Annotated in this window: 53 protein-coding genes and 1 tRNA gene (1 of these 54 running past the window's edge); 21 read left to right on the top strand and 33 right to left on the bottom strand. The window is 51.2% G+C overall.

Annotated features, from left to right (window positions below; translation table 11 throughout):
* The 5 genes in view from VK694_06095 to VK694_06075 are tightly spaced (each overlapping or abutting the next) and all read right to left on the bottom strand, a layout consistent with a single transcriptional unit that may run on beyond the window.
* Positions 1-634 carry the 5' portion of a polysaccharide pyruvyl transferase family protein gene (locus VK694_06095; GenBank protein HTE58288.1) on the bottom strand. The gene continues 425 nt to the left of window position 1, outside the view, so the window shows 634 of its 1,059 coding nt (coding positions 1-634); the start codon lies at positions 632-634; the stop codon falls past the left edge of the window.
* Positions 634-1,455 carry a glycosyltransferase family A protein gene (locus VK694_06090; protein ID HTE58287.1) on the bottom strand — a complete coding sequence of 274 codons (822 nt, stop codon included), beginning with the start codon at positions 1,453-1,455 and terminating at the stop codon, positions 634-636. Before VK694_06090 ends, VK694_06095 begins: the two co-directional genes overlap by 1 nt.
* Entirely contained in the window at positions 1,452-2,549 is a 1,098-nt protein-coding gene (locus VK694_06085) for a glycosyltransferase family 4 protein (protein ID HTE58286.1), read from the bottom strand. The genes VK694_06090 and VK694_06085 overlap by 4 nt, the downstream gene beginning before the upstream one ends.
* The gene (locus VK694_06080) at positions 2,443-3,522 is read right to left on the bottom strand and encodes a glycosyltransferase family 2 protein (protein ID HTE58285.1); all 1,080 of its coding nucleotides are present in this window, start codon (positions 3,520-3,522) and stop codon (positions 2,443-2,445) included. Before VK694_06080 ends, VK694_06085 begins: the two co-directional genes overlap by 107 nt.
* A complete protein-coding gene (locus tag VK694_06075) occupies positions 3,519-4,802 on the bottom strand; it encodes an oligosaccharide flippase family protein (protein HTE58284.1) in 1,284 nt (427 codons plus the stop codon). Before VK694_06075 ends, VK694_06080 begins: the two co-directional genes overlap by 4 nt.
* Before the next feature lie 277 nt (positions 4,803-5,079).
* Here VK694_06075 and VK694_06070 point away from each other — a divergent pair, with 277 nt between their 5' ends.
* Positions 5,080-6,498: a Glu/Leu/Phe/Val dehydrogenase dimerization domain-containing protein gene (locus VK694_06070; GenBank protein ID HTE58283.1), complete on the top strand. Its 1,419-nt coding sequence runs from the start codon at positions 5,080-5,082 to the stop codon at positions 6,496-6,498.
* Positions 6,499-6,696: 198 nt separating this feature from the next.
* Positions 6,697-7,335, top strand: coding sequence for a hypothetical protein (locus VK694_06065; GenBank protein ID HTE58282.1), 639 nt, complete (start codon positions 6,697-6,699; stop codon positions 7,333-7,335).
* Positions 7,336-7,440: 105 nt separating this feature from the next.
* On the opposite strand, the gene VK694_06060 is transcribed toward VK694_06065, so the two are convergent.
* A complete protein-coding gene (locus VK694_06060; protein HTE58281.1) occupies positions 7,441-7,887 on the bottom strand; it encodes a hypothetical protein in 447 nt (148 codons plus the stop codon).
* 235 nt (positions 7,888-8,122) lie between these two features.
* Between VK694_06060 and VK694_06055 the strand changes: the two genes are divergently transcribed.
* Together VK694_06055 and VK694_06050 are read left to right on the top strand one after the other, a co-directional pair.
* On the top strand, positions 8,123-9,133 hold the full coding sequence (locus VK694_06055; GenBank protein ID HTE58280.1) for a hypothetical protein: 1,011 nt from the start codon (positions 8,123-8,125) through the stop codon (positions 9,131-9,133).
* Positions 9,134-9,177: 44 nt separating this feature from the next.
* Positions 9,178-9,624: a response regulator gene (locus VK694_06050; protein HTE58279.1), complete on the top strand. Its 447-nt coding sequence runs from the start codon at positions 9,178-9,180 to the stop codon at positions 9,622-9,624.
* Here the strand turns inward: VK694_06050 and VK694_06045 are convergent.
* The 4 genes from VK694_06045 to VK694_06030 all read right to left on the bottom strand — a co-directional run bounded on the left by VK694_06045 (position 9,614) and on the right by VK694_06030 (position 12,948).
* Positions 9,614-10,585 (bottom strand): winged helix-turn-helix domain-containing protein, encoded by a 972-nt coding sequence (locus tag VK694_06045; GenBank protein HTE58278.1) that lies wholly within the window; start codon positions 10,583-10,585, stop codon positions 9,614-9,616. The two genes, VK694_06050 and VK694_06045, sit on opposite strands and share 11 nt — an antisense overlap.
* Positions 10,586-10,692: 107 nt before the next feature.
* Positions 10,693-11,157, bottom strand: a complete 465-nt coding sequence (locus VK694_06040) for a GreA/GreB family elongation factor (protein ID HTE58277.1) — start codon at positions 11,155-11,157, stop codon at positions 10,693-10,695.
* Positions 11,158-11,439: 282 nt separating this feature from the next.
* On the bottom strand, positions 11,440-11,832 hold the full coding sequence (locus VK694_06035) for a cytochrome b5 domain-containing protein (GenBank protein HTE58276.1): 393 nt from the start codon (positions 11,830-11,832) through the stop codon (positions 11,440-11,442).
* Positions 11,833-11,844: 12 nt separating this feature from the next.
* Positions 11,845-12,948 carry a hypothetical protein gene (locus tag VK694_06030; protein ID HTE58275.1) on the bottom strand — a complete coding sequence of 368 codons (1,104 nt, stop codon included), beginning with the start codon at positions 12,946-12,948 and terminating at the stop codon, positions 11,845-11,847.
* A gap of 69 nt (positions 12,949-13,017) precedes the next feature.
* On the opposite strand from VK694_06030, the gene VK694_06025 reads away from it, so the two are divergent.
* On the top strand, positions 13,018-13,677 hold the full coding sequence (locus VK694_06025) for a DNA alkylation repair protein (GenBank protein HTE58274.1): 660 nt from the start codon (positions 13,018-13,020) through the stop codon (positions 13,675-13,677).
* Between the two features lie 62 nt (positions 13,678-13,739).
* On the opposite strand, the gene VK694_06020 is transcribed toward VK694_06025, so the two are convergent.
* On the bottom strand, positions 13,740-13,955 hold the full coding sequence (locus tag VK694_06020; GenBank protein ID HTE58273.1) for a hypothetical protein: 216 nt from the start codon (positions 13,953-13,955) through the stop codon (positions 13,740-13,742).
* A 566-nt stretch (positions 13,956-14,521) separates the two neighbouring features.
* Here VK694_06020 and VK694_06015 point away from each other — a divergent pair.
* The gene (locus VK694_06015; GenBank protein HTE58272.1) at positions 14,522-15,577 is read left to right on the top strand and encodes an alpha/beta hydrolase; all 1,056 of its coding nucleotides are present in this window, start codon (positions 14,522-14,524) and stop codon (positions 15,575-15,577) included.
* Between the two features lie 23 nt (positions 15,578-15,600).
* On the opposite strand, the gene VK694_06010 is transcribed toward VK694_06015, so the two are convergent.
* Together VK694_06010 and VK694_06005 are read right to left on the bottom strand one after the other, a co-directional pair.
* Positions 15,601-16,500: a hypothetical protein gene (locus tag VK694_06010; protein HTE58271.1), complete on the bottom strand. Its 900-nt coding sequence runs from the start codon at positions 16,498-16,500 to the stop codon at positions 15,601-15,603.
* Between the two features lie 79 nt (positions 16,501-16,579).
* On the bottom strand, positions 16,580-16,903 hold the full coding sequence (locus VK694_06005; protein ID HTE58270.1) for a hypothetical protein: 324 nt from the start codon (positions 16,901-16,903) through the stop codon (positions 16,580-16,582).
* Positions 16,904-17,064: 161 nt separating this feature from the next.
* On the opposite strand from VK694_06005, the gene VK694_06000 reads away from it, so the two are divergent.
* Complete coding sequence (locus VK694_06000) at positions 17,065-17,763, top strand: hypothetical protein (protein HTE58269.1); 699 nt, start codon at positions 17,065-17,067, stop codon at positions 17,761-17,763.
* A 15-nt stretch (positions 17,764-17,778) separates the two neighbouring features.
* Here VK694_06000 and VK694_05995 read toward each other — a convergent pair whose 3' ends face one another.
* Both VK694_05995 and VK694_05990 read right to left on the bottom strand, forming a co-directional pair.
* Positions 17,779-18,606 carry an NDP-sugar synthase gene (locus VK694_05995; GenBank protein ID HTE58268.1) on the bottom strand — a complete coding sequence of 276 codons (828 nt, stop codon included), beginning with the start codon at positions 18,604-18,606 and terminating at the stop codon, positions 17,779-17,781.
* A gap of 100 nt (positions 18,607-18,706) precedes the next feature.
* Complete coding sequence (locus VK694_05990; GenBank protein HTE58267.1) at positions 18,707-19,882, bottom strand: cytochrome P450; 1,176 nt, start codon at positions 19,880-19,882, stop codon at positions 18,707-18,709.
* A 177-nt stretch (positions 19,883-20,059) separates the two neighbouring features.
* Here VK694_05990 and VK694_05985 point away from each other — a divergent pair, with 177 nt between their 5' ends.
* Positions 20,060-21,076, top strand: a complete 1,017-nt coding sequence (locus VK694_05985) for an Ldh family oxidoreductase (protein HTE58266.1) — start codon at positions 20,060-20,062, stop codon at positions 21,074-21,076.
* 69 nt (positions 21,077-21,145) lie between these two features.
* Positions 21,146-21,868 carry a beta-eliminating lyase-related protein gene (locus VK694_05980; GenBank protein ID HTE58265.1) on the top strand — a complete coding sequence of 241 codons (723 nt, stop codon included), beginning with the start codon at positions 21,146-21,148 and terminating at the stop codon, positions 21,866-21,868.
* Here VK694_05980 and VK694_05975 read toward each other — a convergent pair.
* Positions 21,865-22,242, bottom strand: coding sequence for a glyoxalase superfamily protein (locus tag VK694_05975; GenBank protein HTE58264.1), 378 nt, complete (start codon positions 22,240-22,242; stop codon positions 21,865-21,867). The genes VK694_05980 and VK694_05975 overlap by 4 nt on opposite strands.
* 99 nt (positions 22,243-22,341) lie before the next feature.
* Between VK694_05975 and VK694_05970 the strand changes: the two genes are divergently transcribed.
* The 7 genes from VK694_05970 to VK694_05940 all read left to right on the top strand — a co-directional run bounded on the left by VK694_05970 (position 22,342) and on the right by VK694_05940 (position 26,192).
* Positions 22,342-22,680, top strand: a complete 339-nt coding sequence (locus tag VK694_05970) for a PadR family transcriptional regulator (protein ID HTE58263.1) — start codon at positions 22,342-22,344, stop codon at positions 22,678-22,680.
* Positions 22,673-23,512 (top strand): hypothetical protein, encoded by an 840-nt coding sequence (locus VK694_05965; GenBank protein ID HTE58262.1) that lies wholly within the window; start codon positions 22,673-22,675, stop codon positions 23,510-23,512. The genes VK694_05970 and VK694_05965 overlap by 8 nt, the downstream gene beginning before the upstream one ends.
* A 217-nt stretch (positions 23,513-23,729) precedes the next feature.
* Positions 23,730-24,194, top strand: a complete 465-nt coding sequence (locus tag VK694_05960) for a hypothetical protein (protein HTE58261.1) — start codon at positions 23,730-23,732, stop codon at positions 24,192-24,194.
* Between the two features lie 94 nt (positions 24,195-24,288).
* The gene (locus VK694_05955) at positions 24,289-24,732 is read left to right on the top strand and encodes a DUF1801 domain-containing protein (GenBank protein HTE58260.1); all 444 of its coding nucleotides are present in this window, start codon (positions 24,289-24,291) and stop codon (positions 24,730-24,732) included.
* Entirely contained in the window at positions 24,729-25,085 is a 357-nt protein-coding gene (locus tag VK694_05950; GenBank protein HTE58259.1) for a DUF2200 domain-containing protein, read from the top strand. Before VK694_05955 ends, VK694_05950 begins: the two co-directional genes overlap by 4 nt.
* Positions 25,086-25,343: 258 nt before the next feature.
* Positions 25,344-25,898, top strand: a complete 555-nt coding sequence (locus VK694_05945; GenBank protein HTE58258.1) for a cupin domain-containing protein — start codon at positions 25,344-25,346, stop codon at positions 25,896-25,898.
* 21 nt (positions 25,899-25,919) lie between these two features.
* Entirely contained in the window at positions 25,920-26,192 is a 273-nt protein-coding gene (locus VK694_05940; protein HTE58257.1) for a hypothetical protein, read from the top strand.
* Positions 26,193-26,411: 219 nt separating this feature from the next.
* Here VK694_05940 and VK694_05935 read toward each other — a convergent pair whose 3' ends face one another.
* Together VK694_05935 and VK694_05930 are read right to left on the bottom strand one after the other, a co-directional pair.
* Complete coding sequence (locus VK694_05935; protein ID HTE58256.1) at positions 26,412-35,537, bottom strand: neuraminidase-like domain-containing protein; 9,126 nt, start codon at positions 35,535-35,537, stop codon at positions 26,412-26,414.
* Between the two features lie 11 nt (positions 35,538-35,548).
* The gene (locus tag VK694_05930; protein HTE58255.1) at positions 35,549-43,153 is read right to left on the bottom strand and encodes a SpvB/TcaC N-terminal domain-containing protein; all 7,605 of its coding nucleotides are present in this window, start codon (positions 43,151-43,153) and stop codon (positions 35,549-35,551) included.
* Positions 43,154-43,702: 549 nt separating this feature from the next.
* Between VK694_05930 and VK694_05925 the strand changes: the two genes are divergently transcribed.
* Positions 43,703-44,188, top strand: coding sequence for a VanZ family protein (locus VK694_05925; GenBank protein HTE58254.1), 486 nt, complete (start codon positions 43,703-43,705; stop codon positions 44,186-44,188).
* Between the two features lie 109 nt (positions 44,189-44,297).
* Positions 44,298-44,465 (top strand): hypothetical protein, encoded by a 168-nt coding sequence (locus VK694_05920; GenBank protein ID HTE58253.1) that lies wholly within the window; start codon positions 44,298-44,300, stop codon positions 44,463-44,465.
* A 17-nt stretch (positions 44,466-44,482) separates the two neighbouring features.
* Here the strand turns inward: VK694_05920 and VK694_05915 are convergent, their stop codons facing one another.
* The 10 genes from VK694_05915 to VK694_05870 form a co-directional block, all read right to left on the bottom strand.
* Positions 44,483-45,607 carry a type III PLP-dependent enzyme gene (locus tag VK694_05915; protein HTE58252.1) on the bottom strand — a complete coding sequence of 375 codons (1,125 nt, stop codon included), beginning with the start codon at positions 45,605-45,607 and terminating at the stop codon, positions 44,483-44,485.
* Between the two features lie 22 nt (positions 45,608-45,629).
* Positions 45,630-46,109, bottom strand: coding sequence for a hypothetical protein (locus VK694_05910; GenBank protein ID HTE58251.1), 480 nt, complete (start codon positions 46,107-46,109; stop codon positions 45,630-45,632).
* Between the two features lie 566 nt (positions 46,110-46,675).
* Entirely contained in the window at positions 46,676-47,056 is a 381-nt protein-coding gene (locus VK694_05905) for a hypothetical protein (GenBank protein ID HTE58250.1), read from the bottom strand.
* Positions 47,057-47,219: 163 nt separating this feature from the next.
* Complete coding sequence (locus VK694_05900) at positions 47,220-47,354, bottom strand: hypothetical protein (GenBank protein ID HTE58249.1); 135 nt, start codon at positions 47,352-47,354, stop codon at positions 47,220-47,222.
* A 306-nt stretch (positions 47,355-47,660) separates the two neighbouring features.
* Positions 47,661-48,212, bottom strand: a complete 552-nt coding sequence (locus tag VK694_05895) for a hypothetical protein (protein ID HTE58248.1) — start codon at positions 48,210-48,212, stop codon at positions 47,661-47,663.
* Positions 48,213-49,020: 808 nt separating this feature from the next.
* The gene (locus tag VK694_05890) at positions 49,021-49,890 is read right to left on the bottom strand and encodes a hypothetical protein (protein ID HTE58247.1); all 870 of its coding nucleotides are present in this window, start codon (positions 49,888-49,890) and stop codon (positions 49,021-49,023) included.
* Between the two features lie 104 nt (positions 49,891-49,994).
* Entirely contained in the window at positions 49,995-50,315 is a 321-nt protein-coding gene (locus tag VK694_05885; GenBank protein HTE58246.1) for a hypothetical protein, read from the bottom strand.
* Positions 50,316-50,464: 149 nt separating this feature from the next.
* Entirely contained in the window at positions 50,465-51,061 is a 597-nt protein-coding gene (locus VK694_05880) for a Fic family protein (GenBank protein ID HTE58245.1), read from the bottom strand.
* Positions 51,062-51,226: a hypothetical protein gene (locus VK694_05875; protein ID HTE58244.1), complete on the bottom strand. Its 165-nt coding sequence runs from the start codon at positions 51,224-51,226 to the stop codon at positions 51,062-51,064.
* Positions 51,227-51,293: 67 nt separating this feature from the next.
* Complete coding sequence (locus VK694_05870) at positions 51,294-51,602, bottom strand: hypothetical protein (GenBank protein ID HTE58243.1); 309 nt, start codon at positions 51,600-51,602, stop codon at positions 51,294-51,296.
* A 71-nt stretch (positions 51,603-51,673) separates the two neighbouring features.
* Between VK694_05870 and VK694_05865 the strand changes: the two genes are divergently transcribed.
* Complete coding sequence (locus VK694_05865; protein HTE58242.1) at positions 51,674-51,832, top strand: hypothetical protein; 159 nt, start codon at positions 51,674-51,676, stop codon at positions 51,830-51,832.
* Here the strand turns inward: VK694_05865 and VK694_05860 are convergent.
* The 3 genes from VK694_05860 to VK694_05850 form a co-directional block, all read right to left on the bottom strand.
* The gene (locus VK694_05860) at positions 51,823-52,827 is read right to left on the bottom strand and encodes a hypothetical protein (protein HTE58241.1); all 1,005 of its coding nucleotides are present in this window, start codon (positions 52,825-52,827) and stop codon (positions 51,823-51,825) included. The two genes, VK694_05865 and VK694_05860, sit on opposite strands and share 10 nt — an antisense overlap.
* Positions 52,824-53,498, bottom strand: a complete 675-nt coding sequence (locus VK694_05855) for a hypothetical protein (protein HTE58240.1) — start codon at positions 53,496-53,498, stop codon at positions 52,824-52,826. The genes VK694_05860 and VK694_05855 overlap by 4 nt, the downstream gene beginning before the upstream one ends.
* 52 nt (positions 53,499-53,550) lie before the next feature.
* Positions 53,551-53,625: transfer RNA gene (locus VK694_05850), tRNA-Gln, on the bottom strand.
* A 274-nt stretch (positions 53,626-53,899) separates the two neighbouring features.
* On the opposite strand from VK694_05850, the gene VK694_05845 reads away from it, so the two are divergent.
* Together VK694_05845 and VK694_05840 are read left to right on the top strand one after the other, a co-directional pair.
* A complete protein-coding gene (locus tag VK694_05845) occupies positions 53,900-54,823 on the top strand; it encodes an alpha/beta hydrolase (GenBank protein HTE58239.1) in 924 nt (307 codons plus the stop codon).
* Between the two features lie 59 nt (positions 54,824-54,882).
* Positions 54,883-55,998 (top strand): glycosyltransferase family 4 protein, encoded by a 1,116-nt coding sequence (locus VK694_05840; GenBank protein HTE58238.1) that lies wholly within the window; start codon positions 54,883-54,885, stop codon positions 55,996-55,998.
* Between the two features lie 112 nt (positions 55,999-56,110).
* Here VK694_05840 and VK694_05835 read toward each other — a convergent pair whose 3' ends face one another.
* Positions 56,111-56,695: a hypothetical protein gene (locus VK694_05835; GenBank protein ID HTE58237.1), complete on the bottom strand. Its 585-nt coding sequence runs from the start codon at positions 56,693-56,695 to the stop codon at positions 56,111-56,113.
* Positions 56,696-56,913: 218 nt separating this feature from the next.
* Complete coding sequence (locus VK694_05830; GenBank protein ID HTE58236.1) at positions 56,914-57,441, bottom strand: hypothetical protein; 528 nt, start codon at positions 57,439-57,441, stop codon at positions 56,914-56,916.
* Between the last annotated feature and the right edge of the window lie 230 nt (positions 57,442-57,671).

Below are 57,671 nucleotides of genomic sequence, written 5' to 3'. Positions count from 1 at the left end.
AGTGGCGCAGCGTTACCAGTAGTGACTTGCCGGTAACACCCAATTTTTGATCGATTGCTTGAGCCTCTGCCTCGTATGCGGAGAGGTCCAGATCTTTAGCTAACCACGCCAAGTCTTTGTCTTGCACCACATGCTTGGTGAGTTTGCCAAACTGCTGCAATGACTCAGCGTCGCGAGCAATAACAAGGTTTGCGGCTTTTCCCACCAGCCATGCTGCGAACCTTCCTGCTTTACTTGTTGAGCCGTAGTAGCCAACGCCTAGTAAGTAGACTTTTTTGAAAAGTATATACCGACTCAAAAATAGCAGCAGGCTGAGGCCTACGATGTTTGTGTTGACATCCATGCCCCACAATCCGCCGCCGCCAACTACGATACTACGGCTAGTGGTCAGCCCCCGCAAAAACTGGACAGGCTTATTCATGGCAATAACTTTGTGGCCAAAGTTATGATGATAGGCACCAAATTGCTCAGGATTTTGGAAAGCAACTTGGATCTGTTTGTAGTCTTTTGGCTTCAGCATGTTCTGAATGATTTCCAGCAGTAGCTCGTCTCCGTAGTTGCCCCCGCCATAGTAGCCTACGAGGATGGCGCGCTCTAAATCGGCATTTTCAAAAAAGTCTGTGGTGGCTGACATTAGTTTTCCTTTGAGGTGGTTAAAAAGGCGAATCCGCCTATGGCAAACTCGAGAGTCTTCATGGTCAACATGCCGAGGCCAAGCAACGGATGAGTAAACAGTTTGACGGGATGACGGAAGAACAAGGCATAGCGTTTAATGATGCCCGTCTGGCTCTTGGTGTTGTGGCTGGTCGACGTGCTCATATACTTTTTGAACTGACGGGCGTAGTACACTTTTTTGCTAAGAGTTCTGCCTAGGCGAAGGTGACCTTCGTTGTGGTGAATCAGCTGCGTAACGCGGCCAATAGTGCCAATCTCTGCCACACGTTGTGACAAGTCCCAATCTTCCCCGCTCAGCAAATTTTCGTCGTAGCCACTGACTTTCTCGAACGCTTCACGGCTGAAAAATCGAGCCGCTTCCATCCAGGGCACGCCCTGGTAAAAACTGCGCTCTAGTTGTTTGCACTTTGCCCAAAAGCCAATGCCATATGATTCTTCCGGAATGACAATACCGGCAGTATCTGGATCGTCTTCTGCTTGCTTGACGCAGGCAGCAATTACATCGCTTTCCAGCTTCATGTCAGAGTCGATCATCACCACATACTCACCTGCTGCCTTGCTGGCGCCATAGTTTCGTTGGGCGCAACGCTCTGGCCCGCGTACGAAAACTTTGGTAGCGTACCGCTCGGCAATCTCGATGGTGTCGTCTTCTGAATAGTTATCTACCACAATGATTTCTATGGGTTGGTATGATTGCTTGGCTAGTGATTGCAAACAAATGGCCAATGTTTGTGATGAGTTTTTTGTCGGCACAACAACCGACACTAACGGCTTTGTCATAGTGAAACGGCCTCCTTGAAGTCCCTATATGAATGCTCAAATGTGATCTGTCGGCTCCAATCATGAGCCTGTTTCTGAAAGCTTGTATAGGCGGTGGCGTCGCGCAGCAGGCTTACCAGCCCCTCGGCTAAGTATTCGGGAGCCTCGGGGGTTACCAGGCCTGTGCGGCCGTGCTGTACGCTGTCACGCAGGCCATCTACATCGTATACCACGGCTGGCGTGCCTTGGCTGGCAGCCTCGGTAACAATCAATCCCCACCCTTCCTTCACGGACGTGACGGTTATCACATGACTTTTCTGCATAAGCTCGCGCTTTTGCTGGTCATTGATTCTGCCCAGGTACCGAATGTCCTGAGCGTAAGGGCTGAACGTGATGCGCTTCAGGATCTTTTGCCCATAGGCGTCGTCACTGCTGCCGGCTATTTTGAGCTGCAAATTTGGTATGGATTTTTTGGCAATCTCGAACGCTTCTATTTGATGCATGGTGCGTTTCATGGAGCGTAAGCTGCCAAGCGACACCACAGTGGGTGCGTCAAATTTTTGAAGCGCGCCAATGTCTACTACTGGGTCCAGTTGGATGCCTTCTGAAATAACGGCCACATGGACGTTATCAAAACCGTGGCGCATCAGGTCTTGCTTGGTGCTATCAGAAACGGTGATGACTGGGTCGTTACCCAAAATCCGTAAATACACTGGCTCTAGCACGTATCCCAGCCAACTGAGCGGAAAGACCATTTGGTAAAACCAAATCTTGCGACACAACATATGGAAGAAAAGATACCGTGGTTTTTTAAGGTAAAAGCGGCTGAAGAACGGAATGGTATTGACCTCTTCTATGACTACGTCTGGCCAATCACTCAGGTGCGCGCGGATGTACCGAAATGCTTTCCAGTACACGCTATAGCGTCCGCCCATGCGGATTATGCGATAGCCATCCGCTTCTTCCCGGGCTGGTCTGCCAGCTACCGCACTGGTGATGAAAACCAGCTCATGTCCATCGGCGGCTAGGCGTTTGCCGAGCTCCGATGAGACCACCTCGGCGCCGCCTGCTGCGGGATGTTTCATGTCCTTCCAGGTCAGCCAAAGTATCTTCATGGGATTTTCCTTTCTCAAAAGGTTCGATGATAGGTGCGCGTGTTTCAGGGCGCTTGACGTATAGCGGACGATTGACCACCTCGGTATGCATATTTGCGAGGTACAACGACGTAAGCCCGAGGCAGCTCAGTACCACACCTGACAAAAATAGATTGATGACAGCCAAAATAGCCGAGCCGCTAAAGTCAAAACCAAAGGGATTCATCAGGACATATCGGTCCAAGAAAACAAACAGCCCCAACGGAATCGATACCAGCATGATCAGCATTCCAACGTATCCAGCAAAGCGAAGCGGAAATTTGCTGTGCCCTACCAGGCTATTGGTGCCAAGCTCTAACAGTTTGCGAAAGCTATATGTCGCCTGCCCGTTTTGGCGCTCCTGGGTATCGAAGTAAATGAAATTACGTTTGTAGCCAAGCCAGTCAAACAACCCACGGGTTATTCGGTTGCGCTCGGTAAATAAATTGAACGAGTCAATGACCTGGCGATCCACCAGGCGAAAATCGGTTGCATGCGGGATGAGGTCAGTGTCAGAAATTTTGTTGATGAAAAAGTAAAACATATTGGAGCAAGCGCGTTTGAACCACGATGCCTTGTAGTCCTTGCGAACGCCAATAACCAAGTCGGCGCCCTCCTCCCATTTCTCTATGAACTGGGGAATAAGTTCTGGTGGATGCTGCAAATCAGCATCGAGCATGATTGCCATCTCGCCCTCGGCGGCGTGTAAGCCGGCTGATAGAGCGATCTCTTTTCCAAAGTTTCTGGCCAGTTCTACCGGCTTAACGCGCGGATCTTTGTCTGCCAGGTCAATTAAATGGTCTACCGTTTGGTCTTTGCTGCCATCGTCTACAAAAAGTAATTCCAGATCGTACGGAATTTTTTTGAAGACCTTGGTAATCGCATGGTAGATAGGTCGGGCATTCTCGGCCTCGTTATACATCGGAATGATGATTGATATTAGTGCTTTCGTCACTTGTACCCCCTTTCAGTTAGTGACGACTTATTTTCGGTCCACATCAACCACAGGGCGAATGCCACGCCCACGGCCAGGGACCCGTACAATAAACTACTCACAACGGCCTCTAAACTCTGGTGATGCGCAAGCATCAAACCATAAGTTAGGACCACACCCAAAATGGCTACTATGCCGGCACCGTAGCGCCGCAGGGCCAAGCAGTAAGCCATCAGCAAATTCAACAGCGATATCACAAACACGGCAATACTGAGCCGTGGTAGCAGTGAGGCATAGACAGAGTAAGTGCTACCCATCAGAACACTCACAATAAATTCTGGCGCCATATAAAAAATTGCCAATGTGGCACCCCCAATGAGCGTTACAAGCCCAAAGGATCTTTTTAATACCTGCCTGTTCTTGGCTGGCGGTTGGCTTAACTTTATAGAGGGCATGAGTACTTGGGCTACAGAAGCGGTCAGAAAGAATATAATTCGGGCTGCAGTGGCTACCCCGGCATACAGGCCAGCGGTATGGGCGTCAAAATAGTGCTTTACCACCACGATATCGATGCTGTACATAATGGTAATCGCCAGCGAACCCAATAGTACAAGGCCTGCATACTTTAACTCTGGCCGAATAAGCTGCATGTCGGGTGGTCGCACGGATAGCCGAAAAGATTCATGAAACCCATGCCGTAGCGCAAAATAGCCAGTCACCGTAAACATCAGGGCTTGGGCCACTAATATCCCTGCCAGAGCGCCAGTAGTACCCAGGCCTACGGCTACCAATATAAAAGAAAAGATGAGCTTACTGCCTGCCCCGCTAATGCCTGCCCAGGCATTCAACCCAAACAACTTTTTACCCACCAGGTAGCCACTTCTGAAGGCATACGGAATAGTTACTACTATTGCCAACGCCAGGACGACAAACGGCCAGGACGACTGGAACTGAAAGTACTGCTGCAGCCAGGATCGACCCAAGGTGGCTGCTGCAAAAAAGACTATGCCTATCAGCAGCGATAGTTTTTCCAATTCGGTGATGACTCGGTTTCGCTGCTGGCTACTCTGGTAATTGGTGATGATGTTTATGGTCAGCATCCCTAGTACGGTCATAAATATGCCAATTTGCAGAAACAGTGACACCAAAGTCTGGACTTCGCCGAAGGCACTGGGTTGCAGCAAACGTCCCACAACGGGGTAGTACAGGTAGTTCAGGGCGCCAATAGTTAGCGAGCCAACGAAGTAGATAGCGTTGTGTCGTATGAACTCGCTCTTTTTGACATGCTGCAATAGACCCATGATTTCCCCTTAAGACCCTGATTTTAGCACTGAAATTTAGGACTCAATGTAAACTTTTTTACATCCATGAAACCACCACCGTGTTTAAGGAGGTGGTATGGGTTTACATACTTCCCCTTGCATTGAATAGACAATAGCGTATGTTATAGCCAGGGCGATACAAGTCACCCTGGCTATGCAGTCAGACCAGTCAGAGAAACCATTACTAGCAACCAGCTCGGGTGGCAAAAAGGCTGTTCTGTTTTTTTAACCCTAAAATGTGCGGAGACAAAAATACATGAGCAACGGTTCTACTGAAAATCCCGAACAACGCAGCACACCTGACGCAGTGTTCCAGCCTTATATAGAAGCAGGCCAGCGGCTTGATGTTTCCGCAGATGTGGTGGTTGCCGCATTAGATACCGTCAACGATGCAGTCGCGGAGCAGCAGTTTGTGGTGGGTGACCACACCGTCACGTCTTATCGCTATGTCACGCGTCCAGTGCTTGATACGACAGATGTCGCCAGACGGCCTCGACCACCCAAGGGTGGTATTCAGGCTGGCCGGGATGTCACCGGCGCCGGTATTAAGACGAAAGCCATCAAGATGGGTACCAAAAACTTGCTGTTTCCGGTGGCCGATGACGATATGTATTTTGCCGGCGGTAAAGGTGGCTACGATGCCGACAGCCGTGATATGAGCCCAGAGGAATATGAGGCAGCGGTTACGCTGCATGCTCTGGCACATACCTATGACCCGTGGGTGGGTGGTGGCGTGGGCGCCCCGGACAAAAGAACTGGCAACCGCGAGATGGATATTATGGTCCGTGCCTTTCGGCAGAATGGTTTTAGCGTGCCGGAAGCTTGCGTAACTGGTGCGTCCGAGGATTATGGCGGCAACCCAGTATTCCGCAACCCAGCGACGGGCCGCGGCGGCGGACTTATATTAGCTCGGGCCCTTGAGGTGCAGGCCATGGATGATGTGGCCATGCGTGCCGTTATGCAAGATGGCGGTGTGTTAGGCGGCATTATTCTGCAGGGCTGGGGAAACGCCGGCCGGCCGTTTGGCGAAACCTTGCGCTTCACGGCACCAAATGCGCGCTTAAAGGCGGTTATTGAATATCAATGGGCGGTCCGTGCTCGTGACAGAAAGGGTTTTGTCGACCCAGCTGAAGTGACAGATCTGGTTAATCAAGGTTATCTGACAAACGAAGAAGGCAAAGAATCCACTCTTCCTACCGGTAGTGGCTTAGAATTGGTGTCTGCCGACGAAGCCTGGCACTTGCCGGCGCTGGCGGTTGTCCCTGCCGCGGGCGAGCAGCTGGTGACAGAAGCAGTTGCCGGTAGCTGGAGGGGTTATGGTGCTACCCCACTGATTGAGCTGCAGATTGCCAATATTCCCACCACACCCGGAGCTGCGGAGCTTGCTCGCCAAGCGGGCGTGTTTACTGTTGGAAGTGACATAGGGAGTGCTGGCGGCGTAACGGCCTCTGGTTATGGTTGGGCGGAAACCATGCACAAGTATGGTCAGGTTGCTTCTGCTGAAGTCGGCTGGAACCCAGACGGCTATGAGCGTGCATGGGAGCAGCGTATTAGTAGTACGGCTGCACAGATCTTTAAGCGGGCTCGTAACGAAGGTAAGTCTCCTGGCGATGTTATGAACGAAATTATTGTAGAACGAGCTGTTGCCAATTTGCATCGCAGTGACGCAATTTAAGCGCAAATTTTAAAAAGTCAAAAACTTGAGAGAATTTTAACGACTACCCAAAGTTGGTCATGGTCTAATGTATGGGTATTTCTGCGAAATATGATTTTTAATCCCTGTTAATTAACAGGGATTTATTTTTGGCTTAGGTGCGTTCCACACGCGGGGCGACTATTTTTGCTGTCAAAAATTAAAGGATGGGGTTTCTTTATGGCGGTTGAAAATATGACGTTCTTTACTCATCCTAATAAGTGGATTCGGGGTGATCGCGCACCACGTACTGTCGCTTTCAATCATGTGGTTGGTATGGCACTAGGCGAAACGGAACTGTGGGAAAAGGGTCGCTTTCAGCCTTCGGAGCTTTCCTACAATCCTGCGGACACGGAGATACGCGAATTCATGGTAGAGGGTCACATGGCTCGACGAATGATGAACTACTTTGGCAGGAATCGGGTTGAGCCATTCACACAAAAAGACACCCAGAACTGTCATAGTTTTGCGGGATGGATTCGAGGCGATATTGCGCTCGAGTATTGGTCGTCTGCAGATGCCTACCAGCTAAAGAGTTATGCGGAGCCTATTTCGCATAAGTATGCCTACGATACACATACGCCGTCCGGGAGCCATGTCGTGGTGGCTGCGCACGAAAGGGACGAGGCTCCTATTGGTCTGGTCGTTGCCCACAGCGCAATTGAGCTTGGCGGTGAGCTTTTAGCGGTTATGGGAATAAACGGTCCGCTAGCACTCGATACGCCAGAGACAACTTTGCAACACTACAACGACCGCTACTGTGCGAGCAGTCTGTACATACCCCCTGGCGATGGCCTACTTGGCACGCATATCCCTTAGTCAAACAGAGGTGGAGCTATTGACAAGTATTGATTTTCACTGTATAATCTACATTAGTTCTTTGACAGAACCACACCCCTGGAGGTGAGAACAATGCTCAGTGCCCTACTGAGCGATTATTCGGCTTTTCATGCCGGCTGGTTGTGGATCGGCATTGTCACGACAGTCGTCTTGGCGGTTGCGTGCCTGCTGTGCATCGTCTTCGACGGCCGCACCACGGCACCGACGGTGGCGTTGGGCGTCTGCGCTGCGCTGTCGTTTTGCTTCCTCGTCTGGCTCCCCGTCGAGCTGCACGTTGCCGATATGCACGCCGCAGAAAGAGACCAGGTCACCGCGCTGGCCGAAGCTCGTGGCTATGAGGCTACTCGAATTGTTCCTACTGGGAACTTCTTCGACGGCCACTTCGGCGAGGACTGCATGTACATCGTGCGCTACAAGTTCGACAACGGTGCCTTCACGACTCGCTACGAGGATCTCGGCGGCAGCCATCCGTTCACGGACGAGCAAGACGTCTTCGACGACTATCCCAACTGCGACCCGAACAGCCGCCACTCATCCACCCCCTAGCCACGGGCTGCCTCTACCTTTGACTCACTCCCTAGGAGTGATACAGACAAAGATATGAGGCAGCCCAGTAACCAGTACTTTTGCAATTTCGAAAGTAGTGGTTACTAAACTGTTTGTGCTTGGGCGGCTTTTTGTTACAATTTTTGGGCATTAATTAAAATTGCGAAGTAAACGACCATTGCGGTTTGGCCGTTTTTTATTTCGCTTAAAAGGGCGGTTTATGACAACAGAGAATGCGCAGGGGGAGTATTTGCATGCCCCACAAGACAAACTCACAACAGGTCCAGGAGGTTATCAGTACGGCGATGCGTTTCCTCGGCCAGAGGGCTGCGAGGATAACGAAATATTTGACCATGAGTATTGGGGGTACATGAAGGAGCTGCTGGCCGGATCCTTCGTTGTGTCTAGCGGCCGGCAGTACGACCAGTTCAATGCCCAGGTGCTGGGCGCCATGGAGCTGTTAGCCCGAGGTATCTATCCCGATTACGAGGTCATCGGTTCTCAGGACATTGTGGCGGCGGTACGCACAGATGAGCTGCCCAAGCACCATACCAAGTCGCCCGCAAACATCGCTGGACAAGTAGCGGGTGTCTATCATTTCTGGTGGCTGGCGCAGACCGATGCTGTGCGCTTGTTGAGCGACCCTGACTTTGAGCTGCCCACCCGCCAGCAGATAGAAGATCGTTACGAAAAAGTCTGTGGTGTAAAGATTGGCGAAACATCTAGCACCACTTGGGAAGAGATGGAGGCCATTCACAGCGCTTTTGGCAAAGTGCGCGAGGATCCGGAAGTTTCCACCATGGGACCAGATCAGTTTGCGCTGCGGCATTGCCTACCCTCTCGGTTTGGGGTGCTGATACACTGGGCCGTGCATAATCGACCGCGGCTAGACAGAGGCACGGATCGTCACGAGCCTCGGTGGCGTACCAGTATGTTGGCTGCAGCGGCTAAGCCGCCCGATCAACGTGGCTTGTATGATGCCATGCTTCTACGTGAGGCTCGGGCTGTGAAAGAGCTGCTAGTCATGGGACCAGACGAGCTTGCAAAGCGCGAATGCACCGACCTGCTCAATCGTCACAACCGCGCTATTGACTTGCTCAACCAACGGGGCGGCGAACAGCTCACCACCATCATAGATGGGGTTGATTTGTCTGAGCCCACCGCTCGACGGATTAGTACTGTGCCCCCAGCGGTTTTGTTGGGTGAAGTGTTAGACGTAGGCAGCTTCTAAGTGCTTGCGTAGCAAAACCACCTTGCGTGGACTAAAATGAGGTCATGAATGAAAACCTACAGACCCTAAAGGTTGTTATTGTCGAGGACAAGGCCGAACTGGCAGAAATTTACAAAGTGCGCCTAGAAGCCATGGGCTACCAATGTTTTGTGGCCTATGACGGCCAGGAAGCCCTGGTGGTCATAAAAAAGGAGCTACCCCAGCTGGTGCTCTTGGACTTGATGGTGCCAAAGATTGCTGGCGATCAAATCCTGGCTGCTATTCGAGCCAGTGAGTGGGGCAAGAAAATCAAGGTCCTGATTATTTCCAACCTCAACGAGGCTGACGCACCGGCTGGTCTGCGCCAGCAAGGTATCGAGGGCTATGTCGTAAAAGCTAACCTGACTAACGATGCGCTTGATCGCATGGTCGATCAAATCCTCAAGCCCGAGGACCAAAAAGAAGACGTACTACTAGAAACAGAAGGTTCCCAAAAGTACCCTACGGTCTAAGCGCCTTTCTTGGCTTGCTCTTGGCGTAGTGCGGCAAGTCTTTGGCAACATATCCAACCCCGTGCAGAGTTTCTATGAGTTGTACGTCAAATGGTTTGTCGACCTTGTCGCGCAGATGTTTGATATGCACGCCCAGACTGTCAGGCTGCGAGCCCTTGCTCCATATACTTTCAAAGATCATAGTTTTGGTCATGACCTGTCCCTTGTTCGTAACCAGATATTCTAAAATATCGTACTCCTTACGGCGCAGGGCGATGGTGGTATTGCCTCGCCTGACATGACGCTTGCGTGCGTCGATAGTCAGGTCGTGTGTGAATAAAGTGGGCAGGCCGATTGAGCCTGCCTGAGGCGCCCGCAGGTTGCTCGGCCGCTTTATGTAGTGGTCATGCCAGGCCCCTGCCAGCAAGCCAGTGACATAAAACCCTACTATGTGTAGCAGCAGTGTACCCAAGTTGGTCGGCTGATGGTTCGCTTGTGCCAAGTACACCGCGTCCTGTAGCTTGACGGCAAAGCATATTAACAGGACTATCCCTCCGACAGAGGCAGGCACCAACGAGCACCATAGGCCGTATAACAGCCCGGTTAGCAGCGTGACTGCAAACAATGCCAACAGAACGGCAGCATCTATCCCGGCATGGGCCACCAGCGCTATTACAAATAAGAGATAGAATATAATCAATGCCGGTCCACCAAAACTAATACGCTTTTTGCTGTCTAGTATATAAAGAACTGTCACCACAACTTTTGCCGCGCCAAAGTCCAAAGCCCTTGCCCCGGCATAAGAGCTGCCGGTTGTCAAAAACACTACACCGTACACTAGCATTACTACCAAGAACGCCAGGGCTGTCGCAAGCATAGAGCTATTGACCAAAAAATGCTGCCAATCACTGCCTGTGTGTTGGCGATAGAATACTATAAACCTGTGGTACTGGCGCTGGGCCAGTAAGTTAGTCTTTTTCATGTTGAAGCAAGTTAAGGTAATTAAACGAGCGAGCCATGATGACTCGCATAGGAACAGTAGTGCACCACCCCCTATAGTGGTTTACGGTGTAAGTATAGCGTACATTTTTAGGCAATACTGACTATTGTGTAGGCGGTAGCTGCAGCAGGCGTCTGGATGGTTACTTCGTCGCCATGAACCTTACCCAGCAGCGCTTGACCCAGCGGAGACTCGTCAGAGATCTTGTTATTCAGAGGGTCGGCCTCGATAGTGCTCACGAGTTGCAGTTGTTTAAGCCTGCCATCCCCCTGCCGCAACCCAATTACAGACCCCACGCTCACCTGCTTGGCAGTGATCGATTGGCTTATGATCTGAGCGTTCTTAATGATGTTTTCAACCTCATCGAGCTGGCTTTGAACTCGCTCCAATGCCAGTCTGGCCGAAAGATATTCGGAGTTTTCGTTTAGGTCACCAAATCCGCGTGCCGTTTTTAGGTCTTCTAAAATACGCTCTCGGTTTGACAAAAGATTTACGTGCTGCTGCTGTAGTTTATGCATGCCCGCTTCGGTTAGACTAAATGTTTTTCCTATCATCCCAAACCCCCAAAGAATATTTTTAGAATACTAAAGTGATATGTCTCTCTCTGACATATCCATCCTACTACTTAAATCAAATACTAGAAAGATACATTTTAGATCAGTTAATCACCTGCAAACCGCACTCCAGGGTGCTGTAATGCTGATTACAGGGGTGGTTCACCTTAAAATATATCGTTAACTTATCGTTAAATAATTATAAAAAGTTAAATTTACCTAAAATAACAGACGTCCGTCAGGGCATTGATAGCCGGTACACCATGTCCTTGCTGGTTGAGGCTATTTTTTATGTTGCAAGGTGCCAATTTCACTCAGGCCTTGTAGCTTAGACTTTCCGTGGGGTGATTTCTTTATAGCTTCGGTAAGATCCAGGCCACAATGAGCTTGCCCTTGGGAGGTCACATGTTCACCGTTTTTCCAAAGGCGACCCTGATCTATCTCGTAGACCTTGCCCTCTATGGCGACGTAACACTTGTGGTCTTGCTTGCCGTCGTTGGCTGCCAGCTCTTGTGGGGTAAAGGCCTTTGGCTCAGGCTTTTTCTCGGTAGTAGTCGTTGTGGCCTTGGTCTGGGGATGCTGCTGTGCCGAGCTAGCTCGCAAGTATACTGCCCCGCCAATGAGGGCAACCGCAACAATACTACTGGCAAGGGTAAGTTTACGTGACTTGGGCATGGGGTCTCCTGATTAGAATGTTGCATAATACGTTTTTACTTCTTCTAGGCAACGCGCGGCAAGAGCTTGGTCGAATGCATTGCAGAGTTCTTTGGCCTGGGTGTCGCTGTGATGGAAGGATATAAAGTCTCTGACTGCGCCCAGTACACAGGGCTCGAGCCCCACGCCATCAAGCGCTTTCTCGCAGTTTTCTTTTGTCTTAGGGATGTCACTCACGGTGCTCCCCGAGGCATCGCGGCCCAGGCTTTGGTAGCAGGTAGAAACAAAGTCGGTGTCAGGCAGGTCCTGGCACAGTTTGGCTACCCGGCCAAAATCATAACTGGTTTGTTGCAGGGCGTAGGAAGTTTGCATGAGATAGCACTGCTCTTTATAGACCTTTTCGACAGCAGTGCATGGGTACATGGGTTCTGCGGGTCGCAGGTATTTGCTCTGACCGCTTTCGCGGACGGCCACCATGACGTTCTCCATAAAGACACCACCGTAGCATGACTTTCTCTCCCATTCGTCACGCAGTAAGTCGCAGGTCTTGAGTGCCTTGAATAAATCAAAACTTTCGACAGTCATAAAGCCGTGGCCTAGGCCATGTGCACAGTTATAGTGGTCGAACGAATATTTCTGCTTCTTTGCTAATTCCTCGCAGACTTGGTTGGCTTCTTTGCGCATGCGTTCGGGCCCAAGTTCGCCAATTGCTTGCTCGGTGATGCCGTGGTAGTAGCCTGACCAGCAGAAGCTATCTCCTTTTGTGTATGCACCGGCGAGCGTGCCGTATTTGTAATACGCCTCGTGGCCGATGGCATGGGTGAACTGGTGGCACTGGCTCTTCACAAAGGCATCGGTTTCGTATAGTTGCTTCAGGTCTTTGATAGCCTCCAGTGCCTCGGTTGCCTTGGTTTTGGCTGTGAAATAATCGGCAAAACACTTGAACTGGTTCTGTGACGTACTGCAATTACTGACATCTGCCAGTGTGGGAACAGGCTGCTGACTTGTAGTGCTGGTGGCCTTTGGTTTTGGTGCCAGCAGGATAGCTCCTGCCACTAGTGCACCAGCCGCCAAGATAATTATAGGCAGCGGAATTACTCGAATTGCCCGCCGCATGGTCCTCACACGCTTCTTCATAGACGTCATTATACCCTATGGTTCAGATAGGATGTCGGGGTGCGGAGAGGCCTAGGATATAATGAAGGCATGTCCACGTCAGTAACGGCTGTACAATTCATAGATAGCTTAGAATCTCTTCGTACTCCAGCGGGTATACGCATGGGCAGCATCTTTGCGCTTGCCAAGGAAAACATAGATATGTCACTGACTGAGGTAAAAAAGCTGCTTGCCAGTCCAGCCCATGAAGCTCGGGTTGGCGCGGTGAGCATCATGGATTTTCAGGCGCGCAGCAAAAAGACTTCGTCCGAGCGCAAGAAAGAGCTGTTCGACCTATACATAGAACGTCACGACCTTATTAATACCTGGGACCTGGTGGATCGCAGTGCTATCTATGTTGTTGGTGGCTACTTGTCTGATAAGCCCCGCGACATCCTATATAAATTGGCGCGCTCCAAGGATATGAACCAGCGGCGCACGGCCGCAGTGGCAACCTTTTATTTCATTATGAAGCAGGACGATGTGGAAGACGCTTTTAAAATTGCCGAATTGCTGGTAAACGAAAAAGAAACCCTTACCCAAAAAGCCGCGGGCTGGGTGTTACGTGAAGCTGGCAAACATGACCCCAAAAAGTTACTAAGTTTTCTAGATAAACATGCTAAGTCTATGCCTCGTCCCCTTTTGCGCAACGCCATAGAACGCCTGCCAAAGGATCAAAAAGCCCATTACCTGGCCTTAGGCTTAAGTTGAGAGAGTTGTCTACGTCTGTTGTTGTGAGTGACAGGAGGGGGCGGCATACTTTATTAATTTTCCTAACTATCGAACGAGGACCAGTAATCGCTCGCATTAGTAAAGCCTATCTTGGCCAGCCGTTCGCGCAGTCGCTCGCGTGGGTCGCGGTCCGGTATATTTAATAATTCAAGGTCGATGTTAATACCCGGGCCCTCTGGCCGGGGACCAAAACCAGACGTATTGCGATCGGGACCAAGTGGCCTGAGGTATACGGAGTTTACAATATGCCAGCGCATGTCGTGAATGGTGACTGAATACTCCCGTACGGGTTTGACTTCTTGCTCCGAAGTATATTGGCCTAGTAGTGGGTAGGGTTCGAAGTGCGTTTTTTTCTACCACGTATACGCTGCCGCCGTCTCCTAGCAGTGCATCGCGAAGTACCACAGGCGCTGCGTAGAACTCGTGGGGTATACGTTGGTCATCGTCATAGGTATGCCAGCCAGACCAGCCGTCTCGGCTCCAGACGGCAGCAGCAAAGATAGCTACGTCTAGATGTTCAGTTGCAAATACAGCCTTGGTCGGGGGCAGCATTTCTCCATTTTCCAGTCTAGCCATGGTACTGGGCGTGCGTGGCACGAGCGTTTCTATATTGCTTGTTCGTGCGCCTACAAAAAGGAACTCTTCAGAACTATTGTACCGCTCAAGTTGTTCCCTATTCTGGCTAAATGTGGACATTAAAATGTAGTCTACAGCACGTGACCCAAATAAAAAATACAGTAACGCAAAGGCTTAATCGAAGAAGATAGGCAGCCCAACATGATACACTTACGGGTAGTATTTATGTATCAAAGATTATAGATTCATGACACAAAAAACAAAAAAACACGCTACTCCAAAAATACCATTCTATCGTCGTGCCGGTGTGCGTTGGGGGGCGGGCGGTTTTCTGGTGCTGGCCGTGTCAGTGCTTTTGGCTTTTCGGCTGAGTCCATGGCCTGGTGCCCTCGTGATTCGTGCGGTATTCGATGATGGTGGCGCCAAAACCAAACAGGCGCTTCAGAAACACGCACCACCGGGCATATCTAAGCTAGCAGACCAACAATATAGCCGTTCAGACAAAGCCGCCTATCTGGACGTGTACTACCCCGTCAAAACTGTCAACGGTGCGCACTTGCCAACAGTCGTGTGGACACATGGGGGTGGCTGGCTGTCTGGTGACAAAACCAACACAGAGCCGTATTTTCGGCTTTTGGCAAGCAAGGGCTTTACTGTTGTATCGCTCAATTATTCGCTGGCACCTGGGCGATCCTACCCCACGCAGATTCACCAGCTCAACCAGGCACATAAGTATATTCAGGAAAACGCCGAACGGTTTTATGTAGACACTACCAAAATTTATTTGGCAGGTGACTCGGCTGGTGCGCAACTATCTGCGCAGATGGCGACGCTCATTACAAACCCTGCGTATGCGCAAGAAGTAGGCTTAACGCCAGCGCTCAAGGCATCACAGCTACGAGGAGTGGTACTTAACTGCGGCATCTACAAAATGGAAGGCTTGGCTAACCCCACCCCCACCCTGCCCAAGATTGTCGGCTGGGGCGACGACGTGACAGTGTGGTCGTATGCCGGTACGCATGACTTCGGCAGCCCACGTATCAGGCAGATGTCGCCCTATTACCACGTCACAAAAGATTTTCCGGCAACGTTTATAACAGGAGGCAATGACGACCCCCTGACTGACGCCCAATCAAAACCGCTCGCCGATAAATTAGAGTCACTGGGTGTTACGGTTGACAGTCTGTTCTATGCGTCCGACCACCAGCCAGGGCTACCGCATGAGTACCAGTTCAATCTGGATACTACTGACGGCCAGAAAGCCTTCGACCGGATTGTTGATTTCCTTCACAGAGACACATAACAGAACGCCTATCTGGCTTCGGCCTATTTACAGTAATCACTCTTCTTGCCGCTTAGTTGGTCGGCGGCGGGCAGTGCCTTTACGGCGTTTTTATCTTTAGGGTTGAGCAAGTCAAGCCAACACAAGGCATGGAACGATAGCTCGGCAGTGTCAGCGTGTGCAGCTTTGTAGGCGGCATCTTTGGAAGCCTCATTGTCTTCGCGCAGGTTGTACACGCCGTAGTCAAAGCCTACGTTCTTGGTGTTCCTGAACCCGACAGCTGTGGCGATCTTGTCGCCAGTCTTGAACGGTACGAGTGGAGTGACTTTTGTGGTTCTGGAATCCCCCTCTGTGGCAGGCGCAAACTTATCGGCAATAGCCTGGAATTCTGGCGTCAGGTCGCGCAAGTGCCCCAGCCTGATCATCATGCCGCAGGCATTGGCTATGTCAAAACTGTATTGGATTTCGCCATCTACCAAAACGCGATTGCCCCGGAAGACTGATCCATTAAAGGGCATGACAACCGCAATAGTGTTGTCTGCATTCTTGTCGAACCGAAACCCACCATGTGGCTTGTAGTTACCGCCCTTGCCCTCAAACGTGCCGCTCCTGGTTTGGCCTGGATACAGCAGAGAAGTGGCCTTGCTTATGTCGGTGGTTGGCAGTTCTAGTTGCAAAGGATCAGGACAGGCCGGCACCTTGGCGTCGTAGGGCAAAGATATCCATGAGCCCTGGCCAGTTGCCTCCCATGTGATAGTCGAATCCGTCGACCAAGCAGTAGCTGTGCTAGCTTGGCTGGTCTCTGCTTGCTTATTGTCTGTGGAGGCAGTCTTTTTATTGGTTAGGACCCGGTAACCTGCCAACCCAATCACCGCAACCACTACTATCCCAACAATCATTACTATATGGCCAACTCCACGTTGGTCTAAAGGTGTTTTATTCATGGCCTAACTATAAGTCCAAATAGCTAAGTCGGCAATGAGGCTTATGCTTACAGCAGCCTGAATAGGTCGTTGGTTCTGCCTACTCCATGTCTTGCTGAAGGTCTGATAGATCAACGGTGGTGGCGTCTGGGCGGAAGCGTCGGATAGCCTGTTCGACAGCTACGAGGGTCAGTGGCTCGACTGGAACAACAAGAGAGTTAACATTGCCGTAATTTGTCACAAGTACTTCGCCCTTTTCCCAGGCTGCACGTGCTTGTTCGGCCGTGTCGGCCGGAACATCCCCGTCGCCTGTACTCCAGATATCTAGCGGCGTATCACGTTTGTCAGTACTCAACGTTCCATCAAGTTGCATAGACTGTCCGTCGTATACCGTAAACGTACGGTATTTTACTATCTCTCCCATAGAGCATCTCCTTGTACTAAAGTCGTTACCAGTATAGCAATACGGAGACTTACTGCTATCTCAATGTTACCCGTGTCGGGCATGGCTATTTTATATACAGCATCAATCGCAATTGCTCAAACACCTTCGTAAATAGTATGATAAAGGCCAAAGAGGGGTGCATGCACGCAGCAGCGGATCATATAAAAGAGTTCAAGGGTGTTTTGGTGAGCCGGAGGTATCGGCCCGGCCACGATTATATTCAGCTTGTCTTTAAAACTGCAGATGATCTGCAGCTGTGTCTCAGCCAAAACATACAGATGGTACGAGGGCTGAGGCTGGGTGAAGCGTATCATGTGCATGGCCAGAAACATGCCATAGGTCAGAGGGAATATGTCCGTGATCCTGTGCCCACGCTGATTGAAGCCACTGGTAACAATCGACGACTGTGGTTCGCGGGTGGTGCGGCGTGTCTGGTACTTCTGGCTGGTGTTGGTGGCGTGTTTGCCCTGTTTTCGGATGACCCCAAGCCAACCAAACAGCCTAAGCGCAATACAGCTTCGGATAGCCAGCAGACATTGTCCGTGCAGACAGAAGAGCCTCAGCCACAAGCGACGACCACTACTCCGGATCCGGCCGAGCAGCCTGCCCCGAGCGGCACGTCTCCTGCCCCGGCGCCTGCCCCACGTCAACCCAGAAGTACACCTGTCAGTACTCCGGTCACCCCCACCCCGCCCGCTCAACCAGTTACACCACAAGTCACACCTCCCGCAACGCCTCCACCGTCCCCACCCCCAGAGGAACCACCTCCCGCAACACCAGAACCTACAGAACCACCCACCGAACCGCCGACTGAGCCCCCTGCCGACCCAGCGCAATAGTCTTAACTTGGGTCGTTAGACATATTGCGCCCAATTTTCTTTGGCGTGTTGGATGGTGTCCTTTGTTCCGATATCAATTACCAACCCCTTGGTGTCATAGGCCTCAATGGTAAATTCGGGGGATCCAATGGCCGCTGCTAGCAACCGGTCACGCAGATCTACTGATCCCGTTGGGATGGGTGCCTGTGCTTCCAGGCGATTGCATATCTCTACAAAGCGGCTGGTGTCCATGGCTAGTGCTGTCGCACTGGTAAAATTTCTGCTACCTGGCAACGTGTCTGCTGCGGTGGCTGGTTTGTCGCGGCACCATAAAAGTCTGTCAGAGTGGTCTACTACCAATCTGCCAAAGTGTGCGGAGTATGCCGCAGGGTGACTTGTCACGCCTATTGTTATGTCTGTGCCTCGCTCGGCGTGGCGCCTGCTCATTGCGGCTATGCCCTTCCATGGTAGCAACATGTCACCCGGAACGATCAGGCCGTTGCCTTCCAACCCCAGTGTACCTATTGCCCGTAGGACGGCTCTTTCGGGTCCAATCAGCGCTTCTTCGTCTTCTTCGGAAAAGTTGTAGTCTACTCCTTCAGTGTCGATCCAGGTCTCTGAAGCAATATGGTCTTTGATTTTATCCTTGTGATACCCCACGCAAAAGACAAAATTGCGGAAACCAGCTCGCTGCAAACCTCGACATGCTATATCTAATACGGCCTGACCATTGCCAAGTTTTATTAAATGCTTGGGGGCATTCCCGGTAACTTCTTGTGCTCGTGTGCCCCGCCCACCGACGGGCATAAACACAGTTACGTCATCCAGGGATGATTCTGGTGGACTTGGCAGCTCGGCGGCCATCTCTGTCTTTTACTCGCTTTGTTTACTGTCTGGGTGCATATTATTAAATAATCATTAAAATATAGCAATACTTACACTAGCGCCGTGACTATCTTTGTGGCTACGCCTTGGCGCCTAGCTTTACGGGCAATGCTTCTGGCCAGCGAAAGGCTGCGTTGGCCCGACCTTTTGGAGCGGCATCAGAACCTCGTGTCATGTTTGGAAAAGTGGTGGCTAGTATCTCTGCGCCAGTTGCTATAACCAAACGGCCCAGGTGTGATCCTATGCAAGTATGAGGCCCTTTGCCAAACGGGTACTTGTCTTCGAGGGCCCGCTCTTGATCTTGATTGCCTGAGCCGGTTACGGTTAAGAAAGTTTGGCCCTTTTTAAAGTCAATGCCGCCGAGAGTTACGGGTTCGCCTCCCCGTACCACCCATGCCACCAGCGACGACGCATCAGGCAGCCGGCTTTCGACCACTTGCATGCTTTGCTCGGGGTCGCCCAGGGCTTGCCAAGCTTCGGCTCCGTCTTCTTCGTGGTAGTGGATAAGCTCTACTAGGTTGGTCAGCGTGTCGCGGGTAGCCATGCCTCCGCTGGCAGCCGTCAGGGCGTGCGTGATCACGCGGTCACGCCGGACACCTTTGTCTATCATGGTTGCAATCATGCTGTCGGGGCTTGAACCGTGTCTCATGGTGGCAATCGCAGACTGAAGGGCGGTTTGCCCCAGGTTTACTACGCCGCTGGCATGTTTTTGGGTGTCCCATGTCATGTCTCCGAACGCTTCGGCATTGCGGCCCAGCGTGCGCGCTGCTCTGGGCGAAAGCCCCACAACCTGCGTTACCACATCAGCAACATATGAGGTCATGGGACCCCTCAGGTTGATGATTTCGTCAGGGTCAACGTCCTGCAACTGCGTTTGCAGGTGTTTTTCTGCTGCATCCCGCACCACTGTTCTCATGTGGTCTGTATTGAAGCCACGGGCAAGTTCTCTGCGACCCCTGCGGTGGTCAGTATTGTCGGTAATTGTGACGGGCTTTAGTAGACCCACGTATCGCATCATGCCCTTAGCTACTAGCGAACCGTTAAAAGTCGGATCTAGCGAGCGAGTGTGGTCAGCAGTCTCGTATACCGCATCAATTTGATCCGGTTGCGTCAGAATAACCACATCCGACCCGTTCTTTCCCATGAGCGGGTCAACAAACGGTGCCGCATACCAGCCGCTCAAACTCCTCAGTGGCACGCCTTCCTCTACCCGGCTGGCGTATGCACCGGGATCACTTAATACCTCTGTTACCATTGCTAACCCTCCTAGATTGTAGTCCACAAGTTGTATCATTTTGCGTACGTGAGAGCAAGCCCTGGTGTCTCTAAAATCTGGCTCTTAGTATCGGCGAGTATCTATGGTGCCGGATGGTCGATTGCACTGAGACACACCAGAGGTTAAGCTAAAAGGAATAAACCAAGGGAGTGTCTCGTGAAAGTCGCAGTATCCGAATTGACCAAAAAATTTAAGGCATTGCTAGCAACAAGCGGCGCGTCCGAATGGGATGTGAATACACTAGCCTCGCTGTACTTAGAAGAAGACCTTCGGGACAATTACTTCTCGGCATTGTGGAGCTTTGAGGAAGCTATCGAACGGCTAAAGAAGTCGAAAGATAAAAAGCACACCATAGAGGTTGATAAGCCAGCGCTTAAACTTATTAACTGCAACGGACGTACGTTGGGGCTCGCAGCCATGGAGCTTGTGCCCGAGCTTTGTCGCATGGCAAAAGAACAAGGTATTGCTATCTTAGGTTTTTACAATGGTGGCTATCAAGTAATGCCCGAAGCGTTTGTGCGTGCAATAGCGGCAGAAGATCTAGTTGGGCTTACGTCTTCCGCAGGAGGCCCGCAGGGCGTATTGCCACATGGTGGCAGCAAAGACTTGCTGGGTACCAATCCGCTTGCATATGGTATTCCCACCAATGGTTTGCCTATAGTATTCGACGCATCAACTGCCCAGTACGCATACGGCAGTATCAAGATCGCCAAAGAAAAAGGCCAGACATTGCCCGAAAAATCTTATGTCGATGCGGATGGTGACTGGACAACGGATCCCGCCAAGGCAATCGGTATTATCCCGTTTGGGGAACACAGAGGCTATGCGATTAACTTACTTCTAGAAGTTCTGACCGGCGCACTTGTTGGCGCCAAGAGCGGGCTGCTTCAGAAAGACGAAATGGACATGGGTTGTTTTATGATTGCAATCGACCCAGCGGCTTTTGGTTCGCTCGATGAGTTCAAGGCACAAACTACCAAACTAGCGCGAGACATCGAGACAAGCAAACCAGTGGAGGGATTCAGCGAAGTGCGGGTTCCTGGCTACAAAAGCGAGCGCCACAAACAAAAAGTTCTGCAAGAAGATTCGATCGAAGTAGATGAAGCCATGTGGAACAAGTTCATGGATGCATATAAAGAGCGAGTAAAGACTAAGGAGTCTCAGATCTTATGAATACTACATTTGCCAGCGATAACTTCTCTGCCGCACACCCAGCCGTAATGCAAGCCCTGCAGGATGCTAATGTGGGCCATCAGCCGAGCTACGGCGGACGGAAAGTTGCGCGTAGAAGATCTGCACGCGGAGTACGAGGCTCGCCTGGAGCTGGGCTACCACTCAACATTGCCCAAGGTTGTCAGCATTGCCCAGAGTACTGAATACGGCACGCTCTACACAAACCAAGAAGTAAAGGCTATTGCTGATTGGTGTCATTCACATGACATGTACTTGCATATGGATGGCTGCCGTTTGCCGAATGCACTTGTAGCGCTAGATAGTGATCTGGTTACTGCTACCCGCGATGCAGGTGTTGATGTTCTGTGTTTTGGAGGTGCCAAGAATGGACTCATGAACGCCGAAGCAGTCATAATTTTTAATGCGCCAGAACAAAGCATCCCACGAGTTCAAAAGCAGTTGCTTCAGCTGAGTTCAAAAATGCGGTACGTATCGGCGCAGTTTATCCCGTACCTCACTGATGACTTGTGGCGGAAAAATGCCGAGCATGCTAACACGCTTGCAAAGCAGTTGGCTGATGCACTGGTCGAGATTGATGGAGTGAGTCTTACGCAAGCGCTCCAGACCAATCAAGTGTTTCTGGTGATGCCTACGGAGCTTAAGGAAAAACTGCACGCGGCTGGACATCACTTTTATGACTGGGACGTTCCCAAGCAAGAAGTACGACTCGTGACCGCATGGGACAATAAGACAGAAGACATCCAGCGCCTCATGCAAGACGCCAAAAGCTAGTCTCGCTTGTATGGCAGCTCTTGCAGCGTCCATGCATTGCCGTCAGGGTCTTTGAAATAGGCAAAGGTTCCCCACGGCTGTTTGTCGATATCGGTTATGTCGACGTCTTTTTCTTTCAGCTCTTGCCTGAGGCTGCGGACGTCGTCGACAACCATCATGATGCCCTCTTGGCTGCCGGGCTTCATCTCGGTAATTCCTTCGCCAATTGCAATCGAGCAAGCCGAACCCTGCGGGGTAAGCTGCACAAAGCGCAGGCCCTCTTTGACTTTTTGGTCATGGTCGGCATGAAAGCCTAGCTTGTCTACATAAAAATCTTTGGCGCGGTCAACGTCAGTGACGGGCACAAAGATTACTTCGATTGTCATTTTTGTCATACATGCTCCTTGTTTACGTTTCTATTATAAATCGCCAACCTCGCATGCGCTTATATATCTAAGTTTGACATATATCTAATTTAGATGTAGCATATGGCCATGAGCAAGGACTACAACCAACTACCGCAAGTGGCTTTTAGTATTCTTTTGGCCCTTAGCCTCAAAGAGCGTCATGGGTACGAAATTATCAAACAAGTAGAGGAGGATAGTAACGGCAAGATCAAACTAGGTCCCGGCGCACTGTATACCAGTATCAAGCAGCTACGCAGCAAGGGACTGATCCGGGAGGTCAAGCGTCCAAACGATAGCCGCAGACGGTACTACAAACTGTCTGGTGCTGGTGCAAAAGCGCTCGAAAGCGAACTAGAGTACTATGAAAACGTTGTGCGGCTGGCAAAAAAACGCCATGCACTAAGTAACGTACACCTCTATGCATAGAGGACAAACATCATTCCCGGTTTATCGGGCCCTGCTCAGGCTTTATCCAAAAGCTTATAGGCAGGAATATGGCGAGCAGATGGTGCAAACCCTTACAGACATGCTCGACGATCAGCATGGCAAGTATGAAAGAGCTGCTGTATGGATCCGCGTAGGTAGCGAACTGCCGCTGAGCGTCGTCCAAGAAAATATGAACAACATAGGAGCAACAACAATGAACAAGTTAACAAAATTATCAAACAAGCAATTACTTGTGGGTGGGGGTCTACTGGCTGTCCTTATTCTTTTGATGGCCGCCACATGGGGCCGTGGATTTATCGTTTCAAATGTAGCCAGGGTATTTTATCTTAAGCCGGTGCAGCGAATGATAGTCGAGCGAGACGCAGAACTTGCAAATCCCTTTCATACATTTGGTATGGACGCCCTCGAAAAAGCTAGTTCTTGCCACGTTACTGCGGCGTCATTTATCAGCACTCAGGTAGAGTGCGCTGCGTCCGCGCATAGCTATGCAAGGCTGAGTGACAACAAGGACGAAACCATACAGAAGGCGCAGGCACTTGAGGCAGCCCTGGAAAAGCAGGGATATAAAGCCGGCTCGAACGGAGTTACCTTTGCCAGCCTTGTCGCGGGTACTTACGAAGGCAAAGACTATTCACCTGACGCGTTTTACCAAAAGATTGACGGCTCCTACATGTGTATCTTTGACACCACGATTGCTTACGCCAACCCAGCGCCTAAAGCTATTAGCATGGACCTATCATGTCGTCGTACCTTAGAAATCCTGGGCACGCCCCCTAATGCAGGGTATCGCTCGAGCGACGGCTATTTGTAGGCAAAACGAACAACAGCGGTGTGTGGGCTCTTACCATACGCCGCTGTTGATGCGACGCCCTCACTCTACCCTTTCGCATATGTACACTTGGTTTCTTTTTCTTTGCCAAAAATGAATAATCTTATGAAATTTCTAGAACAAGAGAGTGTTGGTGATTATAATCAGGTGGTCATTGCACATCTAGCATACAAAATGCTACGTACCTGAGGAGTTGCACATGGATCCTGCCCTGGTTGCGCTTGCCGGTTTGTTCGAAGGCGGCGAAGTCGAGATACAGAACGGTGACGAAGGCTATCTCTACCGTGGCAAGATCGCCACGCTGGAGTTCGTCCCGGCCGGCGAAAAGAATGGCGCCCTGCTGAAAATCACCATGCAGTGGTGTGCCAAGGCTGTCGGTCAGCGTGTGGGTGCTGGCTTCCTCCCTACCGGTGGTTGGGATGAGGACACAACGCTGGAGTACACCTGCAACACCGACCTGCCCAGCCCGGACATCGGCGCACCGCACATCCCCAACGTCAACATCCAGATGGTGGACGGTCTGCCGCGCCTGATCATCCACAACCCGTACACCGGAGAACTGACAGTGCTCTTCCCCAGGGGAGGTAGCCAGCTCAACGTCGACAACGTGCGGTGGCTACCGGATGGCCCAAGGGCCAAGGCTGCTGCCCAGGCTGCCGGCTAGGCCAACCCCCCCTCCTCACGAATGACGCGCGCAGGTGCGACCCCTACCATGGGTCGCACCTGCGTAAGTACACAAGAAAGCTAGGACTTATACTATGATGAATAGAAAGGAACTCTCTATGGAAGACAAAACTGCCCCGCAGCAAATAGACGACATAATCAAAACATACGGTGGCTGGAAGGGTGACATATTGTCTCGGCTGCGTGCCGTGGTTAAACAAGCCGACCCTACCGTGGCCGAAGAAGTGAAATGGAAAACGGCCTCTCGGCCCGAGGGACTCCCCGTGTGGTCCCACGACGGGATACTGTGCATAGCCGAAACTTTCAAGGACAATGTGAAGCTGGTGTTTTTCAAAGGTGTCTATATGAAGGACCCAAACAAGCTCTTCAACGCCCGCTTAAATAGCCGGACAGATCGCGCCATCGAATTTCACGATGGCGACACCGTGGATGAGGCCGCGCTGAAGCAGCTCGTCCTCCAGGCAGTACAGCTGAACGAATCTAAAAAGAATAAGCGACAGCAGCAAGAGGCAGCATGATAAAACCCCGGATCTATACGATAAGTTTTGCAAGAGTCTATCCCCTTTATATCGCCAAGGCAGAGAAAAAAGGACGCACCAAGACAGAAGTCGATGAAATCATCCATTGGCTGACAGGATATGACCAGAAGACGCTCAAGGCCCAGCTGGAAAAACAGACAGACCTAGAGACTTTCTTTGCGGAAGCTCCCCGGCTCAACCCTTCGCGGGCTTTGGTCAAAGGTGTGATTTGCGGTGTCCGGGTAGAAGACATCAAAGAGCCAACCATGCAGGAGATCCGCTATCTAGACAAGCTAATCGACGAGTTAGCCAACGGAAAGGCGATGGATAAGATAGTGCGGAAGCAACAATAGCTGTAGTCGTGGCCAAACCCTCAGCCAATGCTGAGCATTGATTTCCGCCGACATCAACACAGTGCAGGGGTCGCACCCCAGCCCGGCGGTCAGCGGTGCTCTTCGTAATGCTTCTTGGGGTCAATAAGGTTGTTAAAACAGACATACTTTTTATCAGAATTTTGCGAGTTTTCTGTTTTTGTAAACTGCCCGGAATTGTTTAAATAGTATGGTCAATAGATAACGGGTGCAGAAGCAAGTGAAAAGCAGTTTCTTAAGATGAGTGGGCTTGAAATATTAGCCGAAGCACAGCGGTTGCGTCAGCCACGTGTTGTTGAGTCGCTGCTGGCACCAGATTTTGTGCAGGCATGTACAGAGAGCCTGGCCGACGAACATTTGTTTACTGACGAGCTGGTAACCATGCGACGCCTGGGGGTACACCATAACGGCCATTTAACGTACCCCAACTCGCTGCAAAGTTTCCACGAACTGCGAGCACAGGGCCATGGTTTTATAGTGCTCAGTATTGACAGAATTTCTGAGCAGGCCAATGGTTTGCGGCGGACCGTGGCAGAAAGACTGGTTGGCGACATTGTCATGGCGCTGTATATGTCCGAGGCTGATCACTCTACAATTAGGCCGCACTACGACGATCGTGATGTGTTGTGGACTCAGTTAGACGGAGAAAAGCGTGTACGATTGGGGCTGGATGCAGTGCCTGTCGATATGACTCCCGGGGACGCGCTGTTTATTCTTAGGGGCATTCCACACACCGCAGAAGCCCTGTCGGGCTCTCGGCATGTATGTAGCGCATTACAGGTAGATGAAATATAAAGTGACAAGGAGATAGTTAAGATGAGTATAGAAACGTTAGCCGATGAGCGCGTGGCAGAAAACGCAAGAGATGTGCTTCGTCTGGATATGGTGGGCGAGGTGGCGCGTTTTACCGTTGCGCTTGAGGGGATGCTCGATCCCGAGCCGATTGCCATAGATCGATTTACGGACGCCGACATTCCAGAATGGGCTGCTGATGGCGGAGAGTATCCTGCAGGGACTGAAGTAATATTGATAGATGACAGTCCTAGCTTTGCTCTTCATGAGATTATGGCAGATTCCCACAGAATGTAATACAGGGAGTCCATATGCCCCACATCATACTTGCCGCCATAGCTGCTAGGACGGCAATCTAGTTTACGTTTTCTATTAATACTGAGAAATCTATGAATTTTTCCCTTCGTTATTCTTATTTATACCGCAGCGGCTATTGTAAAAATGCGGCACGCAATCAAACCCAGATGTTTTATCTGTCTTTTCAACTGGGACGAAATCATTCGCTGGCGGGGAATGCTAGAAGCTGTATTTTATGACCAGAGTGAGTTCTTCTAGCTTGTTCAGGTTTGCTGGGGTGAGCGACAGGTTAAACGGAGTGGCTAGCGCTAGGCTGGTGGTTTCGCCTTTGCAGAGCTTCCAGGCGTCAATTCGTGACAGGTTGACGGTGGTGGTGTCCAGTTTTATGGGTAGCGAGGCGGGATTGCCGGTGGCCTTGGCCAAAACAACAATGTTTTCGATCTGGGCGTCCAAGGCCTGGGCCATGTAGGGCAGCCGTGAACTGTCTATTGTGAGCTCTACGGTACCGTTCGCCTTGAGCAAATGCCACTCGTTGGGTAACTCGTGCTTTAGGTTGATGGTGGCGTGCAGGCCAGTCTGGGAAAGCTCTTGTTTGACCTCGGCCAGGCGGTCTAGCAGCGTTGTTTCGGCCAGGCCTCGCAGGCTGGAGCCGCCTTCGCGAGCGGTGTAGCTGAGGTGCACAACAGCATCGGCGATGGTGTCGTAGTCGAACTGCGCCAGGTCTTTTTTGGGTAGTTCCAGCCGCCAGGTGCTGATAGCGCCGGTACCTTCGAATGGCAGGTAGCGGTCGTCTTTGAAGCTGAGTTCGAATAGGCCGCTATCTTTCTGGGCATTGCTGGTAGCAATGGACTGAATGGCGCCAACGTTGTAGACGAAACGTTCGTCATTGCCTGGGTCTTCGGCGTAGCCGGTAGTCGCTAGGTTGTCGGGGTTACTGTTTTTGCGATACTTGTTGCTGACTAGAGACAGTTTAGCGCTAACAGAAGTGTGTGGTCCGGCGATACATGGCAGGCTGATACTAACGGACTTGATGCGTCGGAAGTATTGTCCGGCGTGATCCATGTCTAGCAGCGCCTCTGGCACTTCAAAGTCGCAGGATCCGGTGGCCCGGAGTCTTAGCAGGGCCAGCGGGTCGAGTGAGGCCAGAGAAATGTGTTTGACGACTTCGTATTCTCGCTTGTTGTTGTTTAGGTAGCTGGCTTCCATGCGCTTGATGTCATAGATAAGCCGGTCGGAGCTTTGCAGGCCTTTCTTTAGGCTGTCCCAATAGCCGTAGGCGATAAACGAGTCTTCGGTGCGACCGAGTTCGAACTGATAGCTGCGTTCAGCCTTTTTGGCGAAGTCGTGGGCTAGCTTGTAGACGCTAAAGTAGACTGAGCTGATCTGGCCAATCATCCACTGATACAGCTGGTCATTGGTGAACTTAGAATGCATGAACTTGTCGGTTTCTTTAGCGTTTTCGATTTGCAGATCGTGGTTTTTTAGGTCGGTTTCGGCTATTTCTTTGCGGATCTCTGCGGCAACGATTTGTTTGGCGATAGAGTCTAGCTCTTTTTGGGCCACGCGCTCTTGTAGCTTCCAGTCGTCAAAGCGACGGTCGTAGCCGCCCAGGGTGGCGGCCCGGCCAGCTTCGTAGGTGGCAACAGCGCTGAAGATACCCAGTACGTCCGCGGCAGAATTGGCAGCCGCGGCCAAGTTTTTGCCACCCCACTGCACGGTCACATGCGGACTACCGCCAAAGCCGGAGGCCCCGCCCAGTAGGTCCGGAACCATGGCCACCACACCTGCCAGGGTTCGGCTGATCTGGGCTATGGTCTGGAAGTCGTGGGCTTCACTCAGTTTGTCTAGGTTCAGCTGCTCTTTGTCGCTGATTTTTTCTACTTCGGCATAGAATTTGTGACGTTCTTCGGTGACTAATTTGGAGCGATTCAGGACTTCTACCTGTTCAGTTGCTTCCCTGATGCTGAGCTTTTTCATGTCCTTAACAGCATTGAGTAGCTTGATTTCCAGCTCATTGCGGAGCAAAGCCATGTCCTCGCCGTCTTTTTTCTCTAGGGCTTGGAGCAGCGAACTTCCTAGGTTTCTGACTTCCCCTGCTAGATCGGTTGCCTTTTGGGCTAAGGTATGGAAACGATAGTACGGCAAGGGCGCGTTCAGGCCGGCCAGAACTGAAGAGATGTCGAGCCCTGCCGCAGCTGCCCGCACTAGCATGCCGGGGTCGATGGGCGGTGCAAACAGAGCGAGTGAGCGCTCGATACCATCGATGTTCTGACAGTTGCGGATCTTGAATAGCCGGTCGGCAATGGTGTCCCACTGTGCCAGCATTTGTTCGTTCTGGGGTACGCAGAAATAGAGGGTAGACAGCGTGACTGGCGGTGGCGGCAATTCGGCGCCACCTTCTGGCAGCGCGCCAAGGTCTGGCAGAATGTTTTCGATGTCGATCAGGGCATTACCAAAGGCATCGAGCTTGCGTTCGATTTGGTTGTAGGTCTCGTAGGGTGGGTCGATGACAGGAGGTACTTTGCGGGGTTTTGGCCCTAGCAGTTTGTCGGCCAGAATGTACATCTGCGTGGCCTGGGCTATGGATTCCATGGTGTCCTGTCGGAACAAATAATCCCCCCACTCAACAAGATTGTCGATGTATTTCATGATGAGGGCTTTTTGGTAAGCCACTGTGCGGAAGCGGGCGACCACGTGTGGCTTGAAGGGCTCTTTGCGCCACTGCTCTATAGCGAATTCTAGCTCTTTGCGTTCCGGCGTGGTGGGATCGGCAATTTTGTACAGCAAAGTGTCGATGCGTTGGGCCATATATTCGCTGTCGTTACGCAGGTAGAACGGCTTGGTTACCCAATATTTTTGCGGTGCGGTGCCGGGCAAGGCCCCAGTGGGATTAAACATGTAGTGGAACCAACTCAGCGCTTCCTCAAACCGTTGGTTTTTGGTCAGCTGCGTGGCAACAAAAAGCGGTACATGGAAAAATAATTCCCAGTTGTAGCTGCTGTAGCTGCCATCGCTGCTAAAGTCGATATCTTCAATGGGGTATTTGAGCGGAACGACAGAACTGGGCGAGTAGTTGCTTTGGAAGTTAAAGCTAGTGACTTGCAGCTGCGTTTGGCGTTTCATGAGTGCTGGTACGCCGTCTTTGTAGAGCGTTTTGCGCAGTGCGCAGATGAGCGGGTGGTACATATTGCTGAATTTTTCACCGTATTGCAAGGTGCCGTAGACCTTGATCTCTGCAATGACCGCCTGATAATCCTCGTCTGCCAGCAGCTCGGCAATGACATTTGCCGGTGTCTCGCCGGCCTGGAGTTTGGCCATGTATTTTTTCCATAGGGCCAGGATGTCCTCGATCAGGCTGAGTGCGTCAGATGCTGTGCGCTGCACAACGACCGTGTCGGTAACTTCGGCGGTGGTATCTTCGCCTCGGTCGGTGCGCCCTTTCCGCTTGTAAAAACCAGGCGTGATGACGTAGGCATGAGCACTGTCTTCCATAAAGTACGGTAGCAAGGTGCCGAATGGAATCTTTATATGGCCGCGATTGTCAAAGCCGACCGTAGATGCCGTATTGCCGTAGCTCATCATCAGGAAGTATTCCCACAACAGGGCCACCCAGTCGATCCACGTCATCTGGTGCGGGTAGGTCAGCCGGAAGTTGCCAGGTGTCTCGGCCAAGATGTTATAGAAGTTGAAGGGCGACAGGGCGTTTCTGGCAGACAGGTCATCGCCAACTACTAGATTGGTCTCTAGGTACCGCTGAATGTTAAGGTTGGTGTCTTTGAAATCTGGGAAAAAGTCTGGGAAGTAGCTGTTGCCTTCTGCTGCCAGCTCGGGATAGCCTTTGCAGCCGGCAATGTCAAAGATGCCACTGAGCGTTTGGTAGTCTTGGCCGCCGGTTTTGAGCACGTAGATTTGGTCGGCGAACTCTAAGTACATGAGGTTATAGGTTTTTTGCTGCAGGTCTTCGGTTGTGAAATAGGATGGTGTTCGTATAGCATCCTGGGATACTTTTTTGGGCTGCCAGATATTGTCGGCAAACTCGCTGACCGCCAGCTGCATTTTGAGCTTGCGCTTGGGTTTGTCATTGTTGACCACGGTGCCTGGCGCGGGATTGGGCACGGTCGACTGTGGATTTGGGTCTGGCTCTTCGCTAAATACCGGCCAGGCTAGGGTTAGCCGCTGGTTGCGCTTGAAGGCCAGCAAATGATTGCCGGTGATTTCTAGGTCTACTACTGACCAGGGTGTCCAGTAGCGTTCTTGCTCGAACATTCGGTGATAGTACTTTGCTGGGTCACCACCCTTGCTGCGCGCAAAGACATGCATGGTTTTTTCTACCGTGTCATACCACGTGGCAACGACTTCTAGGAAGGCAAGGTTGTCTACCCCTTCTAGGTAGCGAACCAGGGCGCGCTCGGCCGTAAACTCGGTTAACTCGTTTTGCTGCAGCTCGTTTTCTAGCTCGGTAAACAAGAACGACTTATCGTCACGCAGTTCGGCCTCGATCCAGTTTTCGGGATACAAAAAGACTTTGCGATTGGCTTCCCAGACACGGTAGTTTTTCATCCATTTCCACCACTCCCAGCCGCTGTCGTTGTCTACATCGGCCGCAGCCTGGGGCTCTAGGCCCATCAGGCTACGCTGCACGAATAACTGGATAGAGCCATGCGCCTGAACAATACGGGATGACGGCATGCATGCTTCCATCTCGACATCTACCAGTAGGTGGTCGTATAGGTCGTTTTCTTCGCGGAACTCTGGTCGGGTGGCCAGCAGATAGGCTACCAAGGCATCACGCTTCCGGGGACGGATGGCGTCCATGATTTCTTTGAGCGTATCCAGCCAAGTGGTTTCGTCATAGCGTGACTTGAGGCTGAGGCGTAAGAGTGTCGCTTCGTCAGCTGTCAGAACTGGTTTGATGAATGCTTTGACGCCGGCAATGTTGGTGGCTAGGTTGCGCAAATAGTCGGCGCTGCTCAGTAGCCGCGCCCAGGCAACTGCAGCGTGATAGTTGGTGAAGCTAAAGGCTGGGAAGAAATAAGCGTCTATTTCGTCCAGCGCAGTTTGCTCGTGGCCGGTGAGAAGGCTCAGGCGCTCTAAGAATTCGTTTCTGGTGGCGGTGCTACCCGGCAGCAGCATGTCCAGTACAGACAGGAAGGTAATGGGCGCATTGGCGTCGGCAGGATTGATCACGGGCTCAAACTGCTTGAACAAGTCTATGATGGTGCCCAGGTCGGCATAAGCCTTGAAAGGCACTTCTGGTTGCCCGGATTTGTACGGAATGGCGTCCCAGGCAAGCCAGCCCAAAATATCGGCGTGATCCAAGAACCAGGCCACATCGGCTGGCTCTAGTTCGTACGAGTCAATGAGTGGCAACAGTTTGTGGAGCAAGCGCAGCGCGTTATAGTGCTTGCCAAAAGCAGCTTCGGATATAGTCGGCGGCATGGGCGTTGAGTTGACGGTGTCTATGAGACTGTCGTTTAGCAGCAAGTCGCCCAGTATTTCGGTGCCAGGCGCAGACTGTTTGAGTTTGCCATGAGCCAGGACGGTAGCCGTTAGGTCTAGGTTGGCTTTGAAAGTGCTGCCAAGCTGCGTTTGCAGCAGGCTGGTTTTGGCCGCCAAAAAGGTGTAGCTGGCCAGCGCAGCCATGAGTGCCTTTACTAAAGCTTTGCTCTCCGCGCTGATGTCTCCACTCGCCGGCACGGCTGCCAGGGTGTCGATTGCGTTTTTGATAGCCGCGGTGTCCAGGCTTGGGCCAAACAAGGTGTCAATGAGTGCTTTGGCATTGGCGGGCGACAGCCAGTCACGCTCCAAAAAGCCGGCAATTGTTTTGATATCTGCCTCCGACAGGCTTGGGAATTGTCCCAGCAAAGCCATGAGCGCTTCGGTTTGTTCGGTGGCGGTGAGATTGGGGTCAAAGGGTGATTTGTTGGCGGTGTATGCAGCTTGGTAGGCGGTTTGAAGCGCCGTCAGTGTGGCCAGGATGTTTTCGTCTTTGAGCTCCAGGCTTACTACATCGACTGCCTGATGGTAGAGCATAAACCAAATGTCCGCCAACTTGAGCGGGTAGGCCTTGGCGCTTTTGGCGCTAGCAATCAGTTCTAGAGTCAGGGCTGGCGAGGCCGTGGGATTGCCGCCAGTTAGGTCAATCAAGATGTCCAGGTCTGCGGCTTTTAGCTTTATTTTGCGCATAAGCCGGCTGAGCAAAAGGAGATGGCTCAGGTTCTCAAAGGTCAATTTATTGTCTACTAAGAGAGTGAGTAGCGTGGCAAACTCGCTTTCTTTGACCCGCAAACATACCATTAGGCTGGGCGCTACGTCAGCCAAGAAGCCAGTGCCATCGATTTTCTCGGGCAACAGTGCCTCGTCGATGATTCCGTTTTTGGCTTTGTTCAGGAATATCTGGTGATAGAGCGGTGTGAATGGGTTTTCTTCTACCGATTCATGGGGAATCTCGCCATAGCCGCCAATAAGTTCGTCTACCTTTATCCCTGTTTCCTCGGTGATCTCTAAGAGGTCGGCGGCTATTTGTAGCGTGGCATCGTTTAGATTTCCGGCGCCCAGATTGCTCTGGGAGATGACCTCGTCGAGTGTTTCCAGCTTCCAGTCAGTTTGTTTTTGCAAGCGCAAAAAGCGATGCGTGCGGTCCAGGACGGTGTCGTCCAGACCGGCAATTTCTTTCTTGGTGGTGTCGCAGCTGAGGTCCAGGTGTTTGATAAACAGTTTGTCTGTAGGGTCTATAAACTTTAGCGTCAGTAGTCGCACGAGCTCTTCATAGGAAAGCCCGGTCTTGCTGAGGAACGTATCAACCACCTTCATCTCCGTAGCCGCGGTAGTGGTGGAAGTGTTCCAGTAGTCTTGCTGGCTAGACGCGGCAGCAGTGGTGATCAGCTTTCTTTCGGCGTCGTTCAGGCCGAGCTTTTCGGCAACAATTGACTCGTTGGTTGGTACGCTGGCCAGTTGAAAATTCTTCATGAGTTCATCGCGTTTGATGTCGAAACGGCCAAAGTAAGCGGCAGCTTCGGTGTGATGCAAGTCAAACGGCAATGTAAAAGCATAGGATTTGCCCTGGAGTTCCTGGTAGGCTTTTTCATTGACGTAGTCGGGCGCGGCAGCTAGTTCTTCGGCTGGCGATAGTGTCTGGCGCAGACGGAAAACCTTGTAGTTGGTGCCACTGGTATTGACCACTTTGCAGACAGCTTTTTTGTCGCGAACATAGTGTGGCAATGTAGCCGATGAGCCGGATGTGGTTTCGGTGGCAAAGACTTGAGCTTTGTCAGTAACCGGAATCTTTTTTGCCACTAGGGCGTTTAATAAATCGGTAGAAATAGTGCCTACGAATGGGTCACTGCCCCCGGCCAAGGGGCCGCTAAAGCTGATGCCGGTATCTGGGGCAATGAGCTCTTCTAGCAGCTCGCTGGTGAGGTCAATGTAGGGCATAGGTGTGTTGGCGTTTTCACAGCCCAGGTCAATCTCGCCCAAGTCTGCCCGACGCTCGAACAGCACGTCTTTGGCTAGGTTGCTGGTGACGGCGGGCGATACGGTTAGGTCGGTCACACTACGGTCGTCCAGAAACTCCAAGATTTCTACCAGGTAGGCAGCCGGGCTGTAGACCGAGCGACAGTGTTGGCAGGCACAGACGTCACTAAGCTTGAACAGGCTTTTGAGGTTGGGGAAATCAGCGGCAACGGCCTCGATTTTCTTCTCTAGCTTGGTGGTGTTGATGATGGGTAGATCTGTGGCAGAGGCGGTGTCTTGCAGGTCACCGACAATCAGCATGGCGGCAGTGGTCGTAGCCTCGGCTTTTTTGTAAACTTCCTTGGCTTCTTTCGGGCTAAGCCCGGCCTTTGGAGCGATCTGGTTCACGAAACGAGTTTTGCCGGCGGCAGTGACACTTTGCGCCGAGTGGATGTCTTGCTCTAGTAATGCATTGGTCTTGCTGTAGTGTGGCACGAGCCGAAAGACGCGCTGGACTTTCTTCAGTTCGGCCCGCATGGGCTGGTGTTCTTCGCCGGCCCACTTTTTTTCTTTCATAAACAGGTCGACGTTGGTGTTGCCGAGGTCAAAGTCTTCGTGTTTGCTCATGAATTTTTTGATCTCGTCGTGGCGCTCCAGTTTGGGGCGACTCTCCCTGTCCAGCTGGGCAGCAAAGGCAGCGGAGGGAAAAGTTTTTTCCATTTTGCGCACCAGTGACGAGGCATGCAAATCCACTAGCCGTTTGTTGAGCGGCTGGCCACCAACGTTAATTTTGGCGGCAGACTTGGTCAGTTCCTGTTTCCAGGCAGTCTTGTCCAGGCTGGCCAGCCGAACCATGTCTTTGGGCTTTTTGATGCTATGCGCCTGACCGACCTGGGTGATGATGGACTGGTCGTAGCCCACCAGCTCGCCAAGCGCCAAGCTGGTCTGCAGGTCTTTGACTTTGGACGACTTGCCGAGGAATTTGACATTGGTGACTTTCCGGAGCACGCCGCTTAGATCAGTCTTATTGGTTTTGAAGAGCTTGGTGACTTCGGAAACTTTGTCTTCGACTACAAAGCGCGTGACGATGTCTAGCACGTTTTTGGTGCGTGTGTCCTGGGCGTAGGTCTCAGCTTCTTTTTTGAAAGCACTCAGACGTTCGGTGCTGCGCTTCCAATGTTCGGCTGTGTCGCTGCTGATAATCATGTCCTTGGCGGCTTGCTGCAAGTCGCGCTCGATAACACCAGGATCGGCCAGAACGGCATCATATAAAACCCCTTTAGGGTCGGAGTTGATGCCAATGGAAAACCGGGCCATGAACGGGTTGGTAATATCGCTCTTTAGCAAACTGTTTTTGCGCAACAGCCCATAAAAGAATTGCGCTTCGACGCCGGAGAGCTTTTCTAGGCGTTGGGATAATACCAGATATTCTATCTTGACGGCTGCCGTATCAGATTCCCGGGCGAGCAGCGTAATGTCGTGGTGTTGATCGTCTTCTTGCAAGTTGGCAACTGCTACTTCGCCCGCCTGGGCGGCGACTGCGGCGCTCAAGTCTTCGTATTCGATTACTTCGGACTGGAGGGGTTTATCCAGGGTGATGTTGATCTCTTCGCGTCCAGCGGCATGGAACCGCATTTCATCGGGGTCGGAACTAAAAAGGAGTGTCTTTTTAAGAGGCGTGAAAACCTTGACACCAATGTGTAGGGGCTGTTGACCTCTGTCGGCTACTGTTAGGGTTCGCTCTAGTATGTAAGTACCATTTTTGTCTGCGATAGTTTCGCCCAACTGACGTTCGCGGCGCACACCGATGTCATAAGCCCGGACTATCAAGCCTTTGGCAGAATCCCCTGCCTTGGTAGTGATTTTTCCATAAATTGTTTTGGTCTGTTCCATCAGTATCCCCCTTACTTGTTATTAGGCTCTGATGAATTTATAAAATCTATCAGTGCTTTTCTGTCTGCGTCGGTAGTTTCGCCGAATAGTGATTTGTCGAACTTAAATTCCTTTTCCCGGTCATACTGGGCGCGTAGCGAGTCGTCACCGTGGCACAGGGCGCAGAATGGATTCCGGCCTTCTTTCACCTTTTGCTCGACCCAGCCGGGAGGAGTTGCAAAGTGTGAGGCGTCCATGGCTGCTCGGTTCAGCGCTACCCCTGTTCTTATGATAGCGATTGGTGGGTAGAGACTGGCGACATCTAGTGCCACTCCTCCAGCAACCTCCAGAGGGCCTCCGCCTTCTATGACCGCCTCGGTGGTATCGGCCGCAGGATTCAGCGACTGCCCCGCAGCCTTGGCGTCACCCGTGAACAGCAGGATTCCTCCGGCTACGAGGAGTGCGCCTAGTAGCCCCTTGCCTCTTACTTTTGGTGTCTTCACGTGCGGCGATTTTACATGCGGTGTCTTAACGTGCGGTTCCGTGACGTGTGGCGCTTTAACATCGGCATCGGGCAGTTTGGTTGGTTGTGTTCTGGTGCCACCGCTGGTGTCAACTGGTGTTTTTTCGCTTTTGACCACCGTGCCCTGGTTGTCAGTTGTGATGGTTTGTTTGTGACCTTTTGTTCGGTTTATCACCTCCGTCACGTGCAGTTTTTGGAAGTCAAACTTACCCTGGGCTACGGTGTGGACGTTGAATACTTTGCCGCCGCCAGAGCCAGTGACCGTTTTGCCAAATTTGCTCGTGCCAAGGGTTTCGTATTTCGCCCCCGACTGAAGCGCCGGCAAATATTCTTTTTGAGCCTTGGTCCACCTAGAGTTGGCTTTGCCTTTCATTTCTACGGGTTCCCATACCCCGGGGTTCTTTTCTACAAAGAAGTCTGCCCGGCCTTCTACCCACTTGCCGTTCACCTCAACCCTGAAGGGGACTTCTTTTTTGAAGTTCACGCCTTGCTCGGTCAAAAAGTCAGCAAACATCCTAGAGGCTTTTTGTTCGTCAGATTCGTTGCCGTTGGTGTCGCGCAGTGAGCTGGGGTTGTTCTTGGCATATTTATACAGGTTTAGTCCGTCGTCAATGCTGGATGGGTCAGTACTGAGCCATCGCCCCAGCCAGCAGATGTAATAGCGAGCGGCGTGATATTCTAGGCCGGTTTCTTGGTCGCGTTCACGGCCCACGTAGCGGTAGCGCTTGGCAGCAGCACGGACGGCCTTGTTGGTTACTTGGTAAGCAGTGGTGCCAAAGGGGTGATACTCTTCGTAAGATATCGTTTGGGCATTTTCGTCTACCTCTAAGTTAACGGAACCCAAGTGATTCGCCAGTTGGTATCGCAGCAGCCGGGGCTCGGTGTCGTCATCTATTTCGTTCCTGGTTTCCATGAGGGCAATGCGGCCGGTTTCATCAACAATAGATAAGCTATGGCGTACCAGTCCAGCGTGCTCGCCGCTGTGTTTTTGGTAGCGTTCGTAGGTGCCTAGGTATATCCGTTCTTCTTTTTTGCCCGGCGTTTCACCGGCTGGTGCGGCATTCTCGGTAATCTTGCGGAGCCGCTCGCCGTCCGAACCGTATTGGTAGTAGGTGGTCTCGGGTGTACCTGACCCAGCTTTTTGCCTGATGGTCCGGACTAGTTTTTCTTTAAAGTTCCAGCCCAATTCCTCCAGGTGTGGCATCTCGGTTATAAAGCCGTGTTTGGCATGGTGCTGGTAGGCATAGGTTTGGGCGCCAATCTTCGTAGACTGCAAGCGGTTGGTGGTGGCCTGGTAGGTGTAGTCACGCGTCCAGTCGTTGCCGCTGGCCTTGTGGATGAGGCTCATGATGTTGCCCACCGAATCATACAAATACTGCTGCACATAATTGCGCGTCAGCGCTGGGTCGCCGGCAGCTTGCTGGTGGGAGTAGCTTTGGTCGTTCCAGTTATCCTCGGGTCCAAAAGCCAGTCCCGCATTGTTTTCTCGCCCAGTTGCTTCAGTGAGCTGGTAGATTGCATCGTACTTATATGTCGTGAGGCCGGTGATCATTTGATTGTTAAAAAATTGGAGTGGGATGGCGTCATCTTGGATGTGTGTGACGTTGCCGGTGGCATCGAAAGTAAAGTGCAGATCCTGAAGTACTTTGTTTGCGGCTGTCCGACTGGTCACGTGGATTAAGGCAAAGGTGCGACTGTCGTAGCGGTAGCTTGTGGTAATGCCATTGCCCAGGAGCATAGCGGTGCGTTGGCCTTTTTCGTTGTAGTCGATATTTTCTATGATGGTTTCGGTGAGTGCGTCCCGAGTGACCGTTTTGGCTTCGACAAGCGTTGCGGCATTGAACGTGGTGCGTTCGATCGAGCCGTCCGGTGCGGTTGTTTCGACGACACGGCCCAGGGCGTTATAGACCATTTTGCTTTCAAAGATCTCCGGCTCCAAGCCGGTGGCCAGATTGGCGTCCGTCCAGTTGGGGACGGATGTATAGTCAGCAAATAGTCGGCGTTGGTTCACGAGCGGCTGACCCATAAAGTCGTATTTTACGGCCTCGACTACACCAGCGGTGTCAAAGTATCGGGTTACCTGGCCGCGTAGATTTTTGGCCTTGGCGTTAGCTTCGCCCTCTCCATAGAAAATGCGGTCAGAGATGTTGTTCAGTGGAGTGGGTCTGTCGCCACCTATCACCCGCGTCCCCGTGGGACGGCCCAAGATATCGTAGTCGTATTGAAACTCATGATCACGCTCGTCCCAGGTGCGTAGCGCTTCACCTACTACATTCGTGAGCAGCCAGCGCTTGCCGTTGTCCATGCTGTCCTGGTAGACGCCTCTCCCGAGCAGGTCGTAACTGTAGGTTATGACTTTGTTGTGCCGCGCATCGACAACTGCACGCAAGTTACCCTCGATGTCTAAGGTTGCATGCGAGTAGTAAAACTCATCCAGCCCATTGACCCGGTTGTGCTGAACCTGCAGAATCGGACGACCGAGGCCGTCAAAATGCTGGACGGACGGTGTGTTGTGATAGTCTTCGGAGGCGAGCGCTGCAAGCTTTTCCTTTAACGGGTCCTTGCCCTCGGCGATTAACTGGGCATTGATAAGAGAATTGACCCGGTTATCGTGCCAGCTAGAATCATTTGCTGTATCGCCTTGGTCATACAGCCGCTGCAGCCAGGAGGTAAATTCGGTCTTGCTAAGCGTTCCGTCTGGCAGTTCCATCTTGACCTCTCGGCCCACGGCGTCGTAGTAGAACAACGATGTGACGCCTGTTTCTACCAAAGCTTTGTTGTCTTCATACTTATGAGTGGTAGAGAAAAACGGTTGGTACTGTTTGACGGGATTGCCCTTGTTGTTGACAACGGTGCGGCCGGTGCCCACCCAGCGTAGCTGGGGGGTGGTGTCTACCTCGATCACCGTGTAAGTGTCGTCAGGGTTAAGCGTTAGCTGCTTGGCTTTGCCGGGCTCGGCCTGGGCTTTCTTCATGACCACTTGGCCAAGGCCCCCGGAATATTCAAAACTGATTTGTACGGGCGAATTAGGATTGTCTGTGAAATGCTGTTCGCGGACGATAGATGCAGCCACCACTGGTTTGCCGGATGTCTGGTAGACGTCAAAGTCGTAAACGACACGTATGCTAGCGTGACCCAACAAATCTTTGCCTTTGGCTGTCAGGTCTGCCGAGCTGGCGGCGGCAAAAAAGGCGGCTATTTTGGCTGACTCGGCGGCGGTTGTAAATTCATCTTGGCCGGTCAGGTCGTCTGCCTCGGTGCCTTTGCCAAGTATCGCCATGACCTTGACCAGGCCCAGTTCGTCGGACAGCGCCTCTGAAATGTTGTCGTTGATATCGCGCATGCGCTCGGGTACGAGTGTTCGGAAGTTGAACTTGTCCGTAGACGTTTTGTTGCCCAAGGCGTCCTCGGTCGACTCTATGAACATACAGAAATTGCCTAGGTAGGTTACTTTGGTCACGGCGCCAACCGGGCTGGTATATCTAACGGGCATAAAGAAACGATTGGCTGCATCGGTGACGGACTCGCCTGCTGTTATATATTGAGCTGTGCCGGAACGAACCCACCAGTTGGCGTCGCCCTCGCTGTGGGTGAACTTCCCTTGTAGCATATGTGTGCCCGTGGCTTTCGTGCCAAAGATGTCAGTGAGTAGCTCTGGGGTGTAGGCCAGTTGGAAAGACTCGAACGGCAAGCCGCGTGACTCTAGCTGGTGCAACGGCGAAGCCCCGCTGAGATTGTCTTTGTAGTAAGTCATGCGGCTGTGTTCGATCAAACGTTTCTGTGGTGTGCCGGCCGGCGGGTTGTTGTCTTTCTGGTGATATGGCACATCGGTTGCGTTGGTGAGGATGTTTTCAAAATCAGCCAGGACGTAGTAGTCGCCCGTCTTGGCAATGCCTCTGAGTTCAAAGTTTTTTTCTTCGGACGGCAGGCGCAAGCGGTAGTTGTTTGCGCTGGTGACGTCATTGGTGAAAAGGTTTTGTTTATAGGAGATAGACGAGCGGGCTTGGGCGGCCAAAGTTTCGGCAGGCAGTGTCGGGTCGGCAAGCTGCCTGGCGTACACCACGCTGGCGGATTCTAGTATGTTGCCGTATTCGTCTAATTTGGTGGTCAGGGTGTGGGCTATGCGAGGGTCGGCGACGATGCGCTCGTAACTATAGGTGATCGACTCGCTCGCTTTGACGACAAAGACGGCGTATTTGTTCTGGCCTTTTGGCTGCAAAAGTTCGATAGCGCAGTTGCTGGAATTGACCGAATAGGGCGTCAGCTGTGTCTGGAGCTGCTGGGGGGTAGCGCCGATCAGTGGCGCGTCATGGGCAAATACTTCCGAGCGCAGGGCCATGCCCTTGCAGGCTCGTAGCGCTTGCTGCCACTGCTCGCCACCCAGGTGATCCAGCAGCGTGGGGTCGATGCCTGGCGCAGCGACCAGCTGAGCGTCCGGCAGCTCATGTTCGTTGTGTGTCACGACAAAGCCCTGGCGCGCCATCTCCTCGTACCAATAATCGTTGGCAAACTGAGCCAATATTTTGTCCTGACGCAAAAACGCACCGGTATGAAACCAAGACTTTTTGACCACTGGCTCTTGGTGCAAATCCTGTTCTACCACGTTACTGCTGTCGCCTTTGACCCAGTGATCAAAGTCCTCGGCATCGGTTTGTTCTACCATGCCAAAACCACGAAACTCGCGCTCTGGGTGGTCGTAGTAGCCGTGATGGTATTTGTAACTGCTTACAAAGCGGTGGCCCGTGATGCGGTCGAGTGTCTCGGTCCTTGACAGACATTGCACTGGAAAGTGAAGCTTGGTAATCCAGGGGCGTCCAGCCTGTTCGTCTTCCAGATAAAATGCGGTTGACGGTGCATATTCCAGACTGACTTCTTTGCCCACGTTATTTTGGTAGCCAATCATAATATGCGGCTTCTTGCTGTTCATCAGGTCAATGTAGCGCAGTGGACCATGCGCGTCCTTAGTGAGCGGGCTGGACCACACCAGACACATGGTGCCCGTACCCAGCAGGTCGGTCACGGTCACGTCCGCCAGGTCGTGTATTTCTGGGAATGAGTGTATCTCGAACGCGGAGGTCACGAACGAATTGCCGCTGAGGTTCAGCCAGCAAGTAACCTTATTTTGACCAAGGTAGACAATGTCTGTGGTGCCAGAGCCGTCGATGTCAGCGAGCTGTATATAAGTGGGGTTAAAGGCATCGGGTGCGTCAAAAACTGGTGGTTTGTCCATGGCAATCTTGGCGCCAAATTTGCCGTAGCCCAAGTTTGACCAGTAGCACACCTCGCTGGCACGAATGCGGACAATATCGGTCAGGCCATCGCCGTCCATGTCGGCCAGAAAAATCATTTGCTTGCTGTCGGCAAAGACTACGGTTGGCCCTTTTTCTTCGTCAAACGATTTGGGGGACTTGCGGGCTGGCGCATAGCCTCGCCGGCCTTCGGATTCGTACCAGGTAAACACTTCATCTTCGGTGATGAGTAGGTCCGGTTTGCCATCGCCGGTTAGGTCGATCATGCGGGTGTTCTGGTCTTTGAGGTCTCTGTTGGGTAACTGACGGAAAGGCTTGAATGTTTGCCAGCCATGGTCATCATCCAGCTCGTAATAGCCTTTGGGCTGCTCGCTCAGACTGACCAGCTGTTTGCCGCCATCGGCATCTAGGTCAACCAATTGCAGGGTTTGCCCCAGGCCGGTCACGGCTGGTTTTGGCGACACCGCCTTGGCGCGTTCGAACATGCCACCGCCCAGGTTGCGTTTGTAATACCAGGCCTCGACTTGTTCGGTTAATATGCCAGAAAGACCTTCGCCGTAAAGGTCGGTGAATGTGTATGGTGACGATAGTCCAACGGGTGCATTTACTACGTCCTGAGCGGCTACGGTTTTGACCTCTTGGCTCCAGGTGTGCTCTTGGTAGGTGAACTCTAGCGGCGGTAGCTGCTTTTGTGTGTAGGTGCCGTCCAACTGCTTGATATAGCCATGGTTAGAGATGGCGGCTAGGAATGTAAAGCCTTGCTCTGTGGCTAGATCGTACTGGAAGTCGAGCGACCTTACTAACGCCGAACCGCCAGGTAGCTCACTAAAGTAATGGACGAGCAATACGCGCTGGCAGAGCCGCGTGGTGCGGACTTCGAAACCGGGTTTGTGGTCAGAAAAAGCATCTGGCCGATACCCCCAGTCATGTACCTTTTGGTACGGCGCAGTGGTGTCGTATTCGCCGTAGTCGAGTATTGTCTGAAACATGTAGGCCGACGCTGCGGGGAACGGGTCGCCAAAGTTTTTATAGGGCTGCTTGTTGCCATAACGGATACTTTCTAGATACCGGTTGGTGTACGTCAGATTGCCACCTTTGCGTCGGTTGGCATTGTGCGGCAATGTACCCTCAAAGCCGGTATCGTCCTCGGGTTTGTAAAAAGACTGGCTGCAGTTGCCGTGATCGTCAAAGGTAAATTCTGGCAGCCATTCGTAGACCTTGCGCGCATCTGTGGGGTCGGCAATGCGTGAGTTCTCACTCCATCCCAGTAGTGTCGTCACATTGTCTTTGGTGGTGACTCGCCACCTCGTTTCGCCGGTGGTTTTGTGCGTCCAGCGCTCTATCCGAGCAAACAAGCCTTCTGTCCGTGGCCGATAAAATCTGACAGTAAAATTACCGTCGCTCGAGTTTTGTTCTCGGATACTGTAGGTGCCATCTGGGCCTTGGCTAAAGTCACCGCTCTGGTCTTTCTGAAACTCCGGCACCAAATCTTCGGCCCCGGCGAATAAAAAAGTGTCCGAATCTGCAACATCGAGGTACTGCGGCAATTCTTGGCTGGTCTTGCGTTTGATCGATGGCAGGCCCAGGTCCCATCCCAAACCAAACACTCCGTTGCCACCACCAGAGTTGTAGCTAAGCTTCAGGTCCGGTGTGACGCCTCGTGCGGGCGACACTGGTAGCGGCACAGAAAAAGCTGCTGTCCCATTTACTGCATTGACCGAAAATTTTTCGTCTATGCCTTTTATTGCCCCACCACCCTGGGGCAATTTGATTGAAGGAGTCTCTATGGCCCGGGATTCTGTCTTGCCTCCCTGTGTGTTGAACATAGACGCAGATTTTTCCGGATTACTTGCTTGTTCTTTCATGTCTTCTGCATGCCTCGTTCTGGCCTAAAAAATATTGCTCCGCTGCTTGAAGTCGGATGAGATTTGAGCAGATACTAGAATGCAAGTATAAAGACTTGGACCAAATGTGATTGTGAGAAAAATGACATCTTTTCAGGCGAATTATGTATCCTTTAATATATAATTCATAAACTTGCTTGACTGGATGGCAGCAGCGTAAGAAGTCGCCTGAAGGACGTATAACCGTGGAAAAAATTAGGGGCGGTGGCCAAACCGTCTCAGCCAGTCGGTGTGCTCTTCCCATCGTGGTAGGATGCTGGGCTGTATGGGTAACAGGTCAAACGACAACTTGGCGATTCATCGCCCATATCGTCAAAGTACTCCATCTTGATCCGGTAGTATTTCTCTATGACCGAAAAAAGGCCGCTACTCTTGGATTTCACTCATGTATTTTAAGCGTGAGGAATAAGGACGAACAAACTGACAAAGGGTGACACTATGAATTTAGCCTTCTCAGCTCCATTTAAGCTAACAAGGCTAAACTGCCCTAAAGAATCAGACGCACCATAAGTGAAGACAGTATCTAAAACACTATTAGCCGTATACCTACTAATCCTGCTGTGGTTAGTTTTATTCAAGTTTTCGTTGGATTTTGCTGCAATACTGGACCACCAAGCCAGAAGTCTTAACTTGATTCCATTTGCAACTTACTCGTCGGGTAATTTGAGCGAGATGCTCTATAATTTAGTCGTTTTTATTCCCTTTGGCCTGCTGTTGGGCGTCAACCTGAAACAAACTAACTTTTGGGAAAAGCTTTCTTATATATACTTTTTTAGTTTTGCTGCTGAGCTGACGCAATTTATAGTAGCAATCGGAACAACAGACACAACAGATATAATCATGAATACTGCCGGGGGATTTCTGGGGCTCGTACTATATGGATTAAGTAAGTACGTTGACAGCGAAAAGCTAGACCGATTCATCGTTGTAGCCGGTACAATTTTACTCACAGTGCTTGTCTTATTTCGCCTCCTATTCCTTAGAGTAAGGTATTAATGATCCTTGACGTGAATCTGCTACTGCATGTTTTTTAGCGGCAAGTTCTTAGGAATGTCTTTAGGCTGTATGGGTAAACAAGGAGAACTCAGTGGCAGACTTAGATGAAATGAAGCGAAAAGCAAAAGACATGGGCGCAGACGCCAAAGAAACGGTACAGAACGCCGGCAATAAAGTAGAAAACATAAAAGACAAGGCCGGCAATCGACTTGAAGAAGTACGCGATAAAAGCGATCAAGCTGACGCTGACGGGGGCGATACTAAGGTCGAGCAGTAAGGGTATGGCATTGACCACTATTCGTTGATGCAATAGACATCAGGCAGCGAAAAGTCATTAAAGGTAGAAGCATAGCTGGTAGTGTAAGCGCCAGCGGTATGGATAAAAACCCTGTCGCCTATGCGTAAGTTGTCTGACAGTTCAATATCAAGCAGTATCGTATCCTGGCTGTCGCAAGTTGGCCCGGTCAGATGGCACAGACTCTTATTGGGGCTGTTTCTGGAGTCGCTCAGCGGAAATATCAGAGTGTTTTGTGTCTCTAGGGCTTCCATCATGCCGTTAAAGGCGCCCACGTCTAGGTGGATCCACCGCTTGTCACAACGTGTCGCTACGCCAATGACGGTCGCGACCATTACCCCAGCGTCGCCTACCATACCACGGCCTGGCTCGATAACGATTTGGACGTCGTAAGGTACGTGCTGAGCCAGCGCGGCTTTGATATTGCGTGCAAATGTCTTCATGCTAGGCACTTTGACGCCGTAGTTAGCCGGGAAACCACCGCCTAGGTCCAGCATTTCGATTGTAATCCCTATCTTTTGTAGTTGCCGCATGAGATCGCTTGCATTGGCAATGGCCGCATCCCAGGCGTTGGCTTTGTGCATGAGCGACCCTACGTGGAAGGCGATGCCGTAAGGCTTGAGGCCAACACGCTTAGCATATTTCATGAGTCGTAGCGCCTCGGAGTTGCCTATTCCAAACTTGCCTTCGCAAGGCACCAGACTATCGGCTGCCACAGTCTGAATCCGCACGAATACCGCAGCGCCCGGTGCTTGCTGGGTAATCTTATCTAGTTCGGCCTGACTGTCAAAGCTGAAGCGGTGCAGCCCTCTGTCATGCGCCCGATCGATATGCGACGGCACCTTAACTGGGTTGCTAAACAGGACATCAGCCGGCACCACACCTTCGGCTATAAGCCGCTCGAGTTCGTTGTAGGAAGCAATCTCGAACTTGCACCCCAATGTATGAAGGCGTCGGAGAATACGGGCGTCAGGATTGCATTTGACGGCATAGTGAATGTCCACATCCGGTAGCAGATCCGCAAAAACACGGTAGGCTTTCTCTACCCTGTCTAGGTCTAGCATTAGAAAGGGTGTGGGGTAGTCATGGGACTTGATGGCTTGCGGGCTAAAGGTATCGGTCATGGCTTAGACTCTTTCTGGTGATTTATTTTCTGGGGAGGAACTTTTTGCGGACCTCATACCCAATAATGGCAAAGGTATAAAACACCAGGTCGGCAACCAGCTTGGCTGCAATAAGCGCCACGGCCTTGTGGTTACTAAATGTTGTGGGCAATAAATAGAACAGGCCGGGGCGAACAACAAAGCTATCTAAAATCTCGGCTGTGCCAAATTCGACCAGCATGTCCCGGATAGTGTGCACGCCGGTCAGCCATAGACGCTTCAAACGCGCGTGATGATGATGACTCTGCCAATACCGCAGCACCTCTCGTAATGAAATAACCCCATAATATCCAACGTTTTCGCCAATGGTGCCACAAACAGCTGCCACGGCCAGAGAACCAGTAGTCTGGTAGGCTATCCAAAAGCCGCCAAGGGCCGTGATAGTACCAGTTATTTCGGCTGGCAAATATCTAGCAAGCCACTCGCGTACCTTATCCCACGCATCTTGGCGAGATATTTTCATGTCAGAAACTTCCTTTTGTTATGGTTTTGCTCGAGTCTTGCACTATGCGCCAATCCGCCTGATTTTTCGGCTACAGCTACAATACTCCCGGGGTCCGGAAATGATTATTAAAAACGCCCCCTTAAAGGGGATAAGGCACTTCTAGCGCCGGGCTGCGAAGCCCTGGCACTGACTTGCCCTTACTATTACCGGGTCATTGTAGCGCCCCGCGGACTCCTGGCCTAGTCTGGACATTCCTTGTAGTTGTGTCTTGGCAGAGTGCCCGATTTTTGAAGCATGGCTGCCTGGGATAAGGATATCTTCATACTGCTTTGATGGATTCTCTTATATCATAGTGACATGAATCCTAAAGACCGAGCTTCAGAACAGATAGGGATAACACGTCTGTATCTCGGTGTGCTAGATATGAATACATGCACGCGCCCTTACTTTATTGGACCGAATTGTTTGTGATGAGATTCGGTTAATCAGTTATGTCTATATAGTGGAGGTAGGCATGGCTGGATCAATAAATTGAAATAAGTTTGGCTGGGGATTTGCTCCCTAGTCCCCAGACTTTTACAAATTTAGTTATGGGTTATATAAAGTCGCCAGTATGTTCTGATGCGTTGTTTGTTCAGGCTGTGAATGAGCGTTGCCAAAAATCCGGTAGGGTTATGGATAGTCGCATAGGCGCTTGCGCGCAGTTCCTTGCCCACATTGCCGAGCCAAGTTCTTTTGTCTCTGGCATGGTATGCCTCATGAATGAGTATGTGGGCTTCGACCTTAGGTGGGAGATGAAGGCGAACATATATCTCCCGTTTGTAGGTGTAGCCGAACAAGCTATAGCCTGCCTTCTGAAAGTTCTCATCACTATAGTAATGAACCCAGTAATGTTTTCCGCCGATCAAGCGTCTCACCCGCTTAATAGGCTTAGTAGTGTCTGCAATAATGCTGAGTTTACTCATGCTCTAGGGTATTTTAGACCAGACTGGACAATGGGACGAGAGGTTTCGAGCTCCAGGTGCTAGTGGCTGGGTAGAGTAACCCCAGCTTGTTTGGCTGCTTCAACTAACTCTGCATGAAACTTTAGTATCTTTTTTCTCAAGACTTAATCTTTGAAGGCTTTCATTATTTGGGTTCGGCGAGCATGTCGTATATTTCTTTGATATCGTTTCCAAGAGCACTTAGCTCGCCCTTAATTGGATTAACTGTTTCTTCAACAATTTTGCGTATTTCTTGTAGGTCTACATGCGTCAAGCTCATAAACCCAGTATATCAAAACAAAAAGACTCAATTTGAGAAGTCCTTATGTGTTTATGCTTGGCTGGAGACATGTAACTTATTCCAAACTTTTTAAAGTGCCTTGATGCCTATATCAATCTGTATGATTGCATAATTCTCGGGGTGGGTTTAGGCAAAAAGTAGAATGCGGGCTTCTCTGAGGCGTTGTGTGGTGGTGGTTCGGAGAAGCCCGAAGAACAAACCACCAAATGCCCGGCGGGTCCTGGCTACGGCTTGTGGCCAGGACCCGCCCAGGCGGCGACCACGAAGGTCACCTGCTACATGCGACTACGCCACGCACTTCGCCCAGACCCCGTTGAGGTCCGGAAGCGAGTCCAGTGTGGCAGCGCTCTGCTCGCCATGGTCGGGAATGCCCTGGAACCGTAGACACCAGAACACGTCGATGTTCTGGATCCACCGCCGGAGGCAGTCCTCACCGACGTACCAGGAGGTGTTCTGCCCCCCGGACGAGTTGTGGTACTGCACAATGGAGTTCTGAAACCCCGAAGCGACACAGGTCGCCGACGGCGGTGTGCACAGCGGCGTGCTCGAGCTCCAGGTGACCCCATCGAACGGGGTCTCGGCGGCGTAGCCGGTAATACCCGCCCACGTGATCCGCAGGTACGTGGTGTCGCCACCGCTGTCCTGCACCTGGCACGTTGCCGTCACGCCGGCCTGGGTGTCGTAGTACCCCGTCTTGGGGTACCCCCCAGGGCCGGCGTAGATGCCGGAGTATCGCGGGGGTGATGCCCCAGCGGTACCAGCCGTGAGCACGCTCACGCCCACCAGCGCCACCAGCAGGACCGCGATTGCTGCGGCTCCTCTTCGAAGTGTTGACAAAACAGTCTCCTCTTCTGAGCGACACGCGCCATGCAGCACATGTCTGCGGATGCGTCGTCATGGTGACTTCGCCCGCATAGTATATCCATCGGTCGCGTATCAGTCTACGGGATTTAAAATGACTTTATGACTCTGTTTTTCGGCCTATTCCAAGGAATTTTTTAGAGTTGCCGAAAATAAAGCTACTACCTAAAGCCCTTCTAACTCACAGGGTTATCTATACCGACATCTGGTCAGAGGATGTCAGGGACGAGAGCCAGCAATCGTTATTTCTTATGGCGGGCCAACCTCACACGCAAACCAGGAAACGTCCCATTGTAGAGCCAGAACAAGCACAAATTATCATAGGGCAATTCGCCGATGCTGGTCTAGTAACGGCGACGTAGGGTTGGGGCTGTCAAAGATCTTCATGCGCTTTGCATCGCCAGCTTGCAGGCATAAAAGATTTGAACCCGTGCAGCAGATACGAAATACAAATCAAAAAAAGATACTCAAATTCGAACGTCCTCTCACCTGTTATCCAAACCTGGGTGGGACTCACCCCAGATGGTATTACCGGGTATTGCACCTGGCAAGCAATCGATGCGATTTGCAATGATAGCCCCATTATCTGGCGCATATGCAATGATGCGTGGTAATTTTAGATGATGTAATAATCTAGGAACACTAACACTCCAGCAGAAACTGAGCCAAACTGGCTCGGTTTCTGCTGGCGTTGTAGCCGGGTTCGCAGCTACACCGACCACAAGAAGAGACAGCTTCAAATGAAGAGCGTGCCAGCCGAGAATATCAGGATGGGCCTCTTACTCTAAGACTCCTCGGCTATTCTTATAAGTTCGTCTGCAACCGCCTCTGTAATGCGAAAACCTAGAAAATTCTCTAACTCGCCGTACTGCCCGTTGGGGTTGCATTCCAGAAAGGTAACTGTGCCGTCATGATCTTCTACAAAATCAAATGCGCCGTACCTTAAATTAAAATGTTTCAGATAATTAAAACATGCCCTCTGTAGAGTTTTGGGAAAGTGTGATTTTTCAAATCTTACTGAATCATCGGCTTTTAGCATATGCCAACGCCAATCGTCTTTTGCCTTATCTGCTGTGTAGATTGCTCCCGCAAACAGGTGATCTCCCACCACTATCACTCTCCATTCGCGTGCTTTGGTCAGATGTTGCTGCCAGAGTCCGGGAAAGGGATTGCTTTTCTTTGGTAGCGACTGCGGATTTTTATACGGTGTGGTAGCTATCACTTGCCGGGCACGGCTATTTTCTAATTGGCATATGGGTAGTTTAAAGACGACTGATTCAGGCAGCTCATCCTCTATAGCAGTCCAGTGGTTGGCTATAATAGTTTTAGGAATAACAAATCCCACCTGCTTGGCCACTTTTAGCTGGGATAGCTTATGTTCTGCTGTAGCGATTCGTTGGTAGGAGTTTAGCCATCTCTCTTCTGGAATCTCTTGCCACAATGAATTTTGGATAAGGCGCTGGTTGCGTTCGAGTGAATCACGATACTTTACCAGCCAATATTCATACCCACGCGGACGCCGATACCAAGCTGCCCTAACTTGATCTAGCTTAAGAGCAGTGCCGTTATATTTGACACGCAAAATGCCATCCTCTCCTACAGAAATATGCAAAGGTGTGCTTCCGTCTGCCACCTTGTCTGCTTCAAATGTCACTATCTTGTAGTCCGGGGTACGCCTTTTAAGGGCGTTGGCTACTAGCTTGCAGTTTGGGTCCAGCGAGTCAGCTGCGAATAAGATGCACTTTTTAGCCATTTTGCTTAATCTGCGTCATTGCTCCAAGAGTCGGCATAACTGCTGCCGTTGGGATCTGGAGTCATAGATGGTGTCGGACTGGCAGTCGGGTCAGCGTCTATAATAGGTCGTGTAGGCAGATCCCCTATGAATGATTCAGGAGATTGTCTGGCAAGATACTCTGCGAGTGGCTCGGTTGTATTAACCTGGCTTGTAAGTAAAGCCTCTTTTTCAAGAAAGCTTTCAAGAAACGCCTCAACTTCGTCGGCTACTGTGCCGAATCCCAGTGGCTCATTAGGCCCATCAAAGCCTGGAGCTTCTGCTGGTGCTGGAGCTTCTAAAGACATGTTTTTATATCCCTTTAAGTCTGTAATCATAGCATATTCGCTAATCGATCACACGATTGATATCAAACAGTATGTGAATACAAAAGCTCAGACCTACTGGACTCTTTGTATGGCTGGGGCGGCAGGATTCGAATTTGCTACTTCTGTATTTAAGAAAGAAGGCGCACAATTCTTTTGAACATTTTCTCTAGGCCGCCTAAGTCCATATCTTCTGCCCCCAGCCGGGACGCTTCGTCATTTTCATCGCCCACCACTAGATCCCAGGCTATTTCGTACCCTGCGTCTTTTGCTACCCTGTTCCAGAATGTGCGTTGTGCACGGCCATTGCCCTCGCGAAACGGATGAATGTAGTTGAGCTGGTCATAGAAATACGCAAGCCGCTGCGTGAACTGCGGCTGTGCGAGTCCTTTTAGGGAGTCTTCTTTGACAAGTTCCGTAAAAACGAAGGTAGCGGCATGATTTATCCTAGAGACTGGCAAGAAGTATTCTGCGCTCTCATCGTCTTTCTTGATATCTACGGTTCTGATCTTTCCGGCCCAGTCGTAAACACCTTTGAACAACTGTTTGTGGAGGAGTAGTAGCTCAGCCAAGTCATTGGTTCGAGGAACGTCTATTGCTTCAATCTCTAACTCGTTAGCGAAAACAATCTGTGGTTCAAGCTCTCGGAGTTCTTTAGAGGATTTTGCGCCGAGTAGATTTCTTAGGTCTCCGATTGTCTCATTGAAATACGGGTCGACATGACCCATCTAGTGGCTCCCATAGCGTGCCCTTATTTTAGATGCTGCAGCTTTAGCCGAAGCCTTGCCCGTTACATACTTTTTGGCAATCGCGCGCGACTCCCGGGATACTTTCAGCCCTTCAAGCTTTTGATTAGCAATGGCTCGTTTGACTGTTCTTTCTCTTTTTTTCATGGGCGAATTCATACTTACATTATATCAGAATGACATGCGTGAAAGAGCATTACTTTGGCTGCGGTAATTAGTTTCCAGGCCCTATAATTTTACCGGCAACAACTGCAACTGCTAAATCAACACTCTTGTCAGCTATGTAACCAAAAACTTTTTTGATCTCTGACTTATCTTTTTGCTCGAGCGCTTCTACCAGCGCTTCTACCAACTTCCTGGTTTCATCATCGATGGTTGTAGGTTTTGCTGCTCCGATACCTATACCGTTGCCCCTGTTGTTGCTGGCGATTACACCTTCAATACGTCCACCTGACTGGCCGCTGATATGAACACCGTCTTTACCATTGTTACTGTAATTTCCTCCGATAATTTCAAAACTCATGAACTCTCCTCTTAATAAACGTGGCTGGGAATAGTGAACTTATTCCAAACCTTTTATAGGGGTGGCGAACGATGAGTAATATCCCTGAGGAATCCTACCTAGAACTCAAAAAGATTCTAGAAAAACAAAATCATACAATCTACAACATGGAAGAAATCCGGGAGATTGGTGATGATCTCATAGAGCTTTTTTTACTGCTCGCAGAGGATGAAGAGGAATATCAGATTTGATGGTCTAACGATAGCCCTGAACTTTCTTTTATGTCTTGGAGGGTTCGGTACGGTTTAAAGTCGCCAACTTTATCTTTGAAGTGCATCTTTCCACTAATTACTTTTACTTCGTTCAATACCTCTGGTTTGCCGGTTCTGAGATCTATACGGCCGACAGTACCCGAAGAGATCATAACTGAGGTTGGGGTGACAAGTATCGGGATGACATTGCCACCCACATTGTTATAACCTCTTTCTTTGATAGTGCCATTAATAAAGGCTATGAAATGAATTCCATCAATTTGGATTATCGTTTCTCCTTTCTGATTGCTTACATCACGAAAGAATATGTCTGAAATTCTGTCGATAGGAAGTTCAAGCCTGCGGACTGCAGTATCTGCACCGTAAATTAACGCTTCAAATGTGTCGGCTTCGGTTGTGACAACTTCTATGCCGTCGCCTTGTATTTTTACCTCATAGGCTGTGAGTTCTGAACGAGGTAGTCCTACGGTGACACGTGTGCCCTTGCCCACTTGCTTGCCCAGTATCTCTGCCATAGTCATTGTATAACTCATGCCCTTGATGATCTCTTTATCAATCGACTGATGGACGGTAATGCCCTCGTCACGTCTCTTAACGCCTGCGGCCATTACTTCACCAATTTTTGCAGCATCAAACGTATCTTTTTCGGAGCTTCTATAACCTGCCAGCATGATGACGCAGCTTGCGTAGTTTCCCGTTGTAGTGTTAAAACGCTTGGCAACACTTTTTAGCTTAGTATCAAATACCTGCTTCACTTTTTCGTAAGTTGGGTCCGGCCCTGCGAGCTGGCGGAGCTCCTCGCATACGAATGCGGCCATTAGTGCATTTCCCGCAACAACGCATGCATCTTGTTTGCCAAAGCCTGTCCACTTTGAGACATCGTCTTTAGAATTGCCTGTAACTACATTAGTGACTCTCGAATCAGCAGCAAGGTAACTTTTGCCAATACCTCTTAGCCCGACTATCAAGGTCATGATGGATCTTTGCTGATAGTATGAATTTGCGGTAGATTAAAATCTTTAGTGAGGTATTTCGCAAACTGCCAACCCAGGGGGGATATAAAAACGTATAGGAAGCCTGGGTCGGTAGATTCGCGTACTTGAGGCCCATTTTGTAGTCTGTCTTCCATTAGCAATCCAAAATAAATCAGTCTACTTACATTAAAGGGGTGCTCAGTTAGCTTGAAACCCCTTTCTCTTTCTGGGGGCCTTAGTTCTTTGTGTTGCTCTGCCTGGGTTAAAGCCAGCTTAAATAGACTTATATCGCCAAAACGTAGCCTGCTCACTAAATCCGTCATCTCTTCTAAAGGGAATTCATTCAAGCTGGGAGCTTTTGCGAAACCCTTGAAGACTCGTCTCATTATTAGTAGTTTTTCCTCGTTTCGTTCACGGATATATGTTTCGATAAAAAGGACCATTCCATCCTGGAACTGCTCGTTTGCAAGCAAATCCGCCGTAAATAGTTCGGGGTCCGCCCTTACTTCGTTTAGAATTTCTTCAACTCGACCAATGCGCCGTACTAGGGCGGGTCCAAAAAGTGCTGCCGCAACACCTACGATGCCACCTAGTGCAGGGTGAATTGCTCCTGCGGTTGCGACAGTGCCCTGGATAGTCTGCTCAACATGTATTTGCTTGGGTTTTCTCATATCGAAACCGAGTTTAAAAGATGTAGTATAAAATTGACTTTTGTGCAAAATTTGGCTGGGGCGGCAGGATTCGAACCTGCGAATGCCAGTACCAAAAACTGGTGCCTTACCACTTGGCCACGCCCCATTGTCATGTGTAATCATAGTTTGTTAAGTGTGCGTCTGCAAAAACCAGTGCTTTGGCACGTTCCGCGCCCCCGACATTGACTTACTTGAAACAAGTTTCAAATCAGTCAAGGTCCTTGAGAACAGCCACGGGCTGTTCTCACACTTGGCCACGCCCCATCGGTGTATGATTACCTGTAAATTTTACAAGATAGTCACCTTTTCTTCAATAAGGGGTGGATATAGGACATTTAACTTGCCTAAACGCCGCTTTGTACCGTAAAGTTTTTTTAGACATGGCACGTCCCCCAAAAAATCCGGCTGACTTTATCGTACCTATGAACATCAATGGCATGCAGGGCCGCATGATGCGTATGCCTGCACCCAAAAACAAAACGCGCGAGCTGCTGTTTATATACGGCCACCACTCTAGCCTGGAGCGGTGGTGGGGGCTGATCCAAGACCTCAACCAGTACGGTGCCATCACTATGCCGGACTTGCCTGGCTTTGGTGGCATGGAGAGTTTGTACAGGATTGGTGAAAAGCCAGATATTGATACCATGGCTGATTATCTGGCAACTTTTATAAAACTGCGGTATCGTCGCCGGCGGGTGACTATTTTTGGATTGTCGTTTGGGTTTGTGGTGGTTACCCGCATGTTGCAGCGCTACCCTGACCTGGCCAAGCGGGTGGATATGCTGGTGAGCGTGGTGGGCTTTTCGCACCGCGACGATTTCAAGATTAGCCGCTGGCGTATAGCTACTGGCCGCACGACCGCACGTTTTCTGTCGCACCGGTTGCCGGCGCTGTTTTTCAGAAACGTCTGCCTGCACCCAATGGTGCTGAAGGCGGTGTATGCTCGTACGGGTGGTGCCCGCGAAAAGTTCGAATCGCTACAGGGCGACGATTTCCGCGAAACCATGGATTTCGAGATATTTCTGTGGCACGCCAACGACGTGCGCACGCACATGCGCACCCTGACAGAAATGCTAAAGATAGATAACTGCCAAAAACAGATCGATATGCCTGTCTGGCATGTGGCGGTAGACGCCGACAGGTACTTTGACAACAATATGGTCGAGCAACACATGCGGGTCATATTCACTGACTTTTATATGATGCGGTCCAAGATGAGCAACCATGCCCCCAGTGTTATCGCAGACAAAAAAGCGGCGGCAGCTATCATCCCGCCTGCCCTGCGCAAGGCTCTGAGGTCTTGAATGCCTACCCCTGTTAATGGCCTGCTTTTGCCGTTTGGTTTGGTATAATACCTAGAATTATGAGAATCGGGCTCGTGTGTCCTTACAATATCTGCTCTGGAGGTGGTGTCCAGGAGTCGGTGCTGGCTATGCAGTCTGAGCTGAAGAAACGTGGCCACACGGCTTATATCATCACTCCCCTCTCGCGCGAGCCATGTGGCAAGGACCACGTAGACACTTTGTTTATTGGCACCGGTACTGACCTGAAATACCCTTTTCATACCACGGCCCAGGTGTCCGCTAGTACCAACCCAGAAGAGATCGACGACATTCTGCGCCAGCACGACTTTGATATCCTGCATTTCCACGAGCCATGGGTGCCTATGCTGTCCAGGCAGGTGCTGGGCAAGAGCCGCAGTATCAACGTGGCTACCTTTCACGCCAAACTGCCAGACACGGTGGTGACGCGCACCATCGAAAAAGTGATCACACCCTACACCAAGTCCATTCTGAAAGATCTAGACAGCCTGACGGCGGTGTCTGATGCAGCTGCCATGTATGTGCGCTCTTTGACACATCAGCCGGTAGAGATTATTCCCAATGGTATAGACCTAGCCAAATACCATCCGCACCGGGCGCGGCCCGAGCCCGCGGATGGCAAAATGATCTTGTACATTGGCCGTCTAGAAAAACGCAAAGGTGTCAACTACTTGCTGGATGCTTTTGCCAAGCTGGACGACCCTACGGTGCGGCTGGTTGTTGCGGGCACCGGACCGGACCGTGAAAAGCTAGAGTCTTACATAAAAGAACACCACATATCCCGTGTAGAATTTTTGGGTTTTGTGACAGAGCAAAAAAAGCTGGAGCTGCTGCACCAGACTGACCTGTTTTGTTCGCCGGCTATTTACGGTGAGAGCTTTGGTATTGTGTTGCTAGAGGCTATGGCAACCGGTGCTGTGGCGGTGGCTGCCAACAACCCTGGCTATGTGTCGGTTATGAAAGACCGCGGCATGATGTCTTTGGTCAACCCGCGCGATACGGACGAATTTGCCCGGCGGCTGCAGCTGCTGTTATACGACGAAGGCCTGGCAAAGCTGTGGCGAGCATGGGCAAAAGACTACGTGCAACAGTTTGACTATACAAACGTCGTAGACCGCTACGAAAAACTGTATAAAGAGTTGTTGAAGAAAAAGTAATCACTGATTTCGAGCGGTTGGCTCAAAAGCACTGATTGCTGGGCTGCCTCGTATTCTTTGTGTACACCACTCCCGGAGGAATGGGTCAAAGTTAGAGGCAGCCCGTAGGGGTTCAGTCGGGGGGCACCCTCAGGACGACGTCCTGCAGCTGGCAGAAGTAGATGACCTCCGGGTAGTGGAGGATCACTTCGTCGTCCGGTCGGACGAAGATCATGCGGTCGGGGGTGTCCACGCTGTAGACCTGCATGTCGGCCAGGGTCAGCTCGGTGCCGATGACTTGGTCGCCGTCACGCCAGTACTTGGCAGGCAGCTCGCAGCCATCGATGACCGCCGTGAACTCGTCGGAGTTGGGGTGGATGTCTACAGCCGTGTAGTCGTAGAACTCGGCGTGTTGCACCACGGTGGCTCGCTCGTGCGAGTTGCGGTTGCGACTGGACTGGCCACTGAGGGGCAGACATAGGCCGAAGAGCAGCAGAAAGAACACTGCCGAGATGCCCAGGTCTGCAATGCGGCGGGTGGATCGCGAGAGCTCGTTCTTGTAGCTGGGGTCGAGCACCTTCTCGGGGTTGCGTCGCGCATCGCGCATGCAGAGTTGGTAGCTCACCAGCGCTGCGATGCCGAGGGCAACGGCCACGACGATGCCGAAGATGTGGATGGCCAGCTGACTACCGTCGAGGTGGTAGCCAATGATGGGCATGTGCGTCGACCTCCTGGTCGAATAGGGTTGGGTCCGAAAGAACAGCTTATTATACCAAGAAAGTGCACTTTTTGCAAATACTACTCATCTGGCCGGGAATAATCACTGGTTTCGAGCTGAGGGCTCAAAAGCACTGACTATTCGGGCTGCTTCTTACTGTTGGTGATGGACCCGTGAAGGTCGATCTAGGTAAGAGGCAGCCCGGTATGAGGGGAGGGTCAGGACTCCGTGTCGCTGGTGGTCGGCGGGTCGGTTGGCTCGCAGCGCTCGTCGTAGTGGATGAGGTCCTTGTCGTCCTCGAAGTGGAATCTGTTGGCGTCGGCCCGGTAGTCGCGCTCCAGGACGTAGGTCACGAACTTGTGGCCATCTTGGACGTAGTAGCCGCCTAGTCGGCAGTTGTTCAGGGTGGCGGTGAACTCGTCGTTCACGGCATCGACGTAGATGGCGTCGTAGCCGTTGCGGTCTGCGTGCTCCTTGAGCAGCTGGGCTTCGGCCCTGAATTCCTGGCCGTTGACACGGGCGTTGCGACTCCAGGCCGGGACGATGATCGCCACCAGGACGACCACGACCGCGAAGGCGTTGAGGTTCCAAGCGGTGTTACCGCGTGCGACGTCACTGCGTCCGCGCGGATTCCAGAACCCGTAGGTGATGATCGCCAGTGCGACAGCAGCCGTTGCGGCCACCAGTCCTCCGACGAACAACAGCTTCTCCCAGGGGAGATACGAGTAATCTATCGCTCCGAACATGATTTTTCCTCCTCATGCTCATAGGGTCTCGTACGGTTACGAAACTTCGATACTATAAATTAAAATCCTTAAAAAGTCAAAGTTGTTACGAACCTGAATCACGAAACTAAATAGCAGCCCAAACATTTGTTACCCTTTTAGTGTCTAAACAAAAAGGAGAAAACAAAATGTCTGTGCTGCACCACCATAATATCTTGCCTCTGTTTGTTTGGGTAGACGATGCGTTAGCA

This window comes from Verrucomicrobiia bacterium, assembly GCA_035489575.1.
Lineage (GTDB): Bacteria > Patescibacteriota > Saccharimonadia > Saccharimonadales > JAGQNK01 > DATHJY01.
This window is presented reverse-complemented; position numbering and strand designations above follow the sequence as displayed.

Excerpts from the sequence above, each read along its gene's own strand:
- VK694_06090 (HTE58287.1), bottom strand. The coding sequence starts at position 1,455 with ATGACAAAGCCGTTAGTGTCGGTTGTTGTGCCGACAAAAAACTCATCA.
- VK694_06085 (HTE58286.1), bottom strand. The coding sequence starts at position 2,549 with ATGAAGATACTTTGGCTGACCTGGAAGGACATGAAACATCCCGCAGCA.
- VK694_06075 (HTE58284.1), bottom strand. The coding sequence starts at position 4,802 with ATGGGTCTATTGCAGCATGTCAAAAAGAGCGAGTTCATACGACACAAC.
- VK694_06070 (HTE58283.1), top strand. The coding sequence starts at position 5,080 with ATGAGCAACGGTTCTACTGAAAATCCCGAACAACGCAGCACACCTGAC.
- VK694_06065 (HTE58282.1), top strand. The coding sequence starts at position 6,697 with ATGGCGGTTGAAAATATGACGTTCTTTACTCATCCTAATAAGTGGATT.
- VK694_06055 (HTE58280.1), top strand. The coding sequence starts at position 8,123 with ATGACAACAGAGAATGCGCAGGGGGAGTATTTGCATGCCCCACAAGAC.
- VK694_06050 (HTE58279.1), top strand. The coding sequence starts at position 9,178 with ATGAATGAAAACCTACAGACCCTAAAGGTTGTTATTGTCGAGGACAAG.
- VK694_06045 (HTE58278.1), bottom strand. The coding sequence starts at position 10,585 with ATGAAAAAGACTAACTTACTGGCCCAGCGCCAGTACCACAGGTTTATA.
- VK694_06040 (HTE58277.1), bottom strand. The coding sequence starts at position 11,157 with ATGATAGGAAAAACATTTAGTCTAACCGAAGCGGGCATGCATAAACTA.
- VK694_06035 (HTE58276.1), bottom strand. The coding sequence starts at position 11,832 with ATGCCCAAGTCACGTAAACTTACCCTTGCCAGTAGTATTGTTGCGGTT.
- VK694_06030 (HTE58275.1), bottom strand. The coding sequence starts at position 12,948 with ATGAAGAAGCGTGTGAGGACCATGCGGCGGGCAATTCGAGTAATTCCG.
- VK694_06025 (HTE58274.1), top strand. The coding sequence starts at position 13,018 with ATGTCCACGTCAGTAACGGCTGTACAATTCATAGATAGCTTAGAATCT.
- VK694_06020 (HTE58273.1), bottom strand. The coding sequence starts at position 13,955 with ATGCGCTGGCATATTGTAAACTCCGTATACCTCAGGCCACTTGGTCCC.
- VK694_06015 (HTE58272.1), top strand. The coding sequence starts at position 14,522 with ATGACACAAAAAACAAAAAAACACGCTACTCCAAAAATACCATTCTAT.
- VK694_06010 (HTE58271.1), bottom strand. The coding sequence starts at position 16,500 with ATGAATAAAACACCTTTAGACCAACGTGGAGTTGGCCATATAGTAATG.
- VK694_06005 (HTE58270.1), bottom strand. The coding sequence starts at position 16,903 with ATGGGAGAGATAGTAAAATACCGTACGTTTACGGTATACGACGGACAG.
- VK694_06000 (HTE58269.1), top strand. The coding sequence starts at position 17,065 with ATGCACGCAGCAGCGGATCATATAAAAGAGTTCAAGGGTGTTTTGGTG.
- VK694_05995 (HTE58268.1), bottom strand. The coding sequence starts at position 18,606 with ATGGCCGCCGAGCTGCCAAGTCCACCAGAATCATCCCTGGATGACGTA.
- VK694_05990 (HTE58267.1), bottom strand. The coding sequence starts at position 19,882 with ATGGTAACAGAGGTATTAAGTGATCCCGGTGCATACGCCAGCCGGGTA.
- VK694_05980 (HTE58265.1), top strand. The coding sequence starts at position 21,146 with ATGTGGGCCATCAGCCGAGCTACGGCGGACGGAAAGTTGCGCGTAGAA.
- VK694_05975 (HTE58264.1), bottom strand. The coding sequence starts at position 22,242 with ATGACAAAAATGACAATCGAAGTAATCTTTGTGCCCGTCACTGACGTT.
- VK694_05970 (HTE58263.1), top strand. The coding sequence starts at position 22,342 with ATGAGCAAGGACTACAACCAACTACCGCAAGTGGCTTTTAGTATTCTT.
- VK694_05965 (HTE58262.1), top strand. The coding sequence starts at position 22,673 with ATGCATAGAGGACAAACATCATTCCCGGTTTATCGGGCCCTGCTCAGG.
- VK694_05960 (HTE58261.1), top strand. The coding sequence starts at position 23,730 with ATGGATCCTGCCCTGGTTGCGCTTGCCGGTTTGTTCGAAGGCGGCGAA.
- VK694_05955 (HTE58260.1), top strand. The coding sequence starts at position 24,289 with ATGATGAATAGAAAGGAACTCTCTATGGAAGACAAAACTGCCCCGCAG.
- VK694_05950 (HTE58259.1), top strand. The coding sequence starts at position 24,729 with ATGATAAAACCCCGGATCTATACGATAAGTTTTGCAAGAGTCTATCCC.
- VK694_05945 (HTE58258.1), top strand. The coding sequence starts at position 25,344 with ATGAGTGGGCTTGAAATATTAGCCGAAGCACAGCGGTTGCGTCAGCCA.
- VK694_05940 (HTE58257.1), top strand. The coding sequence starts at position 25,920 with ATGAGTATAGAAACGTTAGCCGATGAGCGCGTGGCAGAAAACGCAAGA.
- VK694_05935 (HTE58256.1), bottom strand. The coding sequence starts at position 35,537 with ATGGAACAGACCAAAACAATTTATGGAAAAATCACTACCAAGGCAGGG.
- VK694_05930 (HTE58255.1), bottom strand. The coding sequence starts at position 43,153 with ATGAAAGAACAAGCAAGTAATCCGGAAAAATCTGCGTCTATGTTCAAC.
- VK694_05920 (HTE58253.1), top strand. The coding sequence starts at position 44,298 with ATGAAGCGAAAAGCAAAAGACATGGGCGCAGACGCCAAAGAAACGGTA.
- VK694_05915 (HTE58252.1), bottom strand. The coding sequence starts at position 45,607 with ATGACCGATACCTTTAGCCCGCAAGCCATCAAGTCCCATGACTACCCC.
- VK694_05910 (HTE58251.1), bottom strand. The coding sequence starts at position 46,109 with ATGAAAATATCTCGCCAAGATGCGTGGGATAAGGTACGCGAGTGGCTT.
- VK694_05905 (HTE58250.1), bottom strand. The coding sequence starts at position 47,056 with ATGAGTAAACTCAGCATTATTGCAGACACTACTAAGCCTATTAAGCGG.
- VK694_05900 (HTE58249.1), bottom strand. The coding sequence starts at position 47,354 with ATGAGCTTGACGCATGTAGACCTACAAGAAATACGCAAAATTGTTGAA.
- VK694_05885 (HTE58246.1), bottom strand. The coding sequence starts at position 50,315 with ATGTCTTTAGAAGCTCCAGCACCAGCAGAAGCTCCAGGCTTTGATGGG.
- VK694_05880 (HTE58245.1), bottom strand. The coding sequence starts at position 51,061 with ATGGGTCATGTCGACCCGTATTTCAATGAGACAATCGGAGACCTAAGA.
- VK694_05875 (HTE58244.1), bottom strand. The coding sequence starts at position 51,226 with ATGAAAAAAAGAGAAAGAACAGTCAAACGAGCCATTGCTAATCAAAAG.
- VK694_05870 (HTE58243.1), bottom strand. The coding sequence starts at position 51,602 with ATGAGTTTTGAAATTATCGGAGGAAATTACAGTAACAATGGTAAAGAC.
- VK694_05865 (HTE58242.1), top strand. The coding sequence starts at position 51,674 with ATGAGTAATATCCCTGAGGAATCCTACCTAGAACTCAAAAAGATTCTA.
- VK694_05860 (HTE58241.1), bottom strand. The coding sequence starts at position 52,827 with ATGACCTTGATAGTCGGGCTAAGAGGTATTGGCAAAAGTTACCTTGCT.
- VK694_05855 (HTE58240.1), bottom strand. The coding sequence starts at position 53,498 with ATGAGAAAACCCAAGCAAATACATGTTGAGCAGACTATCCAGGGCACT.
- VK694_05845 (HTE58239.1), top strand. The coding sequence starts at position 53,900 with ATGGCACGTCCCCCAAAAAATCCGGCTGACTTTATCGTACCTATGAAC.
- VK694_05840 (HTE58238.1), top strand. The coding sequence starts at position 54,883 with ATGAGAATCGGGCTCGTGTGTCCTTACAATATCTGCTCTGGAGGTGGT.
- VK694_05835 (HTE58237.1), bottom strand. The coding sequence starts at position 56,695 with ATGCCCATCATTGGCTACCACCTCGACGGTAGTCAGCTGGCCATCCAC.
- VK694_05830 (HTE58236.1), bottom strand. The coding sequence starts at position 57,441 with ATGTTCGGAGCGATAGATTACTCGTATCTCCCCTGGGAGAAGCTGTTG.